Here is a 55,003-nt window from a genome sequence, read left to right as displayed (position 1 = left end):
TCCGATGGCCTTCGCGCAGGACGATGACGCGGTCGCACATGCCGATGAGCTCGGGCATTTCGGAGGAGATCAGGATGATAGCCATGCCTTGCGCGGCAAGGTCGGCGATCATCGCATGCACTTCCGCCTTGGTGCCGACATCGATGCCTTGCGTCGGCTCGTCGAGGATGAGGACGCGCGGCGCGGTGCGCAGCCATTTGGCCAACACCACCTTCTGCTGGTTGCCGCCGGACAGCTCCTTCACCGGCTGCCCGTAGCCGGAAAAGCGCAGCTTCATGCGCTTCAGCCAGTCCGAAACCAGAGCGATCGCGCGGTCCGTGCCGTAGAAGCCGGAGCGAGCTGCCTTGTCGAGGACGGGCAGCACCGCATTGTCGAGGATAGAAAAATCCATCACCAGGCTCTGGCCCATGCGGTCTTCCGAGACATAGGCGATGCGCGCATCCATGGCGTCGCGTGCCGATGCGAAGCGCACAGCCTCGCCGTCGATCAGGATTTCGCCGGCATCGGGCTGGTCGATTCCGAACAGCACGCGCGCAATCTCGGTCCGCCCGCTGCCGACCAGGCCGCCGAGCCCGAGCACCTCTCCGGCGTGGAGCTTGAGGTCGATGTTGGAAAAGCCGCCGGCGTGCGAAAGCCCCCTCGCCTCCAGCACCAGCGCGCCGGTTGCGCGGTTTCGTTGCGGATAGAGGTCGGTCACCTCGCGGCCGACCATCATGCCGATGGCGGCGGCGCGGCCAAGCTCGGCCTTCGGCTTGACGCCAATGAGGCGCCCGTCGCGCAACACCGCGATGCGGTCGGCGATGCGGAAGATCTCGTCCATGCGGTGGCCGACGAACATCATCGCCACGCCATGCAGCCGCAGGTCGGCAACGACGGTGAACAGCCGCTCGACCTCGCGCTGCGACAGGGCGGCCGTCGGCTCGTCCATGATCAGCACCCGCGCGTCGAGCGACAGGGCGCGGGCGATCTCGACCAGTTGCTGTTCAGAGGTGCGCAACATCCCGAGCCGGGTTTCGGCCGGCACGTCGAGGCCGACTGTCGCCAGGACCTTACGCGCACCGGCAAGCATGGCGGCGTTGTCGATGCCGCCGAAGCGGTCGCGCGGCATATGGCCGAGATAGATGTTTTCCGCCACCGAAAGATCCGGGAAAAGACCGGGGTGCTGGTGCATGACCGAGATGCCGGCAGCCTGGGCGTCGTGCGGCGAATGGAAGACCACAGGCTCGCCATCGACTTCGACATGGCCGCCGGTCGGGAGATACACGCCGGCCAGCAGCTTCACGCAGGTGCTCTTGCCGGCGCCGTTTTCGCCAAGCAGAGCCAGCACCTCGCCTGGGCGCAATTCGAAGGACGCGTCCTTGAGGGCAATCGTGCCGCCGAAGGCCTTTGTCGCCTGAACCAGGGCAACGGGGACAGCCACGTCACTCTTCACCATGGCATCGGCTTCGCCTAATGCGCCCAAATGCAGCACCCTTCCTCCCTGGTCCTATTTTTTCAATTTGCTATATTAAATGGCTGGACGCCGCAACTGGAAAATTGACTTCCATGGTTCCGAAGGGCACTGTCGCGTCGCGCATGGGTGCGATTGAAGTGCTCGACCCCGCGGCAGCCTCAAAGCTGCAGGCGGTTAGAGCAGCTCCGCGGCAATGAAATGGGGAGGCGCCGGTTTTGTCCGGAAAAGGCAGCAATTCGGTCAAGGTTCGGCATTATAACGAGCGCTTCGTGCTCGATGCCATCCGCCGCCTGAAAGAGGCATCCAAGTCCGATCTGGCGCGCGCCGCAAATCTGACGCCGGCCGCGGTCGCCACCATTGTCGACGGGCTGGAATCGTCGGGATTCGTAAAGCAAGTGGGAAAAAGGTTCGGACAACGAGGATCGCCGTCCACTCTCTACCGACTTGCACCGGAGCGTATCTACAGCGTCGGCATCAAGATCGGCCGGCGCGCGCTGGAGGCCGTGCTCGTCGACTTCGCCGGCGAGGTCCGCTCGCGCGAGTCGCACGAATATCGCTTCCCGGATCCCGACATGGTGCTCAAGGCCGGCAACATGTCGCTGGCCAATTTCGACAAACTGGTCGAGGGGCTTGGCGATGCCAGCATCGTCGGCGTCGGCATCGCGTCGCCATATTTCCTCGGCGGCTGGAGCGAGGAGCTCGGCTTTCCCGACGACCTCGGTAGCCGGTGGGAAGCAATCGATCTGACGACTTTCTTCGCCACAAAGCCGAAGACCCCGGTCTTCGTGGAAAACGACGCGTCATCGGCCGCACTGGCCGAGCTCATCCAGGGGACTGGCGCGCGGTTCCGCGACTTCATGCATATTTCGATCGACACCTTTGTCGGCGGCGGACTGGTGCAAGGCGGCAAGGTCCACACCGGGCCGCACGGCAACAGCGCCGCGCTCGGTCCTTTGCCGGTCTCGCCTTCAAGCCTCGATTCGGTGGCGGCCAAGCCGGCGCGCTACCAGAGCCTGCTGCATCGCGCTTCGATCTATGTGCTGGTCAATCATCTCAAATCGCGCGGCATCGAGATCAATCGCGTGCGCGAACTCGACCCCTTGCCGCCAGGGGCGCGCGAGCCGCTGTCCGAATGGATCGACGATTGCGCCAATGCGCTGGTCGAGGCGATCATCGCCATCACCTCCGTCATCGACATCGAGGCGATCGTCCTCGACAGCATCCTGCCGCGGCCGATCCATCTCGAGCTGTTGGCAAAGGTGCAGACCCAGTTCAACAGGATCAGCGCCATCGGCATCGTGGCGCCGGAAATCGTCTCGGGACAATTCGGCCCCGAGGCCTCGCCGATCGGCGCGGCGATGCTGCCGTTCTCGGCACTGTTGGCGCCCGACAGCGGCGTGCTGATGATCGGCAAGGACAGAACAATGCTGCTGGGTAGCCTTTCGAGGCTTGCCAGCCAAAGCCAGCCAGCGAGAAGCTCGGCGACTTCAACGGGATAGGATGGCGCTGCGAGAGAGCATCAAGCTCCGGGCATCATCAACATCAGTTCGCAGTCCGGCACGGGCACGGCGGGCTTTTTGCGCCGGCACCGGAACTTTTAGCGGCCGCTGATCTTCATTCGTCACCGACATTGAAATGCCGATCGGTCCGCGCTCCGCTTCAGTGCGGGCCCAGGAAGCAAGGAGGAACATATGAACTGGGATCAAATCAAGGGAAAATGGACGCAGTTCAAAGGCAAGGCGAAAGAGCAGTGGGGTGACCTCACCGACGATGATCTTGATCGGATCGAGGGCAACCGAGACCAGCTCTTGGGACGTATCCAGGAGCGATATGGCATCGCCAAGGAAGAGGCAGAGCGCCAGGTAGATAACTGGTCCAGAAGCATCAGCTGAGCCTTGGACGCACCGCCGTCTGCTATCCCACCACCGGGGTAGACTCTGCGTCGCCCGCCGTGCCGACTGGTGCGGTGGGCTCTTCGACAGCGAGGCCCGCGAGGAATCTTTAGCCGTATCTAATGTTCTACTTGCGTGGCGGACAGCCGCTCCCCTCGCTCGGCGTGGCCTCACTGCGCCCAGGCAGGTCAGACTTAGGTCCTAAGCAATACCCTCCAGAAATGGACCGAAGCCCCGGCTGAGGAACGTAGCCGGCTGGCTCACGTTGTAGTGAGCTTTGGCGCGACCAAGATGCGTCTGGGCGGAAGAGTTCAAGCCAGAGAGGAGAAGCCCGACGCTCCGAACGAGCGTCGGGTTTGGGCGTAAATGCAAACGATCAGCAGACTGTTCAATTCCCATGCCCAGGCAGCACGTGCCGTTGCCAGGCTTCAGGCTGCCGGGATTCGTCGCCGGCAGATCAGCGTGGTCGGATCTTACAATGACAACGATGAACCGATCAGCGTTGCTGGATATTACAACGATGAGATGAGCGCTCTCTGGCGAGGTGCGGGCGCAGGCGCCGCACTTGGCGCGACGGCTGGTCTGCTGGCCGGTTTTAGCGCTTTTGGAGCTCAGGGCATTGATCCCGCGGGGATGACCGGCATGGCTCTGGTCGGTGCGGCGTGGGGCGGCTTTGGCGGCGGGCTTCTCGGAACCTTCGCCAATTTTGCCCAGAAGCCGGGCAAGCCGAAGATCGCAGAGGGTGTCGTTCTGGTGATGGCCCGCGTCGATGAAAAGCAGGCCGGCGCCACGCACGCAGTGCTCCGGAGTTCCGTGGAGATGCCGCAACTCATCTCCGGGCCGAGGAGCGTTTACGCAAATTCAAGCCGGTTCCGCGTCCGATCTGGTGCCAGATGAAGTTTGTTCCGCCAAACAGAAATTCAGACGGAAGGCGCCCGACGAAAGTTTGGCAAACCAACACCTTGGAAGCATGCGGGCTGCTTGCCGTTGTGCTGTCGTTTATCCTTACGGTTCTGCTGGCAGGTCTCATCCTTGGCTGAAGCCGTGCCCTTGCCACCGGCGACAAGGTGTCGAACCGGCGAAAGGTGCGGCGAGTTCGAAGGATTAAACCATTCGTGCTAAAGCGTTCATAGCTTGTCGCCATAGGAGAGGACGCCCAGATGGACAAACGGGCTGAAGGAGACGCGGAGAGATTGGCTCGAGGCGAGTTCGAGCTCAAAGCCGAACGATATGGCGTGAACGCCTTTCTTCTCGTTGTCGAACTTATAAATCTGCTGGAAAAGCGCGGAACAATCAGCAGCGACGACGTCGCGAAAATAGCCGAGGCCGCCGCACTTGCCGTTGCCGCATCCAGCGAACCCGACATGAACAGCATCAATCTGTTGCAGGCCATCGCTGCCGCACGCCGGCCCAAATAGGGCAAATCCGCCAGCAATCGGCACAAACCGACAACGCTATATTGAAACTGATCTCGATCGAGCGTGCGGAGCCTTCCATGTGCAATGACTACGAACAGCATGTCGCCTGGGCCGAGTATTGCCGGATGATGGCTTCGCTGGCGCTCAATATTCCCAGCCATCAAACCGAACTGGATCTGCCGCAGGCAGACGACATCCACATCAACGACCCTGCGCCTGTAATGCGCGGGGCCGGCGACACAATCGAACTGGCGTCGATGACGTTCGGCTTTCCTCCGGCCGGACCAAAAGGCGGACCTGTATTCAACTTTCGCTCGGAGGGTCGACAATTCGGCAACAGCAAACGCTGCCTCGTCCCGGCGTCGGCTTTCTTCGAGTTCACGGGAACGAAATATCCAAAAGCCAAGCACAAGTTCACGCTGAATGGCCATTCGTTCATGGCGATTGCCGGGCTTTGGCGCGAGGGTTTCGGCAACAAGCCGCCGACGTTCACGATGCTGACGACCGATCCGGGGCCGGACGTGGCGCCATATCACAACCGCCAAGTGGTTGTGCTGCGGCCATCGGACTGGGCGGCATGGATCCATCTGACGAAGTCCGAGGCTGAACTCATGCGGCCGCTGCCGGAAGGGTCGCTCAGAGCGGAAACAGTTCGCGCAGGTTCCGAGTAGGAACCATCGAATGAGCGTGGAAAAGATTATATGATTGCGCCAACATCGCAGGTAAACTTGTCGACCAAAACTGATGCCGATCTTCTCAGTCCAGCATACGACGGTCTATCGCTATAGCCGGCCGGTGAGGTTCGGCGAGCATCGGCTGATGTTCAGACCGCGCGACAGCTTCGATCAAAGACTCCTGGACCACGCCTTGTCTGTCGATCCCGAGCCGAAAGAGGTTCGCTGGATCCATGACGTTTTCGGAAACTGCGTGGCGGTGATCGATTTCGAGAACCCCGCGAAAGAACTGCGCTTTGCGACAGACATTCGGCTGGACCACACGCCGCAGCATGCGCCCGATTTCCGTATCGACGAAGCTGCGCTTCACTATCCGTTTTCCTACGATCCCGACGAAGCCGCAGATCTCTCCCAGACGATGGAACGTCAATACGAGGATGACAGTGACGAGGTTGGCAAGTGGGCACGACAGTTCCTCAGTGCCGCAGGGCACACCGGGACCGGCAATCTGTTGATGACGCTTTGCTATGCCATCCACGAGAGCTTTGTGTATTCCCGTCGAAGCGAGCCAGGGACGCAGCCGCCGCTGATGACGTTGCACCTGCGTCGCGGCACATGCCGGGACTTTGCGCTGTTCATGATGGAGGCGGTTCGTTCGCTCGGCTTTGCCGCCCGTTTTGTGACTGGTTACGTCTATGTGCCGAGCCGCGACAGCGCGACGGTTCTTGGCGGCGGGTCGACGCATGCCTGGTGCCAGGTCTACCTGCCGGGTGCCGGCTGGGTCGAGTTCGACCCCACCAATGGCATTGTCGGCAATCGGGATTTGATCAGGGTGGCCGTGGCCCGGCATCCTCGTCAAGCCATTCCGCTTTCCGGGAGTTATTCGGGAAGCGCGTCGAGCTTTCTTGCAATGACCGTCGAGGTGAATGTGGCGAAGGAGATCGGTGCGTAGGAAAATTAGCATCCGCTGATGTTTTCCCGGAACTGTTTGGCCGACGCGGAGTTTGCCCGGTTGCTGAATGACAACAATCGGAGCGTCGATGCGGATCCGCGCAGGTTACACCCTCACCTACGAATGTCCGCAGCCAACGCCGATGCTGTTGGCGCTCGAAATCCATCCATCGCGCCGGGTCGATCTGTTGACGGAACAGGTCATCGATTTCGATCGTCCCGTCGAAGCACGCGGCTACGTCGACGGTTTCGGCAACGCCTGCACGAGGATCGAGGCGCCCTCGGGCCTGACGACGATCTCAACCACCTTCGATATCTACGATAGCGGCGAGCCCGATGCGGTCGCCGAGCAGGCTGTGCAGCACAAGATCAAGGACCTGCCGGACGAAGTGCTCGTCTTTCTTCTCGGCAGCCGCTACTGCGATACCGATCGTCTTGGAGATTTTGCCTGGGCGAAATTCGGCAATACCGCGCCTGGATGCGCGCGTGTCCAGGCGATCTGCGATTTCGTTCACAATCACATCGTCTTCGACTACCAGAAAGCCGACCCGCTGCGGACGGCTCACGACAGCTTCACCGACCAGGCCGGCGTTTGTCGTGACTTTACCCATTTGGCGATCGCGCTATGCCGTTGCATGAATATTCCCGCGCGGTACTGCACCGGCTATCTCGGTGACATCGGGGTACCGCCGGCGCCGTATCCGATGGATTTCAGCGCCTGGTTCCAGGCCTATCTCGCCGGCACCTGGTTCACATTCGATCCTCGCCACAACCGCCCGCGCATCGGGCGGATATTGATGGCAACCGGGCGCGACGCGACCGACGTCGCCATCTCAACCAGTTTCGGTTTTTCGCGGCTTACCCGCTTCGAAGTCGTGACGGAGGAGGTCCAGGCCGAACCTTCCCTGGCGTCTGTCGAAAATTCCGCGTTCTCACCTTGAGCTGCAAAGGTTCGTAGAGGTGGGTCGACGATGTCCCGAGGCCCCTGTGATCTCGAGGTCAGGGCCGCGCTGCATTCAGGGCGACGCTGGCGCCATGCGAATGCATCCGCCCGCACGATATAAGCGCTTCAGCCCCGCTTGACGTTGCCGGCGGTGACCTCGTCTTTGTGGGCGGCGAAAGCTTCCAAGACTTCGGTTTTCTCAGGCTTCGGAATCTTGAAATGATCCAGGGTCCGCCCGAGTTCCGCTGCGACCTCATCGAATTCCGCAGGGGAAATCCGCAGGTCGCGATGCGCCTCCTCGAGGCCGAGCGGCGTCGTGCCGGGCTTGGTGGCGACGAACTTGAAGGGCCCACCAGAAACGTCGCAGACCCACAGCGTGCGCATGAACTTGAGGCCGGGCAACCTTTCAAGGTTCTTGGTGTGCCACTTGCGCAATTGTGGGTTCTTCGACTTCTTGCCGACGATCGGGTTTTTCACGACGGCGTCGCTAAAATGATCGATCACCGCTGCGATGGCGAACACGCCCCCCAGCCGCTCATACAGACTTTTTTCAGCTGTGGTTTTCTTGGCCTGGGCGAGTGCGTTGTCGGCGGGCAATACCGCCGTCGACGCGGCGGCCAGCGCCAGCGCGGCAACAACACTTCGTCTTGTCAAAGAGGTTGAAACAGCCGTTTTCATCCCTGGTTCCCTTCGAGGTTAGGCCAGAGCAAGCCGCAGCCTGTCTGGCGGGCTTCATGAAGTGACATTCGGACACTTTGCTATATTTTAGCATCGTCTAAGGAACAAACGAGCCCTTCGCCCGAATTATTCCGATGGACGGCATTCTCACGGTCAACATGCGTAAAAAGGGCGAAGGCCGCGCGGATGAGGAAGGCTTAAGCACGCGTCGCTGCACGCGGCAGAGGTCGCGAAGCCACTTCGGCCGCATCGGCCCGATCGATGTTGCGGGCACCGTAGTGTTCCTGGCCTCGCTGGCGGCGGTCGCCTGCGGCCAATAGCCTGTGCTTTTCAAAAATCGCTAGCTTCTGCGGATAGGTGATCCGCACCTTTGCGTTGCACCCGTCGCATTTGAAGTGCGCGATTGTTCTTAGTGCAGAGCCCTTTCTTACCGCCGGATGCGAGCAATCCGGACATTCGAATGTGAGCGCGACATCCGATAAGTCTTTGGCTAAGCCCATTTCCATCCCCTTCGCAAGCTCGGTGGCTACACTCTGGCGATTCTCAATGGGCAATTCAGATGCCAAACGGCTGTGCCAAAGCGGGATTAGACCAATTCAACTCGGAACGCCGCAAAGCTAGTGCGCCTTCTCTGTGCCTTTTGAGCGAAGAGACCTAACTTCCTCCAGCAGTTCGCGCTCATTGGTAGTCAAGTTTCGGAAGATTGCGACAATCATCACCGCTAAGGCTTCGGCATCCAGGCTTAAAAGGTCAATGTGTTCATCTGCGCAAACCTGATCAAACACGCGTTCACAAATAGCCAAATCGTGAGGGCTGAGGCGAGTGCTATTGAAACGCCGGCGCGACATTTGCGAGCCTTCGACGCCCGCCGCCCTGTTGCAAAAGAAGCGGGCCCGGGCAAGAAACGCGAGTCGTTGAGTGGTTGTTCCCGGCTGCAAGCTTTGCTAAGCCGCCTGCAGCAGGGGCAGACCAGAAGCCTTTCCCCGCACGCATCATGGCGCATGCGAGCGGAGCTGTGCGCCGACCTTGGCATTTTCCTAGCATGGCGAGATGCTTGGCACCTAAGGGATTTTCGAGCGACCGCTTGAACGGCTCTGGCTGCCATGCGCGGGCCGATTTTGGACGGCTGGACCGTTGGACTCACGTCAGACACACGCAAGACTACTTCGAACCCTAAACGGGGCCGTCGGCTACCGTTTTGCTTCGAGATCAGCCTGGCCGATTTTTGAATCCCCCCAAAATCGCTCGAACCTTTCTTAAGTAACGTTCAATCAGCGACAATCCGTCAACTGTTGGACTATTTTCAGAGCTTCGTCGGGCAGACCGCAGGATCCGTCTAAGAACGTGCTTTGCCGGAGGCGGAACTCACTTCTCGAATTAACTTCCTGATTATTGCCGATTGAAAGGAAGCGGCACTGTCGGCGGGAATGACGAACGAGCCGGGTCCTCCGATCACGTGCCTCGAATAATATTCCGTCGTCGTCTCACCATTTTCAACGTCGGCGCCTATCGGAAGACCATTGATCACGATGGCTTTCCGAAGTGCTCTCTGACGGCTGTCATCGACAGACGTTCCGTCGTTGTTCGCTCCGTCACCTGAAATGTCGATGATCCTGCGCAAGGTTGGGACAGGCAGTTTGTCAAAGGCGTCCACGGAGGCGTCGATGGCATATGAGATCGACGTATTCGATCCGTGCGGACCAGAACGCAGCCTTCCAGACTTCTTCCGGAGTGCCTTAGCGATGACGGCCGCATCCTTTGCGTCAGAAAGAATGGTCCAGCTCACCCTGGTTTCCGAGGAGCCGCGGCTCGACCATTCGACAAAGGTGACGGCGATCTTGCCGTGCATACCCTCTTTGATCACCTTAAGCACGGTCGCTGATTCCAAAGCAGCCGCATAGCTCTCGCGTTGTAGGTTTGCCTCTATCTGGTTGATGGAGCCGGACATGTCGGCCGCGAGAACGATTGCGACATCGACTTCGTTGATCGGATTCTCAAGGGCAACCTTCTCGCGAATTCCACGAGGAGAAAGACCGATCGTGTGAGGATTTGCGTGAATATACTGGACAGAGACCAGCACAATTTTCAGCAATCCTGCGATCAGTGCGCTAAAGGATAGGACTTGCATCTCCCATCTATCCTCATGAGCTTATGAAACTCTTGGGGGGCGGTTGATCGCTGACTTCTATTAATTCTGAAGGGAACTCAAGTAGTTGAGATAAAGGGGCTTACTCTCCTAACATTAGCTTTCCCTATATTAGCTGTGACTATTTCAAAAGTCAACAAAATGGAGGGAGAGACACGGGGTAGTCAGCATGCCGGAGCGGAACGCAAGAACGGCTGCATAGGAGGACGCTCCAGCATCTTTTTATTAGCTAGTGCTAATTATCAGGCATATGGTCACTTCAACATGTGGCCGAAGCGGCAACCGGAAAAGGGAATGGCGCGGCGCCGAGCCACTGCCGCGGTCGTCCTTGCGGCCTTTTCGTCGTTAGGGTTTTTGGTTCCCTCGAGGGCGCATGATGCCTCGTCAGGGTGGAGCTATCCGCTGGCCTGCTGTCACGGCGACGCGGAACACGGTGAGTGTCAGCGAATCCCAGCGCGGGCGGTTCATGTTCGTCCCAGTGGCTGGGTTGTCATCTTGAGGCCTGGGGATCATCGGAAGATCACGCGGCAGCAGCGATACTTCATTCCTTATGGTGATGAGATTCCGTCGCAGGATGGCAATTATCATATTTGCCTTCATCCGACCGAAGAGCATGAGAACTGTTTTCTTGCACCGCCCGACGCCATGTGACCCGGGAGCCGCGCTGCGTCCGAAAAATTGCGAGATGCGGGAACGGCTGCAAGCCGGGTCCAGGAGCATGCCGGGCCGGCGCCCTAAAGGCCGCAAAGACACGGCGAGTCAAAGGGCGATGAAATTCAGGCGCAACACAAATCCTCGGTGACCGAAAATCTGGTGCTGCGAGAGAGGATTGAACTCTCGACCTCTCCCTTACCAAGGGAGTGCTCTACCACTGAGCTACCGCAGCCGCCGATGGCGGGGCTTCTGCCATATCGAACCGGCAAGCGCAAGGCCAAGACAAAGACGGGTTGAAAGGCCGCACCAGGCGATCGTTGCGGACATGGCCGTGCCACAATGTTGGCTATCCCTTGATACGCACCGGCGGGTCGCCGGCCGGGGACGGGACGATGAACGATAAGACAATTTCTCCGAACAAGGATGGTCTACCAAAAAAGGCTGGCCGCAAGGACCGACTGGCCGAGCAGTTGCGTGCCAATCTGCAGAAGCGCAAGGCGCAATTGCGCTCACGGCGAACCGGCGGGGCCGACCAGCGGCCGGACGGGCTGCAGGCGGCAAAGCAGAAGGATTAACGCGAATCGGCTATGTTGGTCACCGGTATTTTGGCCAAGGTATCGTGGGCCAACGCGGGGAAATAGCCTGTTTCTTGAACCAAGCCGGCCAATGGTCTAGATGGGCCGCAACTGACTCAACCGATTTAAACCGGCTTTTCGGCCGAGGGGACGCTCTTCATGGATCGCATCAGAATTGTCGGCGGCAACAAGCTTGCCGGAAGCATCCCGATCTCGGGCGCGAAAAACGCCGCGCTGCCGCTGATGATCGCCGCGCTTTTGACCGACGACACGCTGACGCTGGAAAACGTGCCGCATCTGGCCGACGTCGAGCAGCTGATCCGCATCCTCGGCAATCACGGCGTCGACTATTCGGTCAATGGCCGCCGCGAAAAGCAGCATGAGGGCTATTCGCGCACCATCAATTTCTCCGCCCGCAACATCGTCGACACGACGGCGCCTTACGAGCTGGTGTCGAAGATGCGGGCGTCGTTCTGGGTGATCGGCCCTCTGCTGGCCCGCATGGGCGAGGCCAAGGTGTCGCTGCCCGGCGGCTGCGCCATCGGCACGCGGCCGGTCGACCTCTTCCTGGAAGGCCTGCAGGCGCTGGGCGCCGATATCGACGTCGACACCGGCTATGTCATCGCCAAGACCAGGAACGGCCGGCTGGTCGGCAACCGCTACGTGTTCCCGAAAGTCTCGGTCGGCGCCACCCATGTGCTGATGATGGCGGCCTCGCTGGCCAAGGGCGAGACGGTGCTCGAAAACGCAGCCCGCGAGCCCGAGATCGTCAACCTTGCCGACTGCCTCAACGCCATGGGTGCGAAGATCTCCGGCGCTGGCACCGCGACCATCACCATCGACGGCGTCGAGGCGCTGTCGGGCGCCCGCGTCAGGGTGATCCCCGACCGTATCGAGACCGGCACCTATGCGATGGCGGTGGCGATGACCGGCGGCGACGTCGTGCTGGAAGGCGCGCGGCCCGACTTGTTGCAGACGGCGCTGGACATCATTTCGCAGACCGGTGCTGAGATCACGCAGACCAATTCCGGCATCCGCGTCAGGCGCAACGGCGCCGGCATTTCGCCGGTCGACGTGACGACGGCGCCGTTCCCGGCGTTCCCGACCGATCTGCAGGCGCAGTTCATGGGCCTGATGACGATGGCCAAGGGTAAGTCGCGCATCACCGAGACGATCTTCGAAAACCGCTTCATGCACGTCCAGGAGCTCGCCCGGCTCGGCGCCCACATCACGCTGTCCGGCCAGACGGCGATCGTCGACGGCGTGGCGAAGCTGAAGGGCGCGCCTGTCATGGCAACCGACCTTCGCGCCTCGGTGTCGCTGGTCATCGCCGGTCTCGCGGCCGAAGGCGAAACCACGGTCAACCGCGTCTACCATCTCGACCGCGGCTTCGAGCGGCTGGAAGAAAAGCTGTCCGGCTGCGGCGCGGAGATCGAGCGCATTTCGGGGTAACGATAGCAGGCTCAGGTCAGCGCCGCCCCTCATCTGCCTGCCGGCATCTTCTCCCCGTATAGGGACGGGAGAAGGACCGCCTGGCGAAGGATTTCGCCAATCTCCAGCGTTGCGGAGAGGGTGCCGAGGTTGCGGCCAGCCTCTTCTCCCCGTCCCTATACGGGGAGAAGGTCCCGGCAGGCGGACGAGGGGCGGCGCTGACCGGGGCGATTGCCTGGCCAAGACCTCCGGTGCGGTTGCACGAGCCGGAAAGACCGCCTAACAGAAGGTCGAATAGTCAACTCGCAGGTGCGAATTCCGCATGAATGGCCTTAAGCTTGTCGCGCTCGACGATCAGGATCTGAGCATCATCTCGGCGCATGTCCAGGATGCCGTGATGAAGGTCAGCGATCTCGAATACCTGCCTTCGGTCAAGCGCTTCGTGCTGACCATGAACCGCTTCGTCTGGGAGGCGAAATCGGGCTTCTTGCGCCAGCACAATGAGCGGCGGCAAGCGGTGCTGCATTTCGACCGGGTGCTCGCCGCCAAGACCAGCGGCATTGCCCGCGACAAACCGGACGAGGTGCTGTCGCTGCTGGCGATCAGCTTTCTCGCGCTAGACAAGCCGGCCGGCATCGTCGAGCTGATCTTTGCGGGAGGCGGCGCCATCATGCTCGATGTCGAATGCATCGAGGCGCGGCTTGCCGATGTCGGCGGTGCCTGGGAAGCGACGTCGCGCCCGGTCCACAGGGTCTGAGCCGATGGCCATCACGCTTCGCCAGTCCGACGCCGATTTCGAGCAGCGCTTTGCCGCGTTCCTGCTGACCAAGCGGGAAGTCTCGACCGACGTCGACGCCGTGGTGCGCGAGATCATCGCCAAGGTGCGCGCCGACGGCGACGCGGCGCTCGTCGCCTACACGCAGAAATTCGGCGGCGGCGACCTGACAAGGCTCGGCATTGCGGTGTCCAAGGATGACATTGCCAAGGCTTACGATGCAGCCGATCCGCAGACGGTCGAGGCGCTGAAATTCGCGCGCGAGCGCATCCGCTCCCATCACCAGCGGCAGCTGCCTAAAGACGATCGCTATACCGACGCCGCCGGCGTCGAGCTCGGCTCGCGCTGGACGGCGATCGAGGCCGTCGGGCTCTATGTGCCGGGCGGCACGGCGAGCTATCCGAGCTCGGTGCTGATGAACGCCGTGCCGGCCAAGGTCGCCGGCGTCGAGCGCATTGCCATGGTGGTGCCAGCCTCCGGCGGCGACGTGCCGCCGCTGGTGCTGGTCGCGGCCGACCTTGCCGGCGTTTCCGAAATCTACCGCGTCGGCGGCGCCCAGGCGATCGCAGCCCTTGCCTATGGCACCGAGACGATAAAGCCCGTCGCCAAGATCGTCGGCCCCGGCAATGCCTATGTCGCGGCGGCCAAACGCCAGGTGTTCGGCACGGTCGGCATCGACATGATCGCCGGGCCTTCGGAAGTGCTGGTCGTCGCCGACGGCAGCAACGACCCCGACTGGATCGCAGCCGACCTGCTGGCCCAGGCCGAGCACGACGTGTCGTCGCAATCGATCCTGATCACCAACGACCCTGCCTTCGGCGACGCGGTCGAACAGGCGGTTGAACGCCAATTGCAGAACCTGCCGCGCGCCGCGACGGCGGCGGCGAGCTGGCGCGATTTCGGCGCCATAGTCCTGGTGCCGACGATCGAGGCAGCACTGCCGCTGGTCGACCGCATCGCGGCCGAACATGTCGAGCTTGCCATCGACGACCCAGAGGCTTTCCTGGCGCGGATGCGCAATGCCGGTGCGGTGTTTCTCGGCCGGCATACGCCGGAGGCCATCGGCGACTATGTCGCCGGCTCCAACCACGTGCTGCCGACAGCACGCTCGGCGCGCTTCTCGTCCGGGCTTTCGGTGCTCGATTTCGTCAAGCGCACTTCGATCCTGAAGCTCGGGCCGGAACAGTTGCGGGCGCTGGCGCCGGCGGCGATCACGCTGGCCAAGGCGGAAGGGCTCGATGCGCATGGACGCTCCGTCGCCATCCGGCTGAACATGTAGAAATGTCCGACTACGACGAAACCCGCGCCAGGCTGATCGATGTCGAGCTCGACGAGACGATCGGCCGCTCGACGCCCGATGTCGAGCATGAGCGGGCGGTGGCGATCTTCGACCTGATCGAGGAGAACCGTTTCCAGCCGGTCAATGACGACGGCGCCGGGCCATACCGACTGAAACTGTCGCTGGCCGAATCCCGGCTGGTGTTCGCGGTGGCGCGCGAGGACGGCGCAGCCGTGGTCACCCATATCCTGTCGCTGACGCCGCTTAGGCGCATCGTCAAGGATTACTACATGATCTGTGAAAGCTATTACGACGCCATCCGCACCGCGACGCCCAGCCATATCGAGGCGATCGACATGGGCCGGCGCGGCCTGCACAATGAAGGCTCGCAGACGCTGATGGACCGGCTTGCCGGCAAGATCGACATCGATTTCGACACGGCGCGCCGGCTGTTCACGCTGGTTTGCGTGCTGCACTGGCGAGGTTAAACTGGCCGCCCCGCTGCCCCGCTCGATCCTGCCCCGCTCGATCCTGTTTGTTTGCGGCATGAACGCCGTGCGCTCGCCGATGGCCGAATTGCTGGCGCGCAAGGTGCTCCCGCCTACCACTTTCGTCGCCTCGGCCGGGGTGCGCGGCGGCGAACGCGATCCGTTCGTCGATGCCGTGCTGGCCGAAGAGGGGCTGTCGCTCGGCGAACGGCACCCGAGAACGATGGACGACCTCGAAGACGATTATTTCGATCTGATCGTGACGCTGGCGCCGGAAGCCCACCATACCGCGCTCGAACTCACCCGCTCGCTGGCCGTCGAAGTCGAATATTGGCCGATGCCCGACCCGACCGGCGTCAGCGGCACGCGCGAACAGATCATGGCTGCCTATCGCGACGTGCGCGAGCGGCTGAAGGCGCGGATCGGCCGCCGTTTTCTCGGCAACGAGGCTGAAAACGCCGCGGATTAAGCGTGTTCACAAGCGGACGTTTATCATATAGGTTCCGCGCAACTTTCCGGCCGGGGCGCTGGAAGTACCCATCCAAGCAAAGGTATCGAATGCCGAAGGAAGAAGTCCTCGAGTTTCCGGGTGTCGTGACGGAATTGCTGCCCAACGCGATGTTCAGGGTCAAGCTCGAAAACGAACATGAAATCATCGCCCACACGGCCGGCCGCATGCGCAAGAACCGCATCCGCGTTTTGACCGGCGACAAGGTCCTGGTCGAGATGACGCCCTACGACCTGACCAAGGGCCGCATCACCTACCGCTTCAAGTAAGTTCAAGGACCCGGCCGGGATCGCGATGGGCATTTTGCAGAAGCTCGTGCTTGCCTCGGGTTCGCCGCGCCGGATCGAGCTGTTGCAGCAGGCCGGCATCGAGCCGGACCGCGTGCTGCCGGCCGATGTCGACGAGACACCGCTGCGTGCCGAGCATCCGCGCTCGCTGGCCAAGCGGCTGGCGACGCAGAAGGCCGAGAAGGCGCTGGCCTCGCTGAAAACCGAGACGGACTACCTGCCGAGCTTCGTGCTGGCCGCGGACACGGTGGTCGCCGTCGGGCGGCGCATCCTGCCCAAGGCCGAGACGCTCGACGACGCCGCCAACTGCCTCGGGCTGCTGTCCGGCCGTTCGCACCGGGTCTATTCCGGCATCTGCCTGATCACGCCGGGCGGCAAGCAGCGCTTGCGACTGGTCGAGACCAGGGTGCGCTTCAAGCGGCTGCCGCGCGAGGAGATCGACGCCTATATCGCGTCCGGAGAATGGCGTGGCAAGGCCGGCGGCTATGCCGTCCAGGGGCTTGCCGGCGCCTTCGTCGTCAAGCTTGTCGGCTCCTACACCAACGTCGTCGGCCTGCCGCTGTACGAGACGGTGGCGCTGCTGAGCGGCGAAGGCTTCAAGGTGCACGTCAACTGGCTGGCGGGTGCCCGGATATGAGCCCGGACGACAAGGTCACGCCGCTGCGGCCCAAGCGGCCCTGCCCCGAATGCGGCAAGCCATCGGCGCGCGAAACCTACCCGTTCTGCTCGAAGCGCTGCAAGGACATCGACCTCAACCGCTGGCTGAAGGGCGTCTACGTCATCCCGGGCCGCGACGACGAGGACGACAACGACGACCAGAAATAGCGCCGTCCGCCTGCGGTTTTCCACAGGCTTGGGACGGTTTCGCAGCCGTGATCGTGACCGATGATCGGCCTTGCGGACTGCCTGTCGTTTCCCGCCTGAAATCAATGTCCAGAACTTGTTCCATCCGGGCACTGTCGGACGGAACAGGTTCTGGCGTTTTGTCTGAGCATGATGTTTTCCGAAAACCGGATTCCACTTTTCGGGATTATGCTTTTTGTTTGAGCATGATCTTTTCCGAAAACCGGATTCCACTTTTCGGGATCATGCTTTTTGTTTGAGCATGATCTTTTCCGAAAACCGGATTCCACTTTTCGGGATCATGCTCTAAGCGCTGGACAGGCCGGATTCCCGTGCTATAACCCACGCGCTTTCAAGGGGTGCCGACGGCGCTTTCATGAACCCGGTGTGCAGATTGCCGCCGGAGCAGGCCCAGATAGCTCAGTTGGTAGAGCAGCGGACTGAAAATCCGCGTGTCGGTGGTTCGAATCCGCCTCTGGGCACCATTCTACCGCTTTGGTTTTGCTGTTCTTTTTGGCTTGGCTCATTGCGCTTAATTCCAGAGTTTGATGTTTTTATTAGGCTGGTTTGACAATTTTCGTTCGCCGCCTGTTCACTTCGGCATCGAAATCGGTCACCACGGCACTCATTTTCTTGGTCTTGTTTGCGCGGCGGGAGTAGTGCCGCGCCATCTCGATCGTCTTTTGGCCGAGCATGTCAGCGATGGTGCGCTCGTCGTATCCCATCTCGGCGAGGATGGTCGCTACGGTATGCCGGAGCCCTTTCAGCGTTAGGCCTGGCTGCACCGCGCCGGACCGCTCCAGCTGCTGCCTGATCGGCCGCCACGAAGCCCGGAAGCCTGAAGGCGTCCAGGGCTTGCCGAAGCTGTTGGCGCACAGTGTGATGGCGTCGTGTTTCGGTGCGGCCTCGATCGCCTCGACGACCGGTGCCGGCAAAGGAAACCACATCGGTTCGCCCGTTTTTCCCCTGCGAGCATCGATCATGCCGTTTGAAACGGCCGTGGGCGGGATTTTTAGCGCGTCCTGTGGGTCGAGGCCGCAATACATCATCAACGCGACCGGGAGCCGCATGTGCGCCGGCAGCGCGGCCGGCACGGCCTCACGCTCGGCATCCGACCACGGCCGATTCGCCTCCGGCGCGCCGCGCGGCCGTCGAATGCCTTTGATCTTCATCGCGGGATTGATCTTGAGATAGCCGCGCTCGACGCCCCATGCGAACGTCAGGGCGAGCACCGTCTTGACGTAGTTGCCAAATCGGCGGCCGTGCTTTGCTGCCGCCTTGTCGCGAATCTTGACGACCAGCGGCGGGGTAAAGCGGTCCAGCATCGTGTCGGCGATCGGCTGGAGATAGTCAAAGCAGCGCTGGTAATCGGCGCGCGTCCGCGCGGCCAAATCGGTGAAAAACACGCTCGCACGATATCGTCCAATGAGCTGGCCGAGCGTGCCAGGCTTAGGATCGTCAACCTTGTCGTTGAGCGCGACGATGCGCGCGCACTCGGCAAAGAACGCCAGGCCGCCGAGCGGAAACTTTGCGAGATCAATCATGGCGCCGGTCTTGCGATGCCGGCAGCGCCACTTATAGGGCGGCTTTCTATCCTGCCAGATGGCGAAGCCCTTGACGCGAACGATCGCCATCAGCCGAGCTTTCCGAGCAACTCGTCGTCGCCAGAAGGATCGCCGGATTTCAACGTATCGATCCAGGCGTCCAGGTCCCGCATGTCATAGAGCTTTGCGCCGCTCGGCATTTCGACCGGTGGCACTCGACATTCAGACGGAAAACGCTTTGCCGGAATGCCGCAATAGTCGGCCGCCTCCTTTGCTGGAAGCATGCGCCTCGGTGAAACTTTGATGTTGAGTGTAGCGCTTGCCATCGTCGTTTTTCCAAGATTCCAATTGCGGCCGCGCCCTCCTTGACCCCGACATGAAGCGGGGCTTGAAAACCGCGTTCGCGAGGGTGGGGAGAAGGGCTTTTCGTTATTGGCCTGGCCGCGTCAGCCTCAAAGGTAACCCCTCGCGAATTGAAAAATTCTCTGGTCTGCGCCGCTCCCGTTTGCTGCCGAAGCAGGCGGGCAAGAGCGGCACTTAAAGGCTGGACCAACAGCCTCCAAAGGTGCCCGCGAACCCTCTTACGCCACGCCAGGATTGAAGTAGGCGGCGCGGTAGTCATAGACGCCGCAACCGAAATCGAACTCCGATGAGAAGGACATGCCCTGGCGGCCAAATGGCTCGTCAGTGCGAATGCGCGGCCCTTCCTGAAAGCCTTCAAGGTATCCGTGCACAAAGGCCGGCCGGCTTTTCGCATCAGCGAACAACCACCAGCCTTTACCCGTCCCGTAAAGGTTCTCAACTTCGACCGTCAGTTTGCCCGAGAACGGGTTAACCCCATCGACCGTGGCTGCTGTCAGGGTGGCCACCAGTTGCTGGGCAGTGGTCTCCAGAGCAGGGCCTACGAGCAGAACTGACGGCGCAGCACCTGCGTTCGTCCTCCCATCAACACCCTTCTGAAGCCGCATCGCCTGACGTGCCGCAGACAACGAAGTCACGTCCAGTGCGCTGCCTGCGGCGGCGAGATTGCCATGGTCCGCATGAAAGAAATTCTTGTTGTCGGAAAGCTTGCGGCCACCGAAGCCGTTCTCGGAAATCAGCTTGTAGAAAAGGTCGCCTTCATCGCTGATTGCGGAGTTTCCGGCCTGCTGGATGACATCGGCGATAACACCGAGATCGTCATTGACCATCATCTGACGGCTGAAGCTGATGGCGATGGCGAATGACAAGACGCTGAACGCCTCGTTCTCGATATCGAACGTACCATATTTGATCTCGCCGGTTTCCAGCACCTTCTGATGCTTGGGAAAGCCGCCAGGCCGGATCATGGCAACCGGCCTGAAATCGCGTGCGTTCCGCTTCCTCGAAAGAGCCTTCAACGGCGACTGTGCGGACTGGAACACTTCGTTCAGCACACGCTGTCCCGCATCAATGAACAGTGCAGGGAAATCGGACGTCGAGTGCATCCCCGATCTTGTGCCGTGTAGGGCTTCGTCGATCACACGGACATCGTCCATGTTGCGGGTCGAAACGCCTGAGGCGTCCAGCATGGTGCGGAAGATGCCGGCGACTGACCTGCCCGCCAGTTCGTTGTTCTGGATCTGCAGTGACGCAGACCCGAGACGGACAGCCAGCGCATCGACAGCGGCGACACGGACACTGTCGATCCTATCGTTATTGCTTTCGCCTCGATTTGGACCCGTCCGCGTCTGGTTGCCTCTCCTCGCCAGCAGTTCAAAGGCACGAGTACGAGCTTCTTCGGTAGAATCCACGTCTTCCAAGGCCTCGTCGATGTCGGCCTCGGCAACGCCGGCCTCGATCGACCTCTGTCGCACACGCTCGATGCTTCGTTCCACCTGGCGTGAAATGGTCTGTCCCGCATTTGAACGGGTCTGGCGCGCAGGCGGCGCGCCAGCATCATCGTCGATGTCGTCTTCGATATCTTCGGGCGGGACTGCCGCTGCCCGACGTGCTGCTTTTGCCATTTTGGGAATTCCTCTGATCTTGGCGTTATGGTCGGCAGGAACACCGACCAATGAGACTTCTGCCGGCATCCACCTGGTTGCCGTCAGCACACTCGTTCCATCACTGCCTTTGGATTCCTTTTGCTCCTCGATCGTGTAGCCGACTGAGACACGGCTCAGCATGCCGTCACGGACCAGGGCGAACACCTCGCGACCTCGCGTGCTGTCGGCGAACCGTAGCGATGCGATCAATTTGCTGCCTTCAATCCGGTAGCTTTCGACGCGACCGAGGATGGCGCCGACTGTCGAGCTGTTGTGGCTGTCGAGCACCGGCATTCCGACAATGCGCGAAGCGTCGATCGCATCGGAATTGCACCGAAGAACCTCGTAGCCGTACCAGCGTCGCACCGGCGTTTGCGTGGCGATAACTGCGTCGACGGTAAGGTCATCCTCGTTGAGGCTGCGCGGCCGGAAGCGGCTTTCACGGCGTGTTTCTTCGGCCGTCTGCTTGCGAGTGATGGCGTTCAATGTCGTGTCCTTTCGATATCGGCAACGAATGAGCCGGAAAGCACCGCCTCGCTAGCATTGAGCTGCATGGCGAAGGCCATCAGCAGGTCGACGAACGGCACGTCCAGTTGAAGGATGTCGGCCATATCGGACGACGACATTCCAGATTTCTCATCGGCACAGCGCCGCATCTCGATGCGCAGCTGAACGAGCCGATCCCTGAATTCGGGCGTCATCACGTGGATGCCAACCTGCGCTATGAGTTCCGGCAGGGTCATTGAGCGGCTCCGTCACCAGATGCGGGGAGGTCTCTGCGGCCACCCAAACCCCATCCCCCTTTTGGGCGCTTCGCGCCGCAGCGAAGGAGAGCTGCTCTATTTGCACTCGTCGCGATGGAGGACTGCCTATTCATCGGCGCCACCAAGCAATCGCATGAGCGTGATGCGCACAACTGCCGTCACATCGATCTTGACGACCGTGTGAACTACACCCTCGCCGATCTCATCGCGCGCGCTCCAGACCTCTGCTTCAGAGGTTTCCCCCTCGCGCTCATAAACGAATTGAGCGGCTGCCACGAAGCGGCTCAACGCTGCGTCAAGTTTTGGATATCCGCCGCGCGGCGAGATGAAGAAAAGCCGGTCATCAGCGCTGCCCTGGCAGAGCTTCACCAAGTGGTTTGAAAGCTTCTCTCCCCGAGCGCCATCGCCTCGCAGGGCAATTTTGAACGCCTCCTCATGGGAAAACCCGACGTCGGCCAAAGCCAGCGCCACAGCCAATCGGCACACATCGATTGGCCTGAATTTATGATGCCCGGTAAAGCCCTCGAAAAACTCGGAAAAGCGGTCGGTGCGCCACATGCGCAGCGTGTTTGCTTTGATCCCGAGGACGGCAGCTACTTCGGACAATACGAAAAGTGAATCGAGAGTGCGCATCTAAAGATCGTCCCCTATGTGACGACGAAATCGATATCATTATCTGACATTCGGCGTCAAGTGAGATCGTCACAAGCGAGACCAAGGTTTGATTTCTTTTGCCGTCAGCCTCCGTTTCCCTTTGTGACGCCGCCGGCCATCGCCTTGATGTCGTCGACCAGGCTTTTTAGAATAACGATCTCAAGATTTTCGTCGTCCGTGTAGTCCCGCTCGCGAACCCTGACTTTCACGGCCAGTCCCTCAATGGTTTTGGCCCGGGTCTTCATGACCTTATCGAGCGCACGGCCGAAAGCTGCGGCCCTTTTCTCCTCCTTCTTTTCCGCCTTTGCGATCCGCGACATGAGACGCGACCTGAGACGCTTAATCGCCTCTTCAAGCTCTTCCTCGAGCTTCGCCGTTCGGTCCGTGGCCTCGTTCCATCGATCGCTCGCGGCGTTGAATTTTGCCTCGAGCCGGAGAAGCTTGGCGTCGGGGCTGCGCCTGGCGGTCTTACCCATCACGCCGCCTCCCCTGCGAGGCGCCTGATATCCGCGGCGATGGAGATGAAGGCATCGTTTTCGTCGGAGTTGCAACGACCCAACTTGTCGGCCGCCCGGAGCTTGACGACAATCCCTTCCAATGTGTTGGCCGGCGTTGCCAAAATGCGATCGCCCACCTTGTAAAACTCGGCCGAGCGCGCGCGGTAGGCGGCTTCTGCAGCATCAACGCCGGCCTCGCGATTTATCTCGTCCACCTTATCAAGGAAGGCCTCCTGCAAAGCCCTGTGCGCGGCCCGCTGCTCTTCACGAGATTTATAAAAATCACGCAAAGGCGCCGGCTGTTTCTCCGGAAGCGCTAGGTCCCGAACAAGCATGCCGCCGGTCATTTCATGAAGATCGTCCGGCATGCGAGGCTCCTCCCACCCCGCAGGTTGCGGCGGATAGAGCTTGTCGACCTTCCTGCCGATCCGGCAGCAGGCCTCGTTAGCCCGATTCATCTGGGCCTCGGCTTCCGCCATTTCCTGATCCAGCCAGAACAGATCGGCGTCGGGATGCTCGGCGGCAGATGCTGCCGGAATGGTCACCAAAGTAGCGGCGACGGCCGACGATGCGGCCAAGCTACGAAGGACCTGGCGGCGGTTGATCGAGGGCAAGCCTTCGGCGGCTGCCCGAACGGCATGGTTCGGCATTTCAAATTCTCCGTTGAGCGAAAACTATAACTGTGATAGCTTTCGCTCAATTCGGTGTGTTCGTCAACAGGTTTCAATCATTGTGAGCGGTAACGATCAAATTTCAGGGCGACAGATCGCGGCCGCGCGAGCTCTCGCAGGTATAGGTCAGAGCGATCTGGCTGCCGCGGCTTCTATATCCGTCCCCACACTAAGGCGCATGGAAGCAAGCGAAGGGGCGGCGTCAGGGCTGGCGAACAACGTGGCCGCCGTCCGGCGCGCTCTCGAAGCGGCCGGCGTGATCTTCGTCGACGAGAACGGCGAGGGGCCGGGCGTGCGCCTGAGAAAGGGGCGATGAACAACTTGCCACAATGGGTCCAAATTCTTCAAGCGCTGCTAACTCCAGTCATCGCTTTGGCCGTCGGCTTCATTGCGTATCGGCAATGGCGCACTGCGCACAGCCGACTGGTACTCGACCTGTTCGAAAAGCGCCTCGCGGTCTACGAGCGGACGAGGAGGGCGGTATCTGTCGTCAACACCCATGGGAAGGCGAGCCCCGACGCCGAGGCTGATCTCCTCGCGGCTATGAATTCTGCTGAATTTCTATTCGGCAAAGACGTTCGCGATTATCTCCAAAAGTTGTGGGAGCGTTTCGTCAGGCTGGGCGCGGCCTCCGCTATGATTGAGGGCACCGAAGGCGAAGAGCGGAAAAGACAGATAGAGCTGCGATCGCGTTTCGCTCTGGAAATATCGCGGTTTTACTATGAGGGATCGGACATTTTCTCCCCCTATATGAGGATGGAGCACCGGCTTAGAGGGCCGGTGAAAAACCCCAGGCAGAGGCCCCGGGCGAGCAAACGCATTGACGCCCGCCAAACGCCTCCTCACGACCGCTGAGGCGGCCGCCTATTGCGGCCTGTCTGTGCCGATGTTCAAGGCGCATGTTCGCGTAGCACCGTTCAAAATCGGAAGCGTCGTGCGCTATGACGTGCGCGCGATTGACAAATGGATCGACGGGCATCGCCCAATCGAGAAAACCGCCGACGAATGGCTGGCGCTTCTTGACACCGATTATGCCCCGAACAGCGATGCCTAAAATTGAAGCTCCTGGTGTTATCGATTCCCCAGGAGTAGGCCTGATAAAAAAAGGAGAGACGGTGATGCGTGACAGGCTTTCTGGAAGTTTCGAGGTGGTCCTTCAGGGCGTAGTCGATGCAATGCAAAAGCAGCATGACGACACGCTGGTCAGAGTGATGGTTTTGGAAACGGTTCTCTATGCCGCCCTCAGCCGCATGCAACATGCCGGGGTGCTCGACAATGAGTGGCCGGCCCTGCTTTCTAGCATCGCGGACAGCCAACGCACGAACGGGAAAGGAGCAAACGGCCGAACGTGGCGCCAAGATCGTCATTTCCCAGCATCCGCGCCGAACAAAGCCGATCCCGCTCGATGCCGAGATGTACAAATGGCGTCATCTGATCGAGAATTTCTTCTGCAAACTCAAAGAGTTCAAACGCATCGCCATGCGCGCCGACAAAACCGACCAGAGCTTCAATGCCATCATTCATCTCGCTGCTGCCGTCATCAACTCCAAATGAATCTCAACAAGCCCTAGTACGCGGCGGCTATCTCTTTTTGCGCCTTGTTGCATAGTAGTGGCAGAGCGCCAGAGAGCCTTTCCTTTTTTCGGGCACGGGCGCATGGGAATTGGTGCTCCCCCTTTTGAATCACCCGCTTACGGTCCTCCGTGTACACTTAGCCTCGGGTCCGTCGACTTTAGCAGTTTCCCTAGTTTCAGCGGCCTCCTGCACCTCCGTGAGCCAGCGAGGGCGTGCGACCTACGCATCGCCCCCCGCACCCCCTTCCGCTACGTGCGCGGCGACTTCCTGCCAGAGATCGGCGATGCGGTTGCTTGCTTCGGCGATCATCAGCCTGCGAAAAAGCCGCTCCTCCCTGTCGTCGATCTCGGCCATGGCGCAAGCGATCCTGACCAGCTCAGTGTGTTCCTCACCGATCCTCTGAAACCGCTGCGACAGAAATTCGCCGTCGAACATCGTTCAGCGCGGCCCCATCATGCGGCCGGCGTCAGACCGGCCGGTGTTTGCCCTGACGGGCGGCTGCGAGATCGGCACCGGCCGAACGTTTGCGTTGAACGCTGCAGCAGCGTCGACGCCGAGTTGCTTTCCGACGCCAGCCAGCATCGATGCGAACGTACTCCCGCCTTCCTTGGCAGCCTCATTGATTGATCGCGCGGAGTCCGTGATCGACTGTCCGCCGTCGACGAAGGCTCCCTTGAGATCGGCCGCGGCGGCGGCTGTAGCCCGGTCCATCGCGCTGAAATCGATTTCGTTGCCGAAATAGCCGGCCGGTTTCTCGACCTGAACGCTGTTGCGCACGGCGGCAGCGTGGCCGCGACCGTAGAGCCGGTATTGCTCGGCCACGCTCGGCGCAACCGGGCGCGGTGTCGGGATCGGCGTGCGGCCCGGCTGGTCCTGACGCCGCGACGGCAGTTCTGGATTGACATCGGGCGTGCCTTTCGCGGCGAGCAACCCTTCCGGCGAACGCCATCCGCCTTTGAAAGCCGTCAGCCCCTGGTCCTGATTGTCGAAGCCGTTGCGCAGCCACCACATGCGCTTTTCCCAGAAACCCATGCCTTGCTTGTCGAGTTCGGCATTGATGAATTGCGCCTTATCCATGTTGGAGCTGACGAAATCCATGGCGGCTGTCGCTGGCGGTGCCACGACACCGCCGATGGCTCTGCTCATCCGCTCCCATGAAGCGGCCATTCGATCGATCTTCGACTTGTTCCCGTCGAGGATTACACCGAGATCGCGCATCGTCGAACCGTCGACACTCTCCAGCGCCTTCTGGAAACCCTCCATGGCGTCGCGCCCCTGAAGCAGGGCGCGCATGCCTTGTTGGAACTGGGCATCGGTGAACAGCTGCGGGATCTTAGACATGTCGCCTTTGAGCGCGCGGTCGGTCAGTTCGATGAATACGTCGATCAGGTCGCGGCCTTCTTTGCGCGCCTTGGCCATTTCCTTGCGCAGATCAACGCCGAATTTCGAAAAACTCTTCGCCGTCTCATTCGATTCCATCTTCTGCAGCACGTTTTGCAAATTGGTGGCGGCCGAGCTGGCGTCACCGGTTTGCAGGCGCACCGTCTGCAGCATCGAGGCGAGCTTGCCCAAACCCTTCTCGCCCTCATAGCCTAACGAAGCCATGGCCGGTGCGAGCGAGGGCAGATACTGGGCCATGTCCTTCAGTTCGAATTTGCCCTGCTTGCCCGACGTCACCAGGATATCGAAGGCGCGCTGCATGTTGTCGCCGGCGAAGTAGAAAGAGCTGCCGATCGCATCCGCTGTGGTGGCGATGTCAGCAATATCGGCACCGGCCGCCTGTGCGGTAGCGGCTACGGAAGGCAGGAAGGACAGCGCATCGTCGAGGCTGCGGCCGGAAGCTACAAGCGATTCGAGGCCGTCCGTGATGCTGTCCTGCGTCATCGAATAGTCGAGCGCTGCGCGGTCGACCGTGCGGAACATCTCGCCAAGCTTGTCCTTTCCGGCATCCGCGTTGACGGCGATTCTGGTCAGCCGGCGTTCGGCGTCGGCGAAGTTGGTCACCATCTGGCCGGCGCCGCGCACCAGGCCATAGGCGACAAGCCCGCGAACAGCGTTGGCGGCGATCATGCTGTTGCGGGCCATGACCCCTTGCGTCTTGTTGAACGCTTGCGCCTTCTGGTTCAGCTGGTTGAGCTTTCCAGAAAGTTGGCCGAAGGCGCCCATCGGACCCAATTTGGCTGAAAGCCGCATCACGGCTTCTATTGTGCGATTGCTCATTCTCGTTTCGTCTCCCTTTGTAAGGTTGGTAGGGTTGATTGTCAGGCTTGTCAGGTCAGTTTTGCCGCAGCTTCACTAGCGGCATCTCGGGGTCGCCCCGCCCCGCAAGGGGTGGAGGGCTCGGAAGGACCCGAAGGTGGGTGGGGTGCTGTCACCTAGGGCTCTTCTCTCCCCCGCCAGCGGTTGCGCTTGTAGGCTTTCCATGCGTCGGCAACGCGCCCAGTGTTGCCGGCCTGCTGCATCCAGTCGCGCCGGCCGGCTTCGTCCAACTTCCACCAATCCATGCCGGCGCGTTCGTCGGCCGTCGGCGCGGCATCTTGAAGGAACAGTTCCCGGTCGGACAGTTCAAATGACGTCTTTTGCCGCTTTTTCTCGCTGGCTTTGACCTGATCCGCACTATCTGCACTGTTTTTCATTATCTACACTCCCATACCTTTAATCTAAGTCATTGCTTCGCAAGCATTTTATTCAGAGAAAAGCAGGGTAGTGCCGATAGTGCATCAAATTCACCTTACGCATATGAGAGCAACACAGCATCACCCTATCCCCTAAGCCTTGCTCTCGCATGCGTTACCCGCCAGAAACCCGCACTATCGGCACTATCGGCACAACTCTTTGATCCAATTGCCATTTTCCTAGTGCAAGTTCCCATGGGCGCGGTGGTGAACCGGCACTATCGGCCCTTTGGAGAGTGCCAATAGAGCAGCCGGCCACAATTGCGGCGTGACGCTCCAGAAAAGGGGATAGGGTTTTTGCTCCCGATTTCATCGATCGCCCCGCATCCGAAGTCCGCAATAGATCGTGGCGCCGTTGCTGCGACGACGGACGGTGATGCTCTCTTTGGCCATGCGCTTCCCAAAGGCCGACGCGCTGGCCGGTGGGCAGCCTTGATGCCCCGCCCACTCTTTGTATCGTTCGTAGAGCTGCGAGAAGCTGACCTCGACGAACATGTCGGGCTCAGTCGCCTCTCTCAAAAATTCCTTGACGCCGCCGGAAGAGCTTCCGCGACGGGCTGTTGCCGGCGAGGGAAGACCTAAATCAGCCCACATCTGCCTAGCGGCTCGCACACCAAAGAGCATGCGAGCTTCGCCGATCAGTGCAATCTTACGCTGGACTTCCGCCCAGTCGATCGCATTGCCGGCGATGGATGGGCCGCGAGGATCTGGGGTTGCGGGAGGAGCTGATTTAGGGGTCTCATTCCCCCCACACCAATGGCCGCCGAAGGGGTAACCGTCCAGGGTCATGCTCTGTCGGCACTCAAACGAAGGATGCAGTTTCTGCCGCTTGCCGGTCATCCTCGTATCCCCGAGGAGTTTGACAAAAGCCTGCTAAGTGATTGATATCCGCGACGGGGTTTGATGATTCTTCCGCCGCAAGTGACTGTTATTGCCACTTGAACGTTTGACTGAAAATCCGCGTGTCGGTGGTTCGAATCCGCCTCTGGGCACCACTACTTCCTCATATAAAATCAATGGCTTGCGGTGTCGCCAATTTGGCGACGTACGGCATTTCATGTCGCGCCGTGTTGTGAACTGTTACCGTTGATTTTCAAGGGTTTCCTGCGACTGTCGGCAACTCCACGCGACATGAACGCGACATGAGCTTCAACAAAGACCAGCCTCATGGCAAATGCTCGGTTTCAAATTTCATGTGCCCGCCGGCTTACCGCTTTCTGGCAACCACCAGGAAATTCTGCGCAAGCCCCGCCGGAATCCCGGCACTTGCGCAGATCCTTTCAAACGGCACGATCAATATTTCGCACAGTCTTGGCAGCAATTTCCCGGGTCGCGGCAAAAAACCGTACCCAACTATCCGCTCGACAATAAAGCCATTTGCAATGAGCGTCTGCTCGTATCCTTTAATGCTCAAAGTGTGGCGGACTGTCCCTCCTGCATAACGGTTCAGAATGCGGCAGACCAGCCCTATTGGGGAGGTCGCATTCATGTGGATATTCGAGATTAGCAATCCACCTTCGTTCAAATGCGCGCTGATGGCCGACAGTGCATCCTTCCTGAGCTCATCTTCAGCATTGAGGAAGAATCTGAATGCCGTGACCACGTCGAACCTTTCGGCAAGCGGAGAGAACGTAAGATCAGCGCGGACCAATTTCACGTTCTTCGGAACCCGTGCGCTAGCCAGCATAGATTGGGAGATGTCAACGCCGACGACTTCACCAAAAAATGGAGCTGCGATATTTGCTATGCGGCCTGTGCCGCATGCGAAGTCCAGGCATTTCCGGTTCGGCCCGCCGACAGGCAGGAGAATACGTTCGACCAAAGGCTTTTCGATACCCGACCACAGAGCTGCATAGTAGCCGGACCGGTACGTGTCGGAGTAATGGGCACCGTACCCAGCCGTCTGGTGGCTTGCTCGGTAATCCCGACGAGCGGGTGCACGGTTCTCATGGACGCTCCCGAACGGTCGCCGCTGCGCCCGCAGAAATCTGCGAATGCCAACGAACGATCTCACCGTGAACACCATGCAACTCGCGCCTCTAGTCTGGCCCGACGCATGCCGTCGCGGGCAATCCGTGCCCCACGATGCGCGCGACGACCTGTTCGAAATTGCGTGGGTCGAGGCCGTCGACACGCATCAGCGGCCATTTGTCTTGCAGGCATTGGCCGATCTCCCTCGCGATATCCGCTTGCTTCAGGCCCCTGACCACTCCGACTTCGAGAAGGCGCTCGAGGTACGGCTGCCGCGCATACCGCTCAATGAGGCGGTGGCGCAGCGTTTCCCCGGGCGCGTCGACTTGAATGAGGAGATCCGGTCGCGGCAGGAACGTCAGGCAATTACGAACCATGTCGATACTTGGATTTCGTCCCAACAGGACGAGCGCACACAACGCCTGAACGATGCCCTCTTCGAAAATGAAGTACCCTTCTGAGGCCTTCGCCGTATTCCAGGCTTCGAAGAGCAAAACGACGTCGATCTTCAGACGCAACGCCCATATTCGGCTTTTTGGAGGGATCGATGCCAAAAGCCGCGCAGCGGCCCCCTCGCTCGGCGGGGTCGAGAACAAGACCGGACTCGCGGTGGCGAGCTTGTGCACCAGACGCTGGATACCATGGCGTGTCTCCGGGCTTTCATCCTCGACCGAATCGACTTCGCTGCCGACAGACACAAAATCAATCCGGCGATAGCCATTGACTGTCTTCACACGGATGTCGTGTTTCGCCAGCTCACGGCAAAGGGCGCGGAGAAGGGTCGTCTTGCCTGCACCAGGCGGACCGAACAACTCGATAATCATGTAGGGATCTCCCGAACAGGAAGCAGAAAGATCGGATGAAGCGAGCTCGCCCGCTCCGGCGGTGTGGCGAGCGTAAACACTCTGGCATCCGCCTGGCCGAGTTGACCCCGCTCGCTGGCATCCTGCTGACGCCGCAAAAAGCTTTGGAGGAGATGCGATGCGGTGGAAGACTGCCTTTCCATGGCGTGCAGTCCCGCCTGTTGAGCCGCGACAGCGTTGCCGGTTGACTTGAGAACTTGCAATTGCTTCTCGATCGCCTGCGCTTGCGGCTGGTTGACACGCCTGTCGCTGTCGAACTGGCTCGTCGCCCGTGCCATCTCCTGATCGATCGAGCGCCCCACGGTTGCCCGTTGGTCGACGTCGGTCGTCGTGGCTTCCAGGCGTGCGAGCCTCGACCACGCCGACCCCGTCGCCTGCGCCAACACCTCCGTCGTCGCGCCGCTTGCGCCCATAGGGAACATGGACCTCAGAAAGTCTCTAAATTGCCTGGGGATCAGTGCTTACTATGAGTGCCGAACCATACCATCATCCATCTGAATGACTGTCGGCACCACGGCACGCGCGTTTGGGCGCTGAACAGGGCAACGAGTTCAGGCCGAGCGGGCGGTTTTGGCTTGACGCGACACAAACGCGACATTCGGCCTAAAATCTGAACAATATCAATCACCGACAGCGGACTGAAAATCCGCGTGTCGGTGGTTCGAATCCGCCTCTGGGCACCATTTTTTCCCTGTACGGCCCGGAGACATAGGTAACAGTTTATACCTAGACATGGGTGACAATCTCGCGCCGAGCGGATTGTCGATGGCGTGCAAGAATTATCTGGACCATGGCGCCAGAGGCTCCTGCTCGCCGACCAATGGCGATGAAGAACGCCTTCAGCATCTTGGATTCCGCTCTGGCCACAACCGCCCTACAGACCGAGGGCGCAGCCGTCCTTGCGCGGTTCAGAACCGCCCAGCAGGGTCCCGTTTGCCCAATCGATGCGAATAGCCTGCGCACCGCCGATCGGGTCCGTGGCAGGAATGATTTCGAAACCGCGCCGGCTAAGTTCAGCTACGGTTTCGCGAGCGAGCCCGTGTTCGACCTGGACCTTCATCGTGCCGCTGACAGGGGCGACCCGCGGCAGATCGATCGCCTCCTGCAGATCCATCCCGAAGTCGAGCACCTTCGTCAGCAGGTGCGCGTGGCCCATTGCCTGGTAGTAGCCACCCATAACGCCGAAAGGCATCTCTGCCCGGCCGCCTCTCGCAAGCATCCCGGGTATGATGGTATGCAGAGGTCGCTTGTTCGGCGCCACTGCATTGGGGTGCCTGGGGTCAAGCGAAAAGCTTTGCCCGCGATTGTGCAAGACGACACCGGAGCGTGGCGAGACCAGGCCCGAGCCAAAGCTGTCGAAGACCGAGTTGATGAAACTGACCGCATTGCGATCCTTGTCGACAACGGAAATATAGACCGTGTCGCTGTGCAGCGGCATATCGAACGCCGGCAGGTCCGCGCGGGCGCGCTTTAGGTCAATCATGCCGGCCAGACGATCGGCCCAAGCATTCGACAACATGTCGGCCACCGGGACCTCGGACGTATCGGGATCGGCGACGAGCAGGTCACGCGCGGCGTAAGCGAGGCGTGTCGCTTCGATTTCCAGGTGAAGCCGGTCCGCGGATTGCGGGTCGCCGTTGGCTTCGAAGCGCGAGAGGATGTTTAGAATCAGCAACGCGATCACACCCTGGCCATTCGGCGGACATTCGAACACATCGCAGCCTCGAAACGCCGTGCTGATCGGGGTCACGTACTCGCCTGTTGCCGAGGCGAAATCTTCGAGTGTGTGCAATCCGCCGAGCCCACGAAGATAGGCGACCATGTCTTCGGCCACAGGGCCAGCGTAGAAAGCCTCTCGTCCTTTTCTTGCGATCAGCCGCAGCGTTGCAGCCAACTCAGGCTGGCGATGCACTTGGCCAACGCTTGGCGCGCGACCGTTTGGCAGGAAAATCCGTTTCGCAGTAACATCGGAGGCCAGAAGTTCTTCCTCCAACGCCCAGTCACGATGGACCCGCGGTGAAATGGCGTAGCCTTCCTCGGCGAAGCGTATAGCAGGGGCCAGAATTTGATCGAAGGGCATGTGCCCGTGATCAGCGTGCAATCTGGTCCAGGCATCGATCGCTCCCGGGATGGTGACGGAGCCAGGAGAATTGCGAGCTACCTCCGCCATGCCACGTTCGAGGAACCAGTCAATTGTGAGGGCGGCGGGTGTCCTGCCCGATCCGTTGTAGGCGATAACCTCGCCGGATCCGTTTCGCGACAGAAGAGCGAAGCAATCGCCTCCAATGCCTGTCGAGGCTGGTTCGACGACACATTGCACCGCGCAGGCTGCGATGGCGGCATCCATGGCGTTGCCGCCGGTCGCCATGATCTCCACCGCCGTCAGGGTCGCCGACGGATGAGAGGTGGCGGCCATGGCCTCGCGTGAAACGACGACCGAGCGCGTTGGTTTCTCAAAATTTCGCATGCTATGCCCTTCTGATCGTGCTCAAGAGGCGGCGTCCCTCATCGTCGAGGGGCGGTGCCGCAGATGCCGCGACATCCAGTATTCGAGTGCCGCCAAGGCACGGATGATCGTGAAATTCAAAGTGAGATAAATGGCGCCCGCGCAGATGAAGACTTCAAAGGCGCGGTAAGTCTGGGAGATCAATCCCTGGGCAATTCCAGTCACCTCCATCAAGGTCACGATGGAGGCCAGAGACGTGCCCTTGATCATCAGGATGATTTCGTTGCCGTAACTCGGCAGAGCCTGGCGAAAGGCCAGCGGCAGGATAACATGCCGATAGGTCAGACAGGTGGACAGGCCGACAGACCGGGCCGCCTCGACAAGGCCGCGCGGCACCGATTGAATCGCGCCGCGGAGGATTTCACTGCCATAGGCGGTGGTGTTGAGTGTCAGCGCGATGATTGCGCACCAGTAGGGTTCGCGGAAAACGGCCCATAATCCAATTGCCGACAGTTGGTGCCGGAACTGACCAAGGCCATAATATGTCAGAAAAATCTGCACCAGCAGGGGCGTGCCCCTGAACACGGCAACGAAGCCACGGATCGGCAAAACGACGAAGGGCGATTCCGATTGCTGGGCAAGCGCCAATGTGACGGCAAGGACGAAGCCGGCAACAATGGAAGTCAGGGCCAATTCTATCGTAAGCGGCAGGCCGGCGAGGAGCTTCGGCAGGATTTCGAGGAAAAAACTGAAATCTATCATGCCGACCGGACGCGCCACGGCGCCTTTCGTTCCAGACGGTAAAAGGCATGGCCCGTGACGGAAGCGATAGCCAGATAGAGCAAGGCTGCAGCAATGTAGAAGATGAATGGTTCACGGGTCGAACCTGCAGCGATCTGTGCCTGGCGCATCAGTTCAACGAGGCCGATTACCGATATCAGCGACGAGTCCTTCAGAACCAACTGCCACACGTTGCCGAGACCTGGCAGCGCGTAGCTCAGGAGCTGGGGAAAAATAACCTGTCGCAGCCGCTGCAGCCGGTTGAGACCAAGCGCGCAAGCGGCATCGTGCTGTCCTTGGTCGATGGCGAGGTAAGCCCCTCGATAGACCTCGGCTTGATAGGCGCCCGAGATGATTGCGATGGCCAAGGTTCCAGTGGCAAAGGCCGGAACGCCGACGAATCCGGACCCGCCCAGGCTATGACCAAGCGAGGTCAGGGCGACACTTCCTCCATAGTAAAGCAGATAAATGGTCAGAAGGTCGGGCACGCCTCGGAAAACCGTGCAATAGCCAAGGGCCAAGAACCTCAATGCCTTGGAGTTGCGGAGACGGCCGGCCGCTGCCAGCCCACCGAATACAGCGCCAAGCGCAAAGCCCAGCACAGACAGAAGCACTGTAACCGAGGCCGCCATGAGAAGAGCAGCCCCCCAACCTCCGTGCTGGAAACCAAGCAGCCGGAATGCGTCAACCATCGATACCCCCGGGCAGGGCGAACGGCTCAGCTCCGGAACGGGTCAGGAATGGCCGTTCGCCGACAAGCGCCTACTTGACTGGAGTGACGTCGCTCTTGAGCCATTTAAGCGACAGGGTTTTGATCGTGCCATCGGCGATCGCGGCGTCGATGGCCCCGTTGAGCATATCTTTCAGCTTGATGTCCTCTTTGCGGATACCGGCACCGGAGCCAAGACCGAAGAGCCCCCCGACAAATCCAGGCCCGGCAAGCGTATAGTCGCTGAACTCCGGCTTGCCGAGCGTGGCGGCCAGCGCTGTCTGCTGTGCGAAGAGCGCGTCGATGCGACCCGCGGCAAGATCGAGATCGTGTTGCTCGGTGGTCTTGTATTCGCGAATCTCGGCGACGTCCGAGAAGTATTTTTTCACAAATTCCAGGTTCGCCGTTGCAGCCTGAACTCCAATGATCTTTCCCTTCAGCAATGGCTTGAGCTTGTCGATTGCCGCCTGCGCAGAGGCTTCATTCTCCAGCTTGAACCGCTCGTTGGAAATGCCGACCTTGCCCAGTTCGCTATCCTTTGCGACCGCGAAACCTGAGGGATCCACCGCATATGGCTGGGTAAAGTCAATGATCTTCAGACGTTTTTCAGTGATGAACATGCTCGCCATGATCACGTCGAACTTGCCGACGGTCAGCGCGGGGATCATGCCGTCCCAGTCCTGTGCGACGATCTTGCACTCGATCTTTATTCGCCCGCACAGATCATTGGCGAGATCGACTTCGAAGCCGTCCAATTTGCCGTCGGCTGTTGTGAAATTCCAGGGCGCGTAGGCTCCTTCGGTGGCAATGGTAATTGCCTTTGGTGTTTCTTGTGCAACGGCGGCCTGGACCAGGCCGAACAGGACCGACGCAATGGCTGCGATGCGGCTAATTTTCATGTCATTCTCCTCTTTTTGCCGGTATGGCAGTTCCCTTTCGTCGTGCCGGATTATCTTCCGGCTTCAACGAGTTAGATGGCGTTTTCTAGCGGCGGCCGGGACTTGCGAAATTGGCCAGAAGGGGCGCTGTCTCGACGATATGATCCCGCATGACGATCTCTGCCTTGCCGGCATCACCTGACCGCAACACCTCAATCAGGATCTCGTGCTCGGCGCGCGCGCTGGCGGGCTTGTCGACATAGTCGAACCAAATGCGCAGGTAGGGTTCGATCACGACGTGCAGGCTGGCAATCTGCCGGACCAGCTTGGGTCGGTTGCTCAATTGGCAAATCTGCAAATGGAAGGCCTGATGGCGCACGACCCAGTCGCTGCTGCCGGTCTGGCTGGCGCGCTCCATGCGGTCGAGCTGGCGTTCCAGTTCTTCAAGCACTTCGATATCGATGTGCGGCATGGCAAGCCTCACCGCCAGCCCTTCGAGCACCGAGCGCATTTCAAACGTTTCGTATATCTCATCGAGGGTAAGGCCGGCGACGATGCAGCCACGGTTCGGGCGAATGACCACAAGACCTTCCGCGGCCAGCTGGCGGAATGCTTCGCGAACCGGCATGCGGCTCATGCCGATTTCCGTCGCGATCTCTTCCGGGATAAGCCGGTCCCCGGCGCGGTAGCGCCCCATCCTCAAGGCACGCTGAATGTGGCGATAAGCCTCCTCCTCGGCGGTCGTGATGCCCAGCGGCTCGATTGCGTCTGCTGCCATGTCCTTGGTCCAATCAGAGCGTATCTGTGTATCCACTTATCCAGTTGTCGCGACCTGTGTCAAGCACCGAAGCTTGTGCGCGTTAGAATTTCTCTTGTGAGAATAAACACTTGGGGGGGAAAATGGGGCAAGCACACCGTCATCAGCTACGCCGCTGATCGGCGTGCTTTTCGGTGCCTACGCGTCGGAAACCTTCGACGCCTCACCGACCTCTTCGACAATGCCGGCCAACGTCGATGCCGAGATTCGCCGGAAGCCCGTCAGCGCCCGCCCCTAAACAATCCTGATGCCGCTTCGAGCATCGAACAGATGCACCTTGGAGACCATGATCTCCAAGCCAATCTCCTGATCAGGTCTGAACGGGGGCTGATCCCGCACCTCGGCCATGAGGTCGACGCCACCTGCGTTCAAGGTAAGTTCCTGGGCCTCGCCGGTCGGCTCGACCACCTGAACCTCCGCCCGAGCGTGGTTCCCGCCGATTGCAATGTGCTGCGGACGAATTCCGTATACCACCTCTTCCCTGTCGCCCATCCGGCCGTCCTCCGGTAAGGGTAAGCGGAGACCCTGCTCGGCGACGAATGCGCCGTTGTCGATCCGGCCCGGGATCAGGTTCATTTCCGGGGATCCGATAAAACCGGCGACGAACAGGTTGGCGGGTTGCTCATAGAGCTCTGAAGGTGTGCCGATCTGTTCGATGCGGCCCCGGTTCAGCACTACGATACGGTCGGCAAGGGTCATCGCTTCGGTCTGATCGTGAGTGACGTAGATGCTCGTTCGGCCCAGCCGCTGGTGAAGCTTCTTGATCTCGGCGCGCATCTTGACACGCAGCTTGGCATCGAGGTTGCTCAGCGGCTCGTCAAACAGGAAGGCGGCTGGATCGCGCACGATCGCCCGGCCCATGGCGACGCGCTGGCGCTGACCGCCGGACAGCTGGCGTGGCATGCGGCCAAGCAGATCCTGCAGGCCGAGGATTTCAGCGGCCGCTTTCACCCTCGCGACAATCTCTTCTCTGGGGACCTTCGCCAATCGAAGCGCAAAGCTCATATTGTCCGCGACACTCATGTGCGGATAAAGCGCGTAGCTCTGGAACACCATCGCAATGTCGCGCGATTTGGCCGGCATCTCGTCGACGACCCGCCCGCCGATGCGGATCTCGCCTGTCGTCTGTTCTTCCAAGCCGGCGATCATGCGCAGAAGGGTTGACTTGCCGCAGCCTGAGGGACCGACAAGGACGACAAACTCGCCGCTGGCGATCTCGATCGTCACATCGCGCAGAACTTCCACGGCGCCAAAGCTCTTGCCGAGCTGATCTATCTGGATTGCAGACACCTATTTTCCTCCCGTCCGGGCACTACTCATTTTCGTTGAGCATGCCGCCAGGCGCGGTATTCGGCCTCGCCTTCGGGGCTCAACGGGTAGTATTTCCGCAGGTCGCCTCCCTCGGCCAAGCGCGTGCGGGAAAATTCCTCCCACTCGATATGTTCGCCGGCGAGCTCAACCAGTTTTGGGGCAAGGGCTACCGGTACCACGACGACGCCATCATCGTCGGCGACGATGATGTCTCCCGGTATGACGAGTACGTTCGAGCAGGCAATGGGGACGTTAACGGCAAAGGGGACGATGTTGGTCTGGGCGTGGAAATTCGGCGTGACATCCCTCACCCAGATGCCGATGTCCAAGGCAGCCGCCTGGGCAGAATCTCGGATACACCCGTCGACAACCACGCCGGCCCCGCCACGCCCGGCGAAATAGGTCAACATCATCTCACCGAAGATACCGCTGCCAAGGTCGCCGCGCGCATCGACGACCACCATGTCGCCCGGCTGCGTGGGGTACAGGACGTGACGGTGAAGTTGGCGTTCGGGCTCCTCATACTCAGTCTCGTTGTAGAGATCCTCGCGCTTCGGCATGCACTGGAGGGTGAGAGCCGGCCCGGCCGCCGTGCGGCCGGGCGTTAGCGGCCGCGGCCCTCGGATGTGCGGATCGCGAATACCCATCTTGTGATAAAGCTCGCTGGCCAAGGTCGCTGAACCGATCGCTGCAAGTGCGTCGACCAGCTGCCTCGGTGGCCGAGAAATGTCCTTTATTGCCGCTGCCTGGCCTACTTCCACGTTTCATCCTCCCTTCGATCAAGTTTTTCATGATCTCAATTCAGCCGCGAACTGCACCGGTCGTGAGACCCTTGACCAACAGGCCTTGAGCAAACCAGACAAACGCCAAGGTCGGGATGACCATGAGGACGCCCGCCGCCGACATCGCTCCCCAGTCGATGCCGAACTGCGAGACGAAGTTGGTCAGCCCGACTGGCAGCGTCTGTGCGGCCTTGCTGGAAGTCAGCGTCAATGCGAGCAGCAGGTCATTCCAGGTGAAAAGGAAGGTGATGACCGCGCTGGCCCCGATGCCAGGCGCAATCAGCGGCGCCACGATCTGGACCAGGGTGCGCACCGTGCCGGCGCCGTCCGACTGGGCAGCCTCCTCGATCTCTTTGGGCACATCCTGGATGAAGCCCAGCAGCAGCCAGATGGCGACGGGCAGTTTAGCCGCCGTATGGCTCAGGATCAGCGCCCAAATGGTATCCAGCAGGCCGAGCGCGGCGAACACGGCGAAGAGCGGGATGGCGAGCGCGATGACCGGAATCATGCGCATGATCAAAAGCAGGCCAAAAATCAGCATGACGCCCGGCATCCTGAAGCGCGACAGGGCGTATGCGCAGGGTATGGCCAGCAGATGGACCAAGATGACCGTCGCGACCGAGACGATGACGGTGTTCCACACATAACCCATCGTGTCGTACTCGGTGAAGACGGAGACGTACTGCGTCATCGTCGCGGTCTCGGGGATGATGTGCACCGGGACGGAGAAGATGTCGGCTGAACTGCGGATCGAGGTCAGGAACAGCCATGCCAGCGGAAAGACGGTGAGGGCGATGGTCAGAACCAGCGCTAGATATTGGCCGGCGGCGCCTGCCGTGAACCGGCGGCGACGGCGCCGTGGCTTGGGACGCGCGCTGACGATCGCGGCTTCGGTCATATCGCTCTCCGTTTCGCAATCAGCCACGGCACCCCGTAGAGGAGGCCGAGCACGAACAGCGACATTCCCAGCGCGATGTAGGAAACCGCCGCCGCGTGTCCGAAATCCACCGCCTGAAACGCCAGCAGATAGGAATAGACGGTGAGTAGGTTTGTGGCGCCTCCCGGCCCGCCCTGCGTCATCAGCCATACGACGTCGAAGGTCCGGAACGTGTCGATGATGCGAAGCATCAGCGCTATCATGATGACCGGACGCATCAGTGGCAGCACGATGTGCCAGAAGCGCTGCCATGGCGTGGCGCCGTCCACCGTGGCGGCCTCGAGCGGCTCCTGCGGCAAGGATTGCAGACCGGCAAGAAATAGCAGCACCATCAGCGGCGTATTCTGCCAGACATCGGCGACAATCACCGAGACAAGAGCCCAGGTCGGATGATTGAGCCAGGGGATGTCGGGCAGGTTGAACATGCGCAGCAGCGCGTCCACGAGCCCGTACTGGGTGTTGAAAAGCCAACGGAAATTCAGCCCCACGACGGCGGGCGCGATCATCGGCGGCACCAGCAGCAAGGTGCGCGCGAGCCGCATTCCGCGCAATTTGCCGTTGACGAGCACAGCGATCGCCATTCCAGCCACCACTTCCACCGTGATGGAAACGACGCTGAAGATGATCTGATTTCGCAGAGCCTGATTGAACTGGCGGCCGAAGAGTTCGTCGGTGTAATTCCCAGTTCCGGCGAATGGCGCTGAGCCGCTCAGATCCCAGCGAAAGAAACTCATTATGAAAGAATATCCGAGCGGATAGATAAGGATGGCGAGCATGACGAGGAGCGCGGGGCTGGCCAGGAGGTACCCCCTCTGCCAGGTGTAGGGCAGCGGCGAACGTCGCCGACGCCCCGGGACCTGGTGCTGCGCGACGGGCGGCATCCTCAGTCGTATGCTCCGGCCCGACGCATGATCTCCTCCGCCTCAGTCGCCGCCTGGTTGAGCGAGTCGCTCGGCGAGACCTGGTCGGTCAGGGCCTGTTCGATAGCCGAAAACATCAAGGTGCAGACTTTCGAGAATCCAGCCAGCTTCGGCCATTCCTTGCCGTTCGCTATCGTCGTCTCGAGTTGCTGCAGCCACACGGCCTGGGGACCTTTTGCCGCTGCAATCACTTCCTTGGCGATCGCCTGACTGCTGGGGAAGTTGGTGAACTGATCGAACTGCAGCCGCTGCGCCTCCGGACCGACCGTATATCTGATGAATTCGACGGCAGGTTCCTTGCGTCCTGATTGTCCATTGAGAGCCATGGCATGGGAGATGGCGCACGAAATCGCTGCCTTGTCCCTGATGTAGGGTGCAGTCGACCACTTGCTGACGACCCGCGAAGTTTCCGGATTGGATAAGGTTGCGAAGGCACCTGGCCAGTCGAAATTGGCGTAGACCGTACCGGACGAGAATTCGGTCGAATTTTCATTCCACTGATAGCCGACCGCGTCCGGCGGCACGATTTTGTGCTTCTGGATGAGGTCGCGGTAGAAGGTGAGGGCTTTGATGCCGGCTTCGGAATTGAAAGCTGGCTTGTTGGCCTGATCGACCCAGTCCCCGCCGGCTTGCCACAGGAGATCGCTGAAGGTGCGCTGCGCGGGGTCACCCTGCCCCGGCACGACCAGCCCATAGTGGCCATTGCCGGTAAGTTTCAGGCCGACGTCCACCAGATCATTCCAGGTTTCGGCCGGCTTCAGGCCTTTCTCCTGGTAGATGTCGCTGCGGTAATATTGAACGCGCGCATCCATGTTGCGCGGGATAGCGGCCAGATTGCCGGTCTTGGGATCGCGTAGGTATTTGACCGCAACCGGATAGAAGTCAGCCAGTTCGGAGTCGCTGAAATAGCTGTTCAGCGGCGCAAAATGGTTGAAATAGGAATCGATCTGGGCGGTGTGCGTGCTGTAGACGTCGTACTGGCTCGATTTCGCGGCGCTGAGTGTGACGACTTTCGATGTCAGCGGAGTGAATTCCAGCAGATCGTAGCGAACCTTGATGCCAGTCTTGGCGGTGAAATCCTGGACGATTTTCTCCCAGTATTTGGGATAGAGCGGGCCGCCGGTGATCAGCAGCGCGGTGATCTCGTTCGCCTCTGCTCTGGCGATCCACGGCGCCGCAAGCGAGCCGGCCGTTGCCGCGGCACTCGCGGCCAGGAATTTGCGTCTCGATAGGTTTCCGGACATTACAATTTCCTCCTTGCTTGTAATTGGTCGGCCCCTTTCGGGGTCGAGCGACGACGGCCAGGTTTCCCCTTGGGCCGCAGTGTGGCTTTGCTCCTCCCACAGCGACACAGCCCAGATCACGCCCGTCCACATGCTGCCTTGCCCTGCCGAGGCCCGATGGCCTCTGAGGCTTCCGGCGGTAGCCTTTCCTTTCGTCCTGCCTTCCTTTCGGCGGGCTCTGCGACCCGCAAACCACGCAATCGGTGCGTCGCGAGCCGTCGAGACGGCCGGACACAATGCGATGAGCGCGGTCAGCCGACGCGCAATGGTCCTGATCTCGAACGTCGTGGGCTGGGATATTGAAGTTGAGAGTCCAACGTCCCTTCCCGCGGGCCGAGTTATGGGTTAGTGAGCATTCATGAGATAAGTTGACTGCATATCCAACCATCAGCCTATAAGCTTATCAGACAAGTGGATGTTAATGGTCGATTCCATGGAGGTCAAGCTTCAAACTTTGCCCAAGCAGGTGGCGGGCGTGCTCGCGCGTCGCATCGCCACCGGCGGCGTCGCCGGCAGCCAGGGGCCGTCGGAACAGCAGATCCTTCAGGAGTTCGGGGTTTCGCGCGCGGTCGCGCGGGAAGCGCTCAAGATCCTAGCTTCTCTCGACATGATCGAGATCGCACAGGGAAGGCGCGTGGTGCTGCGTCCTGCCGAAGAATGGGATTATCTCAGTCCATTGCTGATCGACTGGCTGCCGCCCGAACAGGTCCGCGAACTGCTGGCGGAAGCGCACGCGACGCGAATAATCATCGAACCCGCCATCGCCGCCATCGCGGCCAAACACATGACCAAGGAAAACCTCGAACGTCTTGGCACGCTGCTCGCGGCGATGTCCGCGACCGAAGACAATCCGGACGCGTATCTGAAGCTCGACCTGGATTTCCATATGGAAATTTGCCGCGCTTCCCGGAACAGAATCCTTGACCGCTTCATGTATTCGTCACGGTGGTGGCAAGCGGCGAGCAGACGCATCAGCAACCAGATGCCGCATGCTCTTCCTTCCGCCACAGAAATGCACAGAGCGATCTACGAGGCGCTGGTCGCACGCGACGCCAAGCGCGCCGAAGAGGCGATGCGCCGACACCTGAAGGCAACCACTGCCGTCGCCATGCCCGACAAGGAAATGGCGAGCTAAGCAACGTTCTTCAGGCGCGGCCAGCTGTCGAGGCTGACCGCGCCGCCTGCGTGTCGGGAGGACACGACCGAACTAAGCTCTTCTGGCTTCCTGTTCCTGACGCTGCCTCGCGCGATATCCGAACATGTCGCCTTTGTCCTTGATTTCCGCCCAGATGGGGGCGGTGAGTTTGTCGATGGCCGCGACGTCCACGTCGGAAATCTTCCAACCGACACTCTCGACGTTTTCCTCAAGCTCCCTGACCGTCCGCGCGCCGACGAGGGGCGAACTTACACCCGGCCTGCTGGTGAGCCATTGGATCGCAAGCTGCGGCAGCGTCTTGCCGTATTTGGCCGCTATCGGCTTGAGGGCATCGACGGCTCCGACGGCGCGATCGTAGGTGCCCGGTTGGAACAGCACGGTGGTGCGCCGCTCGTCTCCCTCGACGAATTTGGTATCCGGCGAGAGCAAGCCCGTGAGCAGCCCTTGGGCCAGACCGCTGTAAGGCATGACGCCGATATTGTGCTTGCGGCAATAGGGAAGAGTTTGCCCCTCAACCTCGCGCCACAGCATGTTGTAAGGAGGCTGGAGCACGTCGATGACGCCATGCTGGCGGGCGCTGTCCATATCAGCTGTGCTGAAATTCGAGACGCCAACCGCTTTGATCCGCCCTGACGACTGAAGCCTCTCCATCATCGTCATGGTAGGGCCGATGGGAAAATCCGAATTCGGCCAGTGGACAAAATAGACGTCGACATAGTCCGTCTGCATCCGCTTCAGCGAGCCATCAAGCGCCGCCTCTATCGCTGCAGGTTCGAGATGGTTGGGCGCAACCTTGGTCGCGATGATCGCCTTGTCCCGGCGGCCGGCCAGCGCCTTGCCGACGACCTCCTCGGCATGGCCATGTCCATAGGCTTCGGCTGTGTCGATCAGCGTAATGCCAAGCTCCAGGGCGCGGCGAATCACCCGGATCGATTCCTCGTCATCGGCCGCGCCCCAAAACGCGCCGGACATACCCCAAGTCCCCAGGCCGATCTCCGACACCTTGACCGGCGACGATCCTAGCTGTCGCTGTTGCATTCTGTTCCTCCGGTTTGCGGCATGCATGGCTGTGCTTGTCGCCTTGCTGCCGCTCATTTATACGCTTATATGCTCGTCTAACAAGTAGGTTTTAGCCTGGCTGAATTCCAGCGCTTTCAAAGCGCATTTCTGCGTAATCGCTCAAAGGGGGGTTTACGCCACATCTTCTCATCTTGTATGCTCATCTGACAAGTTCAATTTGCCTATACGGGACGTTTGAAGCGCGGCGCCATCATTGGAGGATGGGTTCGATGAAGATCGTGGACATCAAGACGGCGGTCGTCGCCTATCATGGCAAGGCGACTCTGATCCGTATCGACACGGACGCCGGCATCTCCGGTTACGGCGAGGCGAACCCCGATGCGGGCGCGGCCGCGATCGTCGGCCTAATTTCGGAGCTCAAGTCGGAGCTCATCGGTCAGGATCCACGCAACGTCGAATATTGCTGGGACAAGATCCGCCGCGACCATGTGTTCTCCGGCGCCCAGGCCGGCGTCTTTCTCATTGCCCTGACCGGGCTCGAGATGGCGCTGTGGGATGTAGCGGCGAAGGCTGCTGGCCAGCCGCTCTATCGCATGTTCGGCGGCAAGTTCCGCGACCGGATCAGGCTCTATGCCGATTGCGGCGACGGCGATGAAGAAACCGGTTCGCCGGAAGGATGCGCGGCGCGCGCGCGCCGCATGGTGGACGAGGGCTTTACGGCGCTAAAATTCGACATCGACAATTTGCGCCATCCGGCAAAGTTCGACGCGGCAAACCACACCATCAACGGCGCGGAGCTGCGCTTCATGGTGGAACGCGTGGCCGCGGTGCGCAAGGCGATCGGCCCTGACATCGATCTCTGTATCGACCTGCACGCGCGCTACGACGTGCTCAGCGCCAGCCGCATTGCAGGGGAGATGGAGCGGTTCAACCTTCTGTGGCTGGAAGAACCTATTCCGGCAGAAAATGTTGAGGCCCTGAAGCAGATCCGCATGCGGACCAAGACCCCGATCTGTGTCGGCGAGAATCTCTACCTGCGCTGGGGTTTTCGTGAGTTGTTCCAGAATTATGGCGCCGACGTCATCATGCCCGACGTGCCGAAATGCGGCGGCCTCGCGGAAAGCCGCAAGATCGCGAATCTCGCCGAGATGTATTATGTGCCGTTCGCGCCGCATCTCGTGTCGACGCCGCTCGGCACAATGGCGACGTGCCATGTCTGCGCGAGCGTTCCGAACTTCCTGGTGCTGGAGTGGCATGCCCTGGAAGAACGGGAAGTGTGGGACAGTTATGTGCGCCTGCCAGACGGCGCCAGGTCGATCGTTGAAGACGGCCACATCGTGGTGCCCGACGTGCCCGGCATCGGCGTCGATCTCGACATGGATGGCGTCCACAAATACGCCGTGCCCGGCTACGGCATCTTTGAATAGCGCGCGACTGAATAGCTCTTGACCGGGCGGAAATGCCTTTTGGCCAGATTTCCGCTCGCCGATAGAAGTCCGTTGGAGGAATCATGGGCAAGCGGATCATTTTCACCGGTGGCAGCGGCAAGATCGGCCGTCACGTCATACCTTACCTGCTCAAGCGTGGGCATCAGGTCCTGAACCTCGACCTGACGCCACTTGATGTGCCAGGCGTCGACACCATCATCACCAACCTTGCCGATGCCGGCGAGACCTACAATGCACTGACGCTGCATTTCGGTTTCGGCGAATATTTTGGCGGGAAAGGCCGTGGCCCAGTCGACGCCATGGTCCATTTCGCGGCCATCCCGAGAATATTCCTGCGACCGGACAACGCCATGTTCGCCGCCAATGTGCTGTCGACCTACAATGTAATCGAGGCCGCCACCAAGCTCGGCATCCGCAAGATCATCACCGCGTCCAGCGAGACGGTCTATGGCGTGTGTTTTGCCGAAGGCGAACGCGATTTCACATCGTTTCCGGTGGAAGAGGACTACGATACCGACCCGACCGACAGCTACGGTCTTTCCAAGGTCTTGGGCGAGAAGATCGCACGCTCCTTCGCTTCCCGCACCGGATACGACATTTACGCGCTCCGAATAGGTGGCGTTGTCGAGCCGCAAGACTATGCCCGCTTTCCGGAGTTTTTGGCGGACGCTTCAAAACGGCGGCGCGATGGCTGGACCTATATGGACGCGCGCGATCTGGGCCAGATCGTGCATCTTTGCATCGAGAAGGACGGTTTGGGGTTCCAGATATTCAATGCCGTCAACGACAATATCGTTGCCGATGCGCCAACGGCAGAGTTTCTCAAGAAGCATGCACCAGGCACGCCGATTACACGCTCGATAGAGCAATTTGAGGGGCCAATCTCAAATCGCAAGCTGCGTGAGCTTCTAGGGTTCCAGCAAGAGCATGATTGGCGAGATCAGCCTCGGGATTCATGATCGAGGCCGGCCCGGCTCCTACCGTTGAGCAAGCTTCGAATGGCGCCCGGTCCGTGACGGCTCATGCCGAGATCTCCCGCTTGGCCGTCGGCGAATCATCGGCAGCGTTTACGGCTGCTCGGTCGGCCGGATGACGATCTCGTGCCGAGCGGATTGTCGATGATCTGCAAGAATTATCTGGCGTGAAACCATGGGGCCAGCGAAGGCTTGGCGACTTCCGGCAAAAAGGCCCGCCGCTCCATTTGCGAAGCGGCGAGGCCCCATATTCGGGGACGATCGCCGGAGTGTTCCCCGGCATTGCTTACAGCGCAATTCAGGTGCCAGAATTATTGACCCAAAACGGGTCACCGCATCGGAGGCGAGAAGGCGGACCTTCCGCGATCACGCTACTGCCGCGCTTTGCCATTGCTGCTACATTACTTTGCGGCGGACCTGATTTTTCCGCCTGGCCGGCGTCCGTCAGGCAACTTACCCCAACGCGCCCCCCCAAGTGACGCCGGCCATTTTCCCCATATTGCAGCACGGGCGCGCCGATTCCGTTATGCGCTTTCGAGCTATGGCAATCCGCCGGCGAGCCGCTTTGTCCAGCCTGCAATTGTCAGCCCGAAGGCCATTCCGGCGCAGTCGGCCACCCAGTCGAATAGATCCGGGTGGCGCCCTATCAGCTGCACGGCCTGAAGGCCCTCGATCGCCGCGCCCGTGAGCACGAGGAGGACGATCAGCTTCGCCTTGTGTTCCGGCCAGCCGAGACTTCCGAGAGCCGCCAGCACGACGAAGGCGGCGGCGTGATTGAGCTTGTCGTGACCAAACGTGAAAGCCAGGCCAAGACCCTGCAGGAGCTGCTCCGGCAAAAGGGCAAACAGCAGAACGCCGGCAAACGCGGCGGGAAAAGCAATCCTTGCCACGATCTGATAAGAATCCAGGCGCAACAAGGGTGAAATGGCCTTTCGTCCGAAATCTGCAGGGAACACCGCTGGCCGCTGAATCGAAAGCGAGCGCGGCGTCCAATTTCCGCCGTCCGGGCGTCCGGTGCATCGTCAGAATGAATGAATGCTTCGGGTCAGCCGCTGCACAGGCCGGGCTCGTGGCAAGTGGTCTGCAAATGGTGTGGCTTCCGCGATCACGCAATTACCCGCCGCGCCAACGCAGCTACTATCTGGCTGCGGCGGACCTGATTTCCGCTTGGCCGGCGCTGCATCATCGTTTTGGCTCTCCCATAGAGCTTCGAGAGGTAGTGAGGTGATCGCGGAGGATGGTGGTGTTCACGGCGCGGCCATCATGGATGAGAGCCGGGAATCAGGCACCTTACCCCACGCCTCACGAAGCAGCGCCGGCCATCTCTCCCAGCTAAAGCGCGTCGCGTTCGACCGGCCTCATGCGACGCGCTTAAGGTTCTTGTCTTGATGCATGTCGTTATCGCAAAACCGCTTCACACTTTTGCGCGACATGCATTGGATTTCCACCGGTTGCGCGATGACCCGGCCCGCATCAAAAAGCCCGCCGCCCTGTCGGACGACGGGCTCCGTTGCCTGGGCGCCAGGGCGCCGCGGTAGCGACTTCTGCTGCTTATGCTCCCGCAGGTTTCCAATATGCTGCCGCCGCATGGCGTTGCGCATCGGCTAAACAAACGAAGCCCGCGCCTCTGGCGGAGGGCGCGGGCCGACCGGGTTGCACCCCGATCTGCAGCAGAAACCCGGGAGGTTCCCGCTGCTTAAGATAACAATTAGAGACTTCTAATGTTCCCTTGGGGAAGATGCCGGCTGCTCCAGAATCTCATGGTCGGCACGACAACGATCGGGCCGTCAACTCATGCGCATGTTGATCTGGAAAATCCGTTCGTCGAAATGCCGCGTTTCGACGGCAAAGGTCAAAGCCACTTCAAGCACCAGACCGTCATGGTCGTTCCGGACCTTGACTGTGATCCTACGGTGAGGAAAGCCATCCCTGGCCATCTCGCCCAATGTGCGAAGGGCTTCTTTCCTGACCAGCGGGAAATCGTCACATAACGTTCCCTGATCGTCGGAATAGACGATTCCGTCTTCATCGGAATCGAAGAAATAAAGGGGCATTGGCTTGGCCGAAGCAGCGGCATCCGGGCACGTTGTCGATAGCTGACCGGAATTCTCGGCAGATCGTGATCAGTGCCTTTCCAACCGCCGGCTCCGCCGCCGTCTCACTTGCGCTCGCGCAATGCTTTCACCGCTTGCGAGAGGATCATCCGGTCGCCACCGGTCCTTTTGATCAGCTTGCTCACCTGGCTGGGCGAGACACCATTTTCCCGCGCGAAATATTCGACTTCATAATACTCATCCGCCGACACGCGGTTGCGGTCGCTGAAGTCTCGCTTGCTCTTGTCATCGGCCATTTCTCTTCTCCTCGTCTCTTCTCCTCGCCTCAGGGTCAACTTTGGTCAGAAGCACGCTGCAATTGAGGGTTCGCCCGCCACAAAAGTGACGCGCGAACCCTATCGGCGCAGGAAGGGACAGGGCTGCGCAGATGCCGGGTTCGATCGGAATGGAAACAGCCAAGATCGGTGCGAGCAACCGTCGACATTTTCCAAAGAATCCTCCCGGAACGTGCAGCCAGCAACGAGTTTGAGCGGCGGCGGTTCCGGGCTTCGCGACAAACCTACCCTTTGCCCGCGAGGATCAGACTTAGGTCCTGCGGCAACACGTCGATTGGTCCCCGCCGGGTGGGACCGAAGCCCCGTCGACGGAACGTTTTCAGCTGGCTTCCGTTCGAATGAGCCTTGGCGCGAAGAGCGGACCGAGTTCGCAAAGGAGACGACCATGAGAATGCATCTTTCCACCGCGGCGGCGGGACTTTTGCTGCTGGCAGGCGTCGGCGCCGCTGCGGCGCAAGACGTTGTCATCGAACCGCAGCAGGAAACCGTCATCAGGGAGTATGTGAAAAAGCAGCCGCTGGCCTCGGTGAAAATCCCTGGGGTGGAGCTCAACATCGGCTCGACGCTCCCCGACACCGTCGAGCTTCATGAGGTCCCGAACGTCAAATATCGTTATGTCGTCATTGACAACCGCACCGTTGTCGTCGACCCAGGCACGCGCAAGGTCATCAAGGTCATCGAGTGACGTGAAAACTCGGGCAGCCGTCGCCCGTCGCTCGGAAATGAGCGGCGGGTGACGTTTGCGTCAGGCGGTTCCTCGGCGCTCAGCTGGGACCCGCCTTACCGTCGAGGGCCGGGGGGCCTCACAGGCAGTTTCAATGCGAACAATCAGCAGACTTTTCGATTCCCATGACCAGGCGGCCCGTGCCGTCGAAACGCTTCAGGCAGCAGGAATTGCTCGCCAGGAGATCAGCGTCATCGGACCCTACGATGATGAAATCGGCGCCGTCTTGCGCGATCCAGGTACGGGTGCCGTCCTTGGCGCGGCAGCCGGTTTGTTGGCCGGCCTCGGCGCCTTTGATATGCCCGGCATCGATCCCCTCGGCGCGGGATGGCTGGCATCGGCCCTCGTCGGTGCAGTCTTGGGCGGCGTTGCCGGCGCGACATTGTCCCGTATCGGCAAGCAGCCGGGCCAGCCGGATGCCGCACAAGGTGTGATCCTGGTGCTGGCGCATGTCGATGAAAGACAGGCCGACACCGCACAGGCGGTGCTTGGAGCTTCCGTTCAGGCGACGCAGTCTTTGGCCAGGGCGGCTTGAAGATTAAGCTCGGGCAAAGCACTTTGATCAGACCGAGCAGCAGGGCGATCAAAGCACGCACCCAAAAATCTCTGGCAAGCCGCCGCCAGAAAGTGTTGAACACCGTGCCGATCACATTCGGCGAGCGGTTGCGCTCGGCGAGGCTTGATGATTTGCTGTCGGTTTGCGGAGAACGAATGATGCATGAGCCTGTCGGTCAAGACGAATATGGGTCGACCAGCCCGTTCGATCCGGACGATCTGTCGAGGTTGAACGCGATCGGCCCGAGCGCCGGCAGCAACGATTTCGAAAAATACGCGGTCGCCGTGATCATCGTATTCGGCGCCCTGATCATCGGCGGCCTGATGGCCGCCGGCTTGAGCTTCGGGCGCCGCAGCACCTTCTTTTTCGCGCTTGGCGGCGCCACCGCGGCATGGATATCCGGCAACGCGCTCCTGCTCGATCGGCCGCGCATCTACGCCCTGTTCGTCGGCGTCGCGGCGTTGATGCTGATTGCGTCGACCATCGCGCTGGTCACCTGAAGCAAGGCGAATCTTCCTATTGACCGTGACCTTATCCGAAAACCGGTTCCGCCTTTTGAGACCATGGTCTAATACCCGATAGCCTCACCGGATGCGGCGCGGCTGTCGATGGCGCCGTTGTAGCGGGCGCCGCCGCCCTTCTCGATTTCCGCCAGGCTCTTGCCGCCGACCAGGATGCCGGCCGCCTGGCCCCAATTCGCCTCGGCGAGATCGAGGCGGTAGCCCATGCCGGTAAGCAGCTTTTCGGTATCCGGCGACAGGCCGAAGGGTTCGATATAGACCGTGTCGGGTAACCATTGGTGGTGGATGCGCGGAGCGTCGATCGCTTCCTGGATGTTCATGCCGTGATCGATGACGTTGACGATCGCCTCCAGCGTGATGGTGATGATGCGTGAACCGCCAGGGCTGCCGATGACCATGAACGGCTTGCCGTCTTTGGCGAGGATGGTCGGGCTCATCGACGACAGCGGCGTCTTTTTCGGCGCGATCGCATTCGCCTCGCCCTGGACGAGGCCGTAGAGATTGGGCACGCCGGGTTTCTGGGTGAAGTCGTCCATCTCGTTGTTGAGCAGGATGCCGGTGCCGTCGGCGACGACGCCGGCGCCGAAAGAGCCGTTCAGCGTGTAGGTTACCGCGACGGCGTTGCCGTCATTGTCGATGATCGAATAATGCGTCGTCTCGTTGCTCTCGCCAAAGCCCTTCGGCATCAATTCCTGCGACACGCCGGCCCGGAACGGATCGATCCTTTCGCGGATTTCCCTGGCGTAATTCTTGTCGAGCAGTTTTGCGACCGGATTGTCGACGAAGCCGGGATCGCCGAGCGCCGAATTCCGGTCGACATAGGCGTGGCGCATCGCCTCGACCATGACGTGAACCGTCTCGGCCGAACCAGCGCCGAGATAGGACAGCGGATAGAACTCAAGCACGTTGAGGATCTCGCAGATGATGACGCCGCCGGAGCTCGGCGGCGGCGAGGACGTGATCTCGTAGCCGCGATAATTGCAGGTCGCCGGCTTGAGCTCGCGCACCGCGTAGTTTTCGAAATCCGCCTTGGCCAGAATGCCGCCCTTCTCGCCGCTCGCCTTGACGATGGCGTCGGCGATCGCGCCTTTGTAGAAGGCATCCGCACCGCGTTCGGAAATGGCGGCAAGCGAAGCCGCGAGATCGGGCTGAACGAGGCGCTCGCCGACGGCGTAAGGCTTGCCGTCCGGCTTGAGGAAAACGGCCGCCGCCGCCGGGTCCCTCGCCAACCGCTCCGCGCCGCCCTGGAGCGAGGCCGCATCGCCCTGCTCCAGTACGAAGCCTTCTTTGGCAAAGCGGATGGCCGGCGCCAGCAAGTCCTGCCGCGTCAGCGTGCCGTATTTCTCCCGCGCCATCTCGAAGCCGGCGACCGAACCCGGCACGCCGACGGCCAGATAGCCGTCGAGACTGGCGCCCTTTACCGGCTTGCCGTCCTTGTCGAGATACATGGTTTTGGTTGCGGCGAGCGGCGCGCGCTCGCGGAAATCGAGGAAGGTCGAGCGGCCGTCCTTGAAGCGGATGGTCATGAAGCCGCCACCGCCGATATTGCCGGCGGTCGGATAGACCACGGCCAGCGCATAGCCGACGGCGACCGCGGCATCGACGGCATTGCCGCCCTTCTTCAGCACCTCGACGCCGACTTCAGACGCAAGATGCTGGGCGGTCACCACCATGCCGTGCTCGCCCTTCGCCGGCTGCGGCGAAGCGGCGAAGGCGAGGAACGGCAAGAAGGTCAGGGTGAGGGAAAGGCTGACGGCGATTAGGGTTCGGCGGTGCATGGCCGTTCTCCGTGGCTTGGGGTGAGCCTAGGAAACGCGCTTGGCGCGGTTGAGTCTACTGACAATAATCGGAAGATACGGCGAGGCTTCGCGCCTCCGGCTGAGCTGCCGATCTCCCCCCTTGCGGGGAGATGGCCGGCAGGCCGGAGGGGGGTGCTGTCCCTCGGACCTCTCCAGCAATGCGCGGGCACATCCTCTGGCTATTTTGCAGGTTGCACGGTTCGACGTTGGAGATCCTTCCCACCCCCCTCTGTCCTGCCGGACATCTCCCCCGCAAGGGGGGAGATCGGATTTCGCCTTTGGTTTTCGCCAACATTCAACGCTGGCGAGCAACTTTGTTCTTGCTTTGTGCCGGCAGCTATGCTACTAATCTATCTATGGTGCTGAATCGCACCGCGACCCGCCTCTGGCGGGTTTTTCATTTTTCACCCCGACATCAAACAATCCCGCCGCCGACGCTCGCCACCGCCGGCCGTTCGGCTGCGACCTTCGCCCGGTAGCCGGCGGCGCGGTAGGCTGCGACCGGATCGATGGCGCCGCCGGTCTTTAGTCGTGCCATGGCGAGGATCGGCTCGACATCGGTGCGATAGGCTATCTTCAGCGTCTGCGTTGCCATCAGCGCATCATTGGCGTCCTGGAAGCCTTCGAGCGCCTTGCGATCGACCAGCAGCGCCTGGGCATAGGCGCGCTGCACTTCAACCGCCGACAGCATCAGGCTTTCGATCGGATCGGTGACGTTGTGGCTCTGGTCGAGCATGTGGGCCGGATCGAACCCTTCGGCACCGGAAAGCTCGGCATCGACCAGTTCGTTGAAGACCAGGAACAGCCGGTAGGGATCGATCGAGCCGGCGTCGAGGTCGTCGTCGCCATATTTCGAATCGTTGAAATGGAAGCCGCCGAGCTTCTTGAACTGGATCAGCCGCGACACGATCATCTCGATGTTGACGTTGGGGGCGTGATGGCCGAGGTCGACCAGGCAGAACGCCTTGTCGCCAAGCTCTTTGGCGATGATGTAGTTGGTGCCCCAATCCTGCACGACGGTCGAATAAAAGGCCGGCTCGTACATCTTGTGCTCGGTGAACAGCTTCCAGTCGTCCGGCAGTCCGGCATAAATCTCCTTCATCGCGTCGAGATAACGCTCGAACGCCTTGGCGAAATTAACCTGGCCGGGAAAATTCGAGCCGTCGCCGATCCACACCGTCAGCGCTTTCGAGCCCAGCGTCCTGCCGATCTCGATGCATTCGAGATTATGCTCGACCGCCTGCCGGCGTGTTGCGGCATCGGCATGCGACAACGAGCCGAACTTATACGAAAGTTTTTGGTCCCTGGCGTCGGAGAAGGTATTGGAGTTGATGGCGTCGAAGCCGAGGCCGAAGCGGGATGCCGCCTGCTTCAGCCGGTTCGGATCGGCCTTGTCCCACGGAATATGCAGCGAGACGGTCGGCGTCGCCTGCGTCAGCTGGCGGATGACGGCGCAGTCCTCGATCTTGTCGAAAATGTCGCGCGGCTCGCCAGCGCCGGGAAAGCGGGCAAAGCGGGTGCCGCCGGTGCCGACGCCCCAGGACGGGATGGCGACGGCGAATTTCTCGACCTTGTCGCGGATGGCATCGATGGCGATGCCGCGGCGGTCGAGGCGCTCGCCGAGGGACTCGTAGTCGCGCTTGAGGTCGGCATTGCGCGCGGCATTGTGCCTGTCGACGAGGTCGGCGGAGATGATGGTTTCGGACATGGTGGTTTCCTCCCAATTTGCGTTGGTCGGCGCTGCCCCTCACCCTTACCCCTCTCCCCGTAAAGAACGGGGAGATCACCGGCGTTGGAGCGCTTCCCTTCTCGGCGTCACTATTACGGGGAGAAGGTGCCGGCAGGCGGATGAGGGGCAGCGCAATCCTCAAAGACGGTCGCTTATCGCGTAAAACTCTGCGCGTTGCCGGCATCGACGTTGATGATGTTGCCGGTCGATTTTGCCGACATGTCGGAGGCGAAAAAATAGATCGCTTCGGCGATGTCCTCGGGGAATACCGACCGCTTCAGCATCGAGCGCGAGCGGTAATGCTCTTCGAGATCGTCGGTCGACATCTTGTAAGCGGCGGCGCGCTGTTCCTTCCATTCGCCGGTCCAGATCTTCGAGCCGCGCAGCACGGCGTCGGGATTGACGACATTGACCCTGATCTGGGCTTCCGCGCCTTCCAGCGCCAGGCAGCGCGCCAGATGGATCTCGGCAGCCTTGGCCGTGCAGTAGGCGGCGGCGTTTGGCGATGCGGCAAGGCCGTTCTTAGAGGCGACGAAGACGACGTTGCCGCCGATCTTTTGCGTCCGAAACAGCCGGAACGCCTCCCGCGAAACCAGGAAATATCCCGTCGACAAGATGTCCATGTTCTTGTTCCACAGCGCCAGCGTGGTGTCCTCGATCGGCGCCGAGGAGGCCAGGCCAGCGTTGGACACCAGGATGTCGATGCCGCCGAACTCGACCGCTGTCTCGGCAAAGCCGGAGATCACCTGATCCTCGGACGTGACGTTGATGACGACGGGCCGCACGAAATCCTTGCCGTAGGCCTTGGCAAGCTCGTCATTGGCGCTGGCAAGGGCTGCCTCGTCGATATCGGCCAGCACGACGCAGGCGCCTTCGCGCAGCAGCCGGTTGGCGGTGGCGCGGCCAATGCCGCCGGCGCCGCCGGTGACCAGCGCGATTTGGCCGGCAAGAGCTTTCGGTTTCGGCAGGCGCTGCAGCTTTGCCTCTTCGAGCAGCCAGTATTCGATATCGAAGGCTTCCTGGTCGGGCAGCCCGACATAGGTCGACACCGTCGAGGCGCCGCGCATGACGTTGATGGCGTTGACGTAGAATTCGCCCGATATACGCGCCGTCGCCTTGTCGCCGGCGAAGGTGAACATGCCGACACCGGGCATCAGATAGACCACGGCGTTCGGATCGCGCACCGGTGGCGAATCCGCGTGCTTGCAGCGGTCATAATAGGCCTGATAGCCGACGCGATACTCCGCCACATCGTCGACAAGACGGGCAATGACGGCATCGACATCGGGATTCCTGGGATCGAACTCGATGACCAGCGGCCGGATCTTGGTGCGCAGGAAGTGGTCCGGGCAGGATGTGCCGAGTGCCGCCAACGGCCGCAAATCCCTGGAATTGACGAATTCGAGCACCGCAGGAGAATCGTCGAAATGGCCGAGCTTGTGGCTGTTCTCCGAGATCAGGCCGCGGATCCTCGGCATCAGTTTTGCAGCCACAGCGCGACGCGCCGGTGCATCGAGCGATTTGACGATTTCGCCGCCGAAGATCGGCTTGCCCTGGCTCTTGCGCTCGAACCAGTCGATCGCCTGGTTGATCACCGAAATCGTCGTCT

The 55,003-nt window shown here is 60.6% G+C and carries 61 protein-coding genes, 2 tRNA genes and 1 pseudogene (2 of these 64 running past the window's edge); 26 read left to right on the top strand and 38 right to left on the bottom strand.

The genetic code is table 11. The features are described 5' to 3' along the window. Window positions 1-1,471, bottom strand: the 5' portion of a protein-coding gene (locus NKG95_RS24330; protein WP_353042761.1) for an ATP-binding cassette domain-containing protein. The gene continues 1,088 nt to the left of window position 1, outside the view; the window shows 1,471 of its 2,559 coding nt (coding positions 1-1,471); the start codon lies at window positions 1,469-1,471; its stop codon lies off the left edge, out of view. Between the two features lie 197 nt (window positions 1,472-1,668). Between NKG95_RS24330 and NKG95_RS24325 the strand changes: the two genes are divergently transcribed. Together NKG95_RS24325 and NKG95_RS24320 are read left to right on the top strand one after the other, a co-directional pair. After that, a complete protein-coding gene (locus NKG95_RS24325; RefSeq protein WP_352547869.1) occupies window positions 1,669-2,952 on the top strand; it encodes an ROK family transcriptional regulator in 1,284 nt (427 codons plus the stop codon). A 192-nt stretch (window positions 2,953-3,144) separates the two neighbouring features. Further along, a complete protein-coding gene (locus NKG95_RS24320; RefSeq protein WP_023719429.1) occupies window positions 3,145-3,345 on the top strand; it encodes a CsbD family protein in 201 nt (66 codons plus the stop codon). Between the two features lie 201 nt (window positions 3,346-3,546). Here the strand turns inward: NKG95_RS24320 and NKG95_RS24315 are convergent, their stop codons facing one another. Together NKG95_RS24315 and NKG95_RS24310 are read right to left on the bottom strand one after the other, a co-directional pair. Next, window positions 3,547-4,140: a hypothetical protein gene (locus tag NKG95_RS24315; RefSeq protein WP_353042760.1), complete on the bottom strand. Its 594-nt coding sequence runs from the start codon at window positions 4,138-4,140 to the stop codon at window positions 3,547-3,549. Between the two features lie 332 nt (window positions 4,141-4,472). Further along, window positions 4,473-4,787 (bottom strand): hypothetical protein, encoded by a 315-nt coding sequence (locus NKG95_RS24310; protein ID WP_353042759.1) that lies wholly within the window; start codon window positions 4,785-4,787, stop codon window positions 4,473-4,475. Between the two features lie 53 nt (window positions 4,788-4,840). On the opposite strand from NKG95_RS24310, the gene NKG95_RS24305 reads away from it, so the two are divergent. The 3 genes from NKG95_RS24305 to NKG95_RS24295 all read left to right on the top strand — a co-directional run bounded on the left by NKG95_RS24305 (window position 4,841) and on the right by NKG95_RS24295 (window position 7,329). Continuing rightward, on the top strand, window positions 4,841-5,434 hold the full coding sequence (locus NKG95_RS24305) for an SOS response-associated peptidase (protein ID WP_352885317.1): 594 nt from the start codon (window positions 4,841-4,843) through the stop codon (window positions 5,432-5,434). Window positions 5,435-5,507: 73 nt separating this feature from the next. Then, window positions 5,508-6,389 carry a transglutaminase family protein gene (locus NKG95_RS24300; protein WP_352493813.1) on the top strand — a complete coding sequence of 294 codons (882 nt, stop codon included), beginning with the start codon at window positions 5,508-5,510 and terminating at the stop codon, window positions 6,387-6,389. 88 nt (window positions 6,390-6,477) lie between these two features. Next, the gene (locus NKG95_RS24295; RefSeq protein WP_352547875.1) at window positions 6,478-7,329 is read left to right on the top strand and encodes a transglutaminase-like domain-containing protein; all 852 of its coding nucleotides are present in this window, start codon (window positions 6,478-6,480) and stop codon (window positions 7,327-7,329) included. Window positions 7,330-7,457: 128 nt separating this feature from the next. On the opposite strand, the gene NKG95_RS24290 is transcribed toward NKG95_RS24295, so the two are convergent. Continuing rightward, complete coding sequence (locus NKG95_RS24290) at window positions 7,458-8,009, bottom strand: group I truncated hemoglobin (RefSeq protein ID WP_352848019.1); 552 nt, start codon at window positions 8,007-8,009, stop codon at window positions 7,458-7,460. Between the two features lie 134 nt (window positions 8,010-8,143). Here NKG95_RS24290 and NKG95_RS24285 point away from each other — a divergent pair, with 134 nt between their 5' ends. Beyond that, on the top strand, window positions 8,144-8,329 hold the full coding sequence (locus NKG95_RS24285) for a hypothetical protein (protein WP_352482421.1): 186 nt from the start codon (window positions 8,144-8,146) through the stop codon (window positions 8,327-8,329). Between the two features lie 1,016 nt (window positions 8,330-9,345). Here the strand turns inward: NKG95_RS24285 and NKG95_RS24280 are convergent. Together NKG95_RS24280 and NKG95_RS24275 are read right to left on the bottom strand one after the other, a co-directional pair. Then, window positions 9,346-10,137, bottom strand: coding sequence for a DUF1194 domain-containing protein (locus NKG95_RS24280; RefSeq protein WP_352493809.1), 792 nt, complete (start codon window positions 10,135-10,137; stop codon window positions 9,346-9,348). An 829-nt stretch (window positions 10,138-10,966) separates the two neighbouring features. Next, a tRNA-Thr gene (locus tag NKG95_RS24275) sits at window positions 10,967-11,041 on the bottom strand. A gap of 160 nt (window positions 11,042-11,201) precedes the next feature. Between NKG95_RS24275 and NKG95_RS24270 the strand changes: the two genes are divergently transcribed. The 10 genes from NKG95_RS24270 (at window position 11,202) to NKG95_RS24225 (ending at window position 17,480) form a co-directional block, all read left to right on the top strand. Continuing rightward, window positions 11,202-11,384, top strand: a complete 183-nt coding sequence (locus NKG95_RS24270; protein WP_352493808.1) for a hypothetical protein — start codon at window positions 11,202-11,204, stop codon at window positions 11,382-11,384. A gap of 159 nt (window positions 11,385-11,543) precedes the next feature. Beyond that, window positions 11,544-12,836 carry a UDP-N-acetylglucosamine 1-carboxyvinyltransferase gene (gene murA, locus NKG95_RS24265; RefSeq protein WP_023719441.1) on the top strand — a complete coding sequence of 431 codons (1,293 nt, stop codon included), beginning with the start codon at window positions 11,544-11,546 and terminating at the stop codon, window positions 12,834-12,836. A gap of 301 nt (window positions 12,837-13,137) precedes the next feature. After that, a complete protein-coding gene (locus NKG95_RS24260) occupies window positions 13,138-13,572 on the top strand; it encodes a DUF2948 family protein (RefSeq protein ID WP_352482425.1) in 435 nt (144 codons plus the stop codon). A 4-nt stretch (window positions 13,573-13,576) separates the two neighbouring features. After that, entirely contained in the window at window positions 13,577-14,869 is a 1,293-nt protein-coding gene (gene hisD, locus NKG95_RS24255; RefSeq protein ID WP_353042758.1) for a histidinol dehydrogenase, read from the top strand. Between the two features lie 2 nt (window positions 14,870-14,871). Then, complete coding sequence (locus NKG95_RS24250) at window positions 14,872-15,357, top strand: UPF0262 family protein (protein ID WP_023719444.1); 486 nt, start codon at window positions 14,872-14,874, stop codon at window positions 15,355-15,357. Window positions 15,358-15,415: 58 nt separating this feature from the next. Next, the gene (locus NKG95_RS24245) at window positions 15,416-15,826 is read left to right on the top strand and encodes an arsenate-mycothiol transferase ArsC (RefSeq protein ID WP_023719445.1); all 411 of its coding nucleotides are present in this window, start codon (window positions 15,416-15,418) and stop codon (window positions 15,824-15,826) included. 89 nt (window positions 15,827-15,915) lie between these two features. Next, a complete protein-coding gene (infA, locus tag NKG95_RS24240; RefSeq protein WP_006200926.1) occupies window positions 15,916-16,134 on the top strand; it encodes a translation initiation factor IF-1 in 219 nt (72 codons plus the stop codon). A 25-nt stretch (window positions 16,135-16,159) separates the two neighbouring features. Beyond that, the gene (locus NKG95_RS24235) at window positions 16,160-16,789 is read left to right on the top strand and encodes a Maf-like protein (RefSeq protein ID WP_353006214.1); all 630 of its coding nucleotides are present in this window, start codon (window positions 16,160-16,162) and stop codon (window positions 16,787-16,789) included. Then, entirely contained in the window at window positions 16,786-16,977 is a 192-nt protein-coding gene (gene yacG / locus NKG95_RS24230; RefSeq protein WP_352488273.1) for a DNA gyrase inhibitor YacG, read from the top strand. The genes NKG95_RS24235 and yacG overlap by 4 nt, the downstream gene beginning before the upstream one ends. Window positions 16,978-17,404: 427 nt before the next feature. Continuing rightward, window positions 17,405-17,480: transfer RNA gene (locus NKG95_RS24225), tRNA-Phe, on the top strand. Between the two features lie 72 nt (window positions 17,481-17,552). Here the strand turns inward: NKG95_RS24225 and NKG95_RS24220 are convergent. The 7 genes from NKG95_RS24220 to NKG95_RS24190 all read right to left on the bottom strand — a co-directional run bounded on the left by NKG95_RS24220 (window position 17,553) and on the right by NKG95_RS24190 (window position 23,110). After that, window positions 17,553-18,629, bottom strand: coding sequence for a tyrosine-type recombinase/integrase (locus tag NKG95_RS24220; RefSeq protein WP_353042757.1), 1,077 nt, complete (start codon window positions 18,627-18,629; stop codon window positions 17,553-17,555). Next, window positions 18,629-18,823 (bottom strand): hypothetical protein, encoded by a 195-nt coding sequence (locus NKG95_RS24215; protein WP_353042756.1) that lies wholly within the window; start codon window positions 18,821-18,823, stop codon window positions 18,629-18,631. The genes NKG95_RS24220 and NKG95_RS24215 overlap by 1 nt, the downstream gene beginning before the upstream one ends. A gap of 297 nt (window positions 18,824-19,120) precedes the next feature. Next, a complete protein-coding gene (locus NKG95_RS24210; protein WP_353042755.1) occupies window positions 19,121-21,031 on the bottom strand; it encodes a prohead protease/major capsid protein fusion protein in 1,911 nt (636 codons plus the stop codon). Further along, the gene (locus tag NKG95_RS24205; protein WP_353042754.1) at window positions 21,028-21,288 is read right to left on the bottom strand and encodes a hypothetical protein; all 261 of its coding nucleotides are present in this window, start codon (window positions 21,286-21,288) and stop codon (window positions 21,028-21,030) included. The genes NKG95_RS24210 and NKG95_RS24205 overlap by 4 nt, the downstream gene beginning before the upstream one ends. 126 nt (window positions 21,289-21,414) lie before the next feature. Continuing rightward, a complete protein-coding gene (locus tag NKG95_RS24200; protein WP_353042753.1) occupies window positions 21,415-21,942 on the bottom strand; it encodes a MerR family transcriptional regulator in 528 nt (175 codons plus the stop codon). A 104-nt stretch (window positions 21,943-22,046) separates the two neighbouring features. Continuing rightward, window positions 22,047-22,439 (bottom strand): hypothetical protein, encoded by a 393-nt coding sequence (locus tag NKG95_RS24195; protein ID WP_353042752.1) that lies wholly within the window; start codon window positions 22,437-22,439, stop codon window positions 22,047-22,049. Continuing rightward, the gene (locus NKG95_RS24190) at window positions 22,439-23,110 is read right to left on the bottom strand and encodes a hypothetical protein (protein ID WP_353042751.1); all 672 of its coding nucleotides are present in this window, start codon (window positions 23,108-23,110) and stop codon (window positions 22,439-22,441) included. The genes NKG95_RS24195 and NKG95_RS24190 overlap by 1 nt, the downstream gene beginning before the upstream one ends. 82 nt (window positions 23,111-23,192) lie before the next feature. On the opposite strand from NKG95_RS24190, the gene NKG95_RS24185 reads away from it, so the two are divergent. The 4 genes and pseudogenes from NKG95_RS24185 to NKG95_RS24170 all read left to right on the top strand — a co-directional run. Then, window positions 23,193-23,447, top strand: coding sequence for a transcriptional regulator (locus NKG95_RS24185; RefSeq protein WP_353042750.1), 255 nt, complete (start codon window positions 23,193-23,195; stop codon window positions 23,445-23,447). Further along, window positions 23,444-23,986: a hypothetical protein gene (locus NKG95_RS24180; RefSeq protein ID WP_353042749.1), complete on the top strand. Its 543-nt coding sequence runs from the start codon at window positions 23,444-23,446 to the stop codon at window positions 23,984-23,986. Before NKG95_RS24185 ends, NKG95_RS24180 begins: the two co-directional genes overlap by 4 nt. Further along, window positions 23,952-24,185: a helix-turn-helix transcriptional regulator gene (locus tag NKG95_RS24175; RefSeq protein WP_353042748.1), complete on the top strand. Its 234-nt coding sequence runs from the start codon at window positions 23,952-23,954 to the stop codon at window positions 24,183-24,185. Before NKG95_RS24180 ends, NKG95_RS24175 begins: the two co-directional genes overlap by 35 nt. 284 nt (window positions 24,186-24,469) lie before the next feature. After that, a pseudogene (locus NKG95_RS24170) lies at window positions 24,470-24,685 on the top strand (transposase); the annotation flags it as partial. Between the two features lie 240 nt (window positions 24,686-24,925). On the opposite strand, the gene NKG95_RS24165 reads toward NKG95_RS24170, so the two are convergent. From NKG95_RS24165 to NKG95_RS24085, 17 genes are all read right to left on the bottom strand, one after another. Next, window positions 24,926-25,141: a hypothetical protein gene (locus tag NKG95_RS24165; protein ID WP_353042747.1), complete on the bottom strand. Its 216-nt coding sequence runs from the start codon at window positions 25,139-25,141 to the stop codon at window positions 24,926-24,928. A gap of 3 nt (window positions 25,142-25,144) precedes the next feature. After that, complete coding sequence (locus NKG95_RS24160; protein WP_353042746.1) at window positions 25,145-26,926, bottom strand: phage tail tape measure protein; 1,782 nt, start codon at window positions 26,924-26,926, stop codon at window positions 25,145-25,147. A gap of 155 nt (window positions 26,927-27,081) precedes the next feature. Next, the gene (locus NKG95_RS24155; protein WP_353042745.1) at window positions 27,082-27,342 is read right to left on the bottom strand and encodes a hypothetical protein; all 261 of its coding nucleotides are present in this window, start codon (window positions 27,340-27,342) and stop codon (window positions 27,082-27,084) included. A gap of 348 nt (window positions 27,343-27,690) precedes the next feature. Next, complete coding sequence (locus NKG95_RS24150; protein WP_353042744.1) at window positions 27,691-28,221, bottom strand: hypothetical protein; 531 nt, start codon at window positions 28,219-28,221, stop codon at window positions 27,691-27,693. 367 nt (window positions 28,222-28,588) lie between these two features. Next, complete coding sequence (locus NKG95_RS24145; RefSeq protein ID WP_353042743.1) at window positions 28,589-29,203, bottom strand: class I SAM-dependent DNA methyltransferase; 615 nt, start codon at window positions 29,201-29,203, stop codon at window positions 28,589-28,591. Window positions 29,204-29,420: 217 nt separating this feature from the next. After that, complete coding sequence (locus NKG95_RS24140; RefSeq protein WP_023719449.1) at window positions 29,421-30,176, bottom strand: AAA family ATPase; 756 nt, start codon at window positions 30,174-30,176, stop codon at window positions 29,421-29,423. Next, window positions 30,173-30,628 (bottom strand): hypothetical protein, encoded by a 456-nt coding sequence (locus NKG95_RS24135; protein ID WP_353042742.1) that lies wholly within the window; start codon window positions 30,626-30,628, stop codon window positions 30,173-30,175. The genes NKG95_RS24140 and NKG95_RS24135 overlap by 4 nt, the downstream gene beginning before the upstream one ends. A 461-nt stretch (window positions 30,629-31,089) precedes the next feature. After that, entirely contained in the window at window positions 31,090-32,682 is a 1,593-nt protein-coding gene (gene ggt, locus NKG95_RS24130; RefSeq protein WP_353042741.1) for a gamma-glutamyltransferase, read from the bottom strand. Between the two features lie 21 nt (window positions 32,683-32,703). Further along, a complete protein-coding gene (locus tag NKG95_RS24125; protein WP_353042766.1) occupies window positions 32,704-33,423 on the bottom strand; it encodes an ABC transporter permease in 720 nt (239 codons plus the stop codon). Beyond that, complete coding sequence (locus NKG95_RS24120; protein WP_502913982.1) at window positions 33,420-34,133, bottom strand: ABC transporter permease; 714 nt, start codon at window positions 34,131-34,133, stop codon at window positions 33,420-33,422. Before NKG95_RS24120 ends, NKG95_RS24125 begins: the two co-directional genes overlap by 4 nt. A 70-nt stretch (window positions 34,134-34,203) precedes the next feature. Further along, window positions 34,204-35,049, bottom strand: coding sequence for a transporter substrate-binding domain-containing protein (locus NKG95_RS24115; protein WP_353042740.1), 846 nt, complete (start codon window positions 35,047-35,049; stop codon window positions 34,204-34,206). An 85-nt stretch (window positions 35,050-35,134) separates the two neighbouring features. Next, window positions 35,135-35,806: a GntR family transcriptional regulator gene (locus NKG95_RS24110; RefSeq protein WP_352482437.1), complete on the bottom strand. Its 672-nt coding sequence runs from the start codon at window positions 35,804-35,806 to the stop codon at window positions 35,135-35,137. Between the two features lie 273 nt (window positions 35,807-36,079). Beyond that, entirely contained in the window at window positions 36,080-37,135 is a 1,056-nt protein-coding gene (locus tag NKG95_RS24105) for an ABC transporter ATP-binding protein (RefSeq protein WP_352482438.1), read from the bottom strand. A 26-nt stretch (window positions 37,136-37,161) separates the two neighbouring features. After that, window positions 37,162-37,917 (bottom strand): RraA family protein, encoded by a 756-nt coding sequence (locus NKG95_RS24100; RefSeq protein WP_352493805.1) that lies wholly within the window; start codon window positions 37,915-37,917, stop codon window positions 37,162-37,164. A 40-nt stretch (window positions 37,918-37,957) separates the two neighbouring features. Further along, on the bottom strand, window positions 37,958-38,836 hold the full coding sequence (locus tag NKG95_RS24095) for a carbohydrate ABC transporter permease (protein ID WP_352790979.1): 879 nt from the start codon (window positions 38,834-38,836) through the stop codon (window positions 37,958-37,960). Further along, the gene (locus tag NKG95_RS24090) at window positions 38,833-39,756 is read right to left on the bottom strand and encodes a carbohydrate ABC transporter permease (protein WP_352482440.1); all 924 of its coding nucleotides are present in this window, start codon (window positions 39,754-39,756) and stop codon (window positions 38,833-38,835) included. The genes NKG95_RS24095 and NKG95_RS24090 overlap by 4 nt, the downstream gene beginning before the upstream one ends. 2 nt (window positions 39,757-39,758) lie before the next feature. Continuing rightward, a complete protein-coding gene (locus NKG95_RS24085; protein WP_352493804.1) occupies window positions 39,759-41,039 on the bottom strand; it encodes an ABC transporter substrate-binding protein in 1,281 nt (426 codons plus the stop codon). Between the two features lie 472 nt (window positions 41,040-41,511). Between NKG95_RS24085 and NKG95_RS24080 the strand changes: the two genes are divergently transcribed. After that, window positions 41,512-42,213: a FadR/GntR family transcriptional regulator gene (locus NKG95_RS24080; RefSeq protein ID WP_353021445.1), complete on the top strand. Its 702-nt coding sequence runs from the start codon at window positions 41,512-41,514 to the stop codon at window positions 42,211-42,213. 72 nt (window positions 42,214-42,285) lie between these two features. On the opposite strand, the gene NKG95_RS24075 is transcribed toward NKG95_RS24080, so the two are convergent. Beyond that, window positions 42,286-43,272, bottom strand: coding sequence for an aldo/keto reductase (locus NKG95_RS24075; protein ID WP_353042739.1), 987 nt, complete (start codon window positions 43,270-43,272; stop codon window positions 42,286-42,288). A gap of 251 nt (window positions 43,273-43,523) precedes the next feature. Here NKG95_RS24075 and NKG95_RS24070 point away from each other — a divergent pair, with 251 nt between their 5' ends. Then, the gene (locus NKG95_RS24070) at window positions 43,524-44,681 is read left to right on the top strand and encodes a mandelate racemase/muconate lactonizing enzyme family protein (RefSeq protein ID WP_353042738.1); all 1,158 of its coding nucleotides are present in this window, start codon (window positions 43,524-43,526) and stop codon (window positions 44,679-44,681) included. A gap of 83 nt (window positions 44,682-44,764) precedes the next feature. Beyond that, entirely contained in the window at window positions 44,765-45,661 is an 897-nt protein-coding gene (locus tag NKG95_RS24065; RefSeq protein ID WP_353042737.1) for an NAD-dependent epimerase/dehydratase family protein, read from the top strand. Between the two features lie 554 nt (window positions 45,662-46,215). On the opposite strand, the gene NKG95_RS24060 is transcribed toward NKG95_RS24065, so the two are convergent. From NKG95_RS24060 to NKG95_RS24045, 4 genes are all read right to left on the bottom strand, one after another. Then, complete coding sequence (locus NKG95_RS24060) at window positions 46,216-46,566, bottom strand: VanZ family protein (RefSeq protein WP_031194161.1); 351 nt, start codon at window positions 46,564-46,566, stop codon at window positions 46,216-46,218. A 468-nt stretch (window positions 46,567-47,034) separates the two neighbouring features. Continuing rightward, on the bottom strand, window positions 47,035-47,277 hold the full coding sequence (locus tag NKG95_RS24055; RefSeq protein WP_353021443.1) for a hypothetical protein: 243 nt from the start codon (window positions 47,275-47,277) through the stop codon (window positions 47,035-47,037). A 186-nt stretch (window positions 47,278-47,463) separates the two neighbouring features. Beyond that, a complete protein-coding gene (locus tag NKG95_RS24050; RefSeq protein WP_353042736.1) occupies window positions 47,464-47,730 on the bottom strand; it encodes a DUF6894 family protein in 267 nt (88 codons plus the stop codon). A 104-nt stretch (window positions 47,731-47,834) separates the two neighbouring features. Beyond that, window positions 47,835-48,026, bottom strand: coding sequence for a DUF3606 domain-containing protein (locus tag NKG95_RS24045; protein ID WP_023719459.1), 192 nt, complete (start codon window positions 48,024-48,026; stop codon window positions 47,835-47,837). 424 nt (window positions 48,027-48,450) lie between these two features. On the opposite strand from NKG95_RS24045, the gene NKG95_RS24040 reads away from it, so the two are divergent. The 3 genes from NKG95_RS24040 (at window position 48,451) to NKG95_RS24030 (ending at window position 49,845) form a co-directional block, all read left to right on the top strand. Further along, on the top strand, window positions 48,451-48,750 hold the full coding sequence (locus tag NKG95_RS24040; RefSeq protein ID WP_023719460.1) for a DUF1236 domain-containing protein: 300 nt from the start codon (window positions 48,451-48,453) through the stop codon (window positions 48,748-48,750). A gap of 133 nt (window positions 48,751-48,883) precedes the next feature. Beyond that, window positions 48,884-49,324 carry a hypothetical protein gene (locus NKG95_RS24035; protein ID WP_023719461.1) on the top strand — a complete coding sequence of 147 codons (441 nt, stop codon included), beginning with the start codon at window positions 48,884-48,886 and terminating at the stop codon, window positions 49,322-49,324. A gap of 176 nt (window positions 49,325-49,500) precedes the next feature. Next, the gene (locus NKG95_RS24030) at window positions 49,501-49,845 is read left to right on the top strand and encodes a hypothetical protein (protein ID WP_198030499.1); all 345 of its coding nucleotides are present in this window, start codon (window positions 49,501-49,503) and stop codon (window positions 49,843-49,845) included. A gap of 68 nt (window positions 49,846-49,913) precedes the next feature. On the opposite strand, the gene ggt (NKG95_RS24025) is transcribed toward NKG95_RS24030, so the two are convergent. From ggt (NKG95_RS24025) to NKG95_RS24015, 3 genes are all read right to left on the bottom strand, one after another. Continuing rightward, the gene (gene ggt / locus NKG95_RS24025) at window positions 49,914-51,644 is read right to left on the bottom strand and encodes a gamma-glutamyltransferase (RefSeq protein ID WP_353042735.1); all 1,731 of its coding nucleotides are present in this window, start codon (window positions 51,642-51,644) and stop codon (window positions 49,914-49,916) included. A 436-nt stretch (window positions 51,645-52,080) separates the two neighbouring features. Then, window positions 52,081-53,373: an L-rhamnose catabolism isomerase gene (gene rhaI, locus NKG95_RS24020; RefSeq protein WP_023719463.1), complete on the bottom strand. Its 1,293-nt coding sequence runs from the start codon at window positions 53,371-53,373 to the stop codon at window positions 52,081-52,083. Window positions 53,374-53,546: 173 nt separating this feature from the next. Beyond that, window positions 53,547-55,003, bottom strand: the 3' portion of a protein-coding gene (locus NKG95_RS24015; protein WP_353042734.1) for a bifunctional rhamnulose-1-phosphate aldolase/short-chain dehydrogenase. 646 nt of this gene lie beyond the right edge of the window; 1,457 of the gene's 2,103 nt are visible here — the last part of the coding sequence; its start codon lies off the right edge, out of view — the gene reads right to left on this strand; it ends in the stop codon at window positions 53,547-53,549.

Origin of the sequence: Mesorhizobium sp. M1423 (assembly GCF_040317575.1) — a bacterium.
In the GTDB taxonomy this organism is placed as follows: domain Bacteria; phylum Pseudomonadota; class Alphaproteobacteria; order Rhizobiales; family Rhizobiaceae; genus Mesorhizobium.
Note: the sequence above shows the minus strand (reverse complement) of the source record. Positions and strands in the feature narration are given on the sequence as shown.

Bases quoted from the DNA above. Each gene is read 5' to 3' on its own strand.
- NKG95_RS24320 (WP_023719429.1), top strand. From the start codon at position 3,145: ATGAACTGGGATCAAATCAAGGGAAAATGGACGCAGTTCAAAGGCAAG.
- NKG95_RS24305 (WP_352885317.1), top strand. From the start codon at position 4,841: ATGTGCAATGACTACGAACAGCATGTCGCCTGGGCCGAGTATTGCCGG.
- NKG95_RS24300 (WP_352493813.1), top strand. From the start codon at position 5,508: ATGCCGATCTTCTCAGTCCAGCATACGACGGTCTATCGCTATAGCCGG.
- NKG95_RS24295 (WP_352547875.1), top strand. From the start codon at position 6,478: ATGCGGATCCGCGCAGGTTACACCCTCACCTACGAATGTCCGCAGCCA.
- NKG95_RS24290 (WP_352848019.1), bottom strand. From the start codon at position 8,009: ATGAAAACGGCTGTTTCAACCTCTTTGACAAGACGAAGTGTTGTTGCC.
- NKG95_RS24285 (WP_352482421.1), top strand. From the start codon at position 8,144: ATGGACGGCATTCTCACGGTCAACATGCGTAAAAAGGGCGAAGGCCGC.
- NKG95_RS24280 (WP_352493809.1), bottom strand. From the start codon at position 10,137: ATGCAAGTCCTATCCTTTAGCGCACTGATCGCAGGATTGCTGAAAATT.
- NKG95_RS24270 (WP_352493808.1), top strand. From the start codon at position 11,202: ATGAACGATAAGACAATTTCTCCGAACAAGGATGGTCTACCAAAAAAG.
- murA (WP_023719441.1), top strand. From the start codon at position 11,544: ATGGATCGCATCAGAATTGTCGGCGGCAACAAGCTTGCCGGAAGCATC.
- NKG95_RS24260 (WP_352482425.1), top strand. From the start codon at position 13,138: ATGAATGGCCTTAAGCTTGTCGCGCTCGACGATCAGGATCTGAGCATC.
- hisD (WP_353042758.1), top strand. From the start codon at position 13,577: ATGGCCATCACGCTTCGCCAGTCCGACGCCGATTTCGAGCAGCGCTTT.
- NKG95_RS24250 (WP_023719444.1), top strand. From the start codon at position 14,872: ATGTCCGACTACGACGAAACCCGCGCCAGGCTGATCGATGTCGAGCTC.
- NKG95_RS24245 (WP_023719445.1), top strand. From the start codon at position 15,416: ATGAACGCCGTGCGCTCGCCGATGGCCGAATTGCTGGCGCGCAAGGTG.
- infA (WP_006200926.1), top strand. From the start codon at position 15,916: ATGCCGAAGGAAGAAGTCCTCGAGTTTCCGGGTGTCGTGACGGAATTG.
- NKG95_RS24235 (WP_353006214.1), top strand. From the start codon at position 16,160: ATGGGCATTTTGCAGAAGCTCGTGCTTGCCTCGGGTTCGCCGCGCCGG.
- yacG (WP_352488273.1), top strand. From the start codon at position 16,786: ATGAGCCCGGACGACAAGGTCACGCCGCTGCGGCCCAAGCGGCCCTGC.
- NKG95_RS24220 (WP_353042757.1), bottom strand. From the start codon at position 18,629: ATGGCGATCGTTCGCGTCAAGGGCTTCGCCATCTGGCAGGATAGAAAG.
- NKG95_RS24215 (WP_353042756.1), bottom strand. From the start codon at position 18,823: ATGCTTCCAGCAAAGGAGGCGGCCGACTATTGCGGCATTCCGGCAAAG.
- NKG95_RS24205 (WP_353042754.1), bottom strand. From the start codon at position 21,288: ATGACCCTGCCGGAACTCATAGCGCAGGTTGGCATCCACGTGATGACG.
- NKG95_RS24200 (WP_353042753.1), bottom strand. From the start codon at position 21,942: ATGCGCACTCTCGATTCACTTTTCGTATTGTCCGAAGTAGCTGCCGTC.
- NKG95_RS24195 (WP_353042752.1), bottom strand. From the start codon at position 22,439: ATGGGTAAGACCGCCAGGCGCAGCCCCGACGCCAAGCTTCTCCGGCTC.
- NKG95_RS24190 (WP_353042751.1), bottom strand. From the start codon at position 23,110: ATGCCGAACCATGCCGTTCGGGCAGCCGCCGAAGGCTTGCCCTCGATC.
- NKG95_RS24180 (WP_353042749.1), top strand. From the start codon at position 23,444: ATGAACAACTTGCCACAATGGGTCCAAATTCTTCAAGCGCTGCTAACT.
- NKG95_RS24165 (WP_353042747.1), bottom strand. From the start codon at position 25,141: ATGTTCGACGGCGAATTTCTGTCGCAGCGGTTTCAGAGGATCGGTGAG.
- NKG95_RS24160 (WP_353042746.1), bottom strand. From the start codon at position 26,926: ATGAGCAATCGCACAATAGAAGCCGTGATGCGGCTTTCAGCCAAATTG.
- NKG95_RS24155 (WP_353042745.1), bottom strand. From the start codon at position 27,342: ATGAAAAACAGTGCAGATAGTGCGGATCAGGTCAAAGCCAGCGAGAAA.
- NKG95_RS24150 (WP_353042744.1), bottom strand. From the start codon at position 28,221: ATGACCGGCAAGCGGCAGAAACTGCATCCTTCGTTTGAGTGCCGACAG.
- NKG95_RS24140 (WP_023719449.1), bottom strand. From the start codon at position 30,176: ATGATTATCGAGTTGTTCGGTCCGCCTGGTGCAGGCAAGACGACCCTT.
- NKG95_RS24135 (WP_353042742.1), bottom strand. From the start codon at position 30,628: ATGGGCGCAAGCGGCGCGACGACGGAGGTGTTGGCGCAGGCGACGGGG.
- ggt (WP_353042741.1), bottom strand. From the start codon at position 32,682: ATGCGAAATTTTGAGAAACCAACGCGCTCGGTCGTCGTTTCACGCGAG.
- NKG95_RS24125 (WP_353042766.1), bottom strand. From the start codon at position 33,423: ATGATAGATTTCAGTTTTTTCCTCGAAATCCTGCCGAAGCTCCTCGCC.
- NKG95_RS24120 (WP_502913982.1), bottom strand. From the start codon at position 34,133: ATGGTTGACGCATTCCGGCTGCTTGGTTTCCAGCACGGAGGTTGGGGG.
- NKG95_RS24115 (WP_353042740.1), bottom strand. From the start codon at position 35,049: ATGAAAATTAGCCGCATCGCAGCCATTGCGTCGGTCCTGTTCGGCCTG.
- NKG95_RS24110 (WP_352482437.1), bottom strand. From the start codon at position 35,806: ATGGCAGCAGACGCAATCGAGCCGCTGGGCATCACGACCGCCGAGGAG.
- NKG95_RS24095 (WP_352790979.1), bottom strand. From the start codon at position 38,836: ATGACCGAAGCCGCGATCGTCAGCGCGCGTCCCAAGCCACGGCGCCGT.
- NKG95_RS24090 (WP_352482440.1), bottom strand. From the start codon at position 39,756: ATGCCGCCCGTCGCGCAGCACCAGGTCCCGGGGCGTCGGCGACGTTCG.
- NKG95_RS24085 (WP_352493804.1), bottom strand. From the start codon at position 41,039: ATGTCCGGAAACCTATCGAGACGCAAATTCCTGGCCGCGAGTGCCGCG.
- NKG95_RS24080 (WP_353021445.1), top strand. From the start codon at position 41,512: ATGGAGGTCAAGCTTCAAACTTTGCCCAAGCAGGTGGCGGGCGTGCTC.
- NKG95_RS24075 (WP_353042739.1), bottom strand. From the start codon at position 43,272: ATGCAACAGCGACAGCTAGGATCGTCGCCGGTCAAGGTGTCGGAGATC.
- NKG95_RS24070 (WP_353042738.1), top strand. From the start codon at position 43,524: ATGAAGATCGTGGACATCAAGACGGCGGTCGTCGCCTATCATGGCAAG.
- NKG95_RS24065 (WP_353042737.1), top strand. From the start codon at position 44,765: ATGGGCAAGCGGATCATTTTCACCGGTGGCAGCGGCAAGATCGGCCGT.
- NKG95_RS24055 (WP_353021443.1), bottom strand. From the start codon at position 47,277: ATGCGCAACGCCATGCGGCGGCAGCATATTGGAAACCTGCGGGAGCAT.
- NKG95_RS24050 (WP_353042736.1), bottom strand. From the start codon at position 47,730: ATGCCCCTTTATTTCTTCGATTCCGATGAAGACGGAATCGTCTATTCC.
- NKG95_RS24045 (WP_023719459.1), bottom strand. From the start codon at position 48,026: ATGGCCGATGACAAGAGCAAGCGAGACTTCAGCGACCGCAACCGCGTG.
- NKG95_RS24040 (WP_023719460.1), top strand. From the start codon at position 48,451: ATGAGAATGCATCTTTCCACCGCGGCGGCGGGACTTTTGCTGCTGGCA.
- NKG95_RS24035 (WP_023719461.1), top strand. From the start codon at position 48,884: ATGCGAACAATCAGCAGACTTTTCGATTCCCATGACCAGGCGGCCCGT.
- NKG95_RS24030 (WP_198030499.1), top strand. From the start codon at position 49,501: ATGATGCATGAGCCTGTCGGTCAAGACGAATATGGGTCGACCAGCCCG.
- ggt (WP_353042735.1), bottom strand. From the start codon at position 51,644: ATGCACCGCCGAACCCTAATCGCCGTCAGCCTTTCCCTCACCCTGACC.
- rhaI (WP_023719463.1), bottom strand. From the start codon at position 53,373: ATGTCCGAAACCATCATCTCCGCCGACCTCGTCGACAGGCACAATGCC.